Here is a 56,581-nt window from a genome sequence, read left to right on the forward strand (position 1 = left end):
CGACGCCCGAGGACTCGTGGCCGTCGGCCCGCTCGCGATGGCATGCCTGGCCTACGACGCGGGCTTTCCCGTGGAGGTCGAGTCGGAATACCTGCCCATTCGCCTTCTGGACCGCTCCTGGGTAGGGGAGTTCGACACGTGACATGCCGATGCTGACGCGCGCGCCGAAGGAGTGCGGCTCGTGGTTCTGGGATCTGGACGACGTGGCGGAGCCCGGTCTGGAGTCCGCGCTCAGGACCGCCGCCCGCATGGGCGCGGTGCTTCGGAAGCACGCCTTGCTGGAGCCGGCCTCACTCGCGTGGCACTGGTTCCAGGTCGGCAAGGGTGGCCTCGGCATCCACAGCCGCCTGGACCTCGGCAGGCGTCCGCTCGACGATCCCGCACTCCCCGATGCCCTCCGCGCCTGCCGGCCGAGCGGGCATCCGCGGGCGGAGATGGGCGGACTCCTCGTACTCGGATCCGGCGCCTGGTTCGATGCCAACGGAACACGACACGACGAGTACCGCCTGGTCGAACTCATGGTGTCACCCGACGAGATCGGGCCTTCGGCGGAACTCTCCGTGCACCACGACGTATGGGGCCGGTGTGACTTCCGAGGCGACCCTCACCCGGCCGTCCACGCCGCCAACGCACCGCGGCTCACGTCGGCCTTGCAGGAACTGGACCAGTTGCTCGGGGTGGATGCCGAGCCCGGCGAGCCCACGTACTACGGTCAAGCCGAGGGTTACGGGCTCCGGGCCCCCGACATCATCGACGGGCGCGGGCCGGACCTCACCGACTCCGCATACGGGTAGGCGGCGGCCCTCTTCAAAGGCAAAGCTGCCGGTCAGCACAGTGGACGGCGGCTTCCCGGCAGAGATGCGGCCGGCCCGACCACTGCCCGACCCCCGAAGGGGGACAACACCCGACCCCCCAGTACCTTTTGCTCTTCAACGAGCGGAAACGCACGGGCAATCCCTTGTCCGGCCACACCCCTTTCTGCCCCGACCAGCCCCTGGAAGTCCTCCCCATGACCACTCCACCCGCACCGCAGCCGAACCCGTACGGCCAGCCCAACCCGTACGGCCAGCCCAACCCGTACGCCCAGCCCAACCCCTCCTCCGGCGCCCCCGCCGGGACACAAGCCCCCGCATACCCCGGGGCCCCCGCCTACCATGCGGCACCCGCCTACCCCGGAGCGCCCGCCGGATGGCAGCCCGGTGCCCCGTTCTGCCGCAGCTGTGGGGCTCAGCCGGCCACCCCGGTGACCTTCCGCAACCATCAGGGACTGCTGATCGTGATGCGCTTCCAGAAGGTCGAGGGGCCGTTCTGCAAGTCCTGCGGTACGTCCGTCCTCCGTCAAACGACGACCGCCACCATGGCATTGGGCTGGTGGTCCCCGTTCTCCCTGGTGTTCTTCAGCCCGTTCACGCTGATCTGGAACCTCGTCGCCGGCCGCAAGCTCACCGCTCTCACGCCGCCCGGCCCGGCCCTGCCGGGCGGTTCCCGCCTCCCGGAGGGGAAGCCGGTCCTCCAGCGCCCGGCGGCCTACCTCGCGATCGCACCGCTGATATGGGCGGGCTGGGTCATCACCAACATCATCACCCACGCCTGAGCCACGGCGCCGCGCCCGGGCGGCTTCACCCGGGTGCCTTCACCCGGGCGCCTTCACCCGGGCGCCTTCACCCGGGCGCGGATCCCGCCGCGACGCGGCGGCCGCAAAGACCGCCGGGCTGTTTCACGAATACGGTCAACCTACGAACACGCAAGTGCCACCATTGAGCCATGTCGGGTATGCGGGGGGCGAACCCCGCGCCTTTGGGGCGCCTTGTACTGGACCGGTACGAGTTACTTGAGCAGTTCCCGGGAGGCATGGCAGAAGTCTGGAAAGCGCACGACCACCGGCTGGACCGCGTCGTCGTCGCCAAGTTCCTCCGCGTCACGGACCGCGGCACCCGTGCGGCGCGCCGCTTCCTCCGCGAGGCCAGGATCCTCGCGGCCATCGACGATCCGCACGTCGTCCGCATCCACGACGTGGACGAAACGGAGATGGCCGGGTCCTGGCACCTCTACCTGATCACCCAGTTCATCGAGGGCCGCACCCTGCGCGCCGCCGTCCCCAAGGGGCACCGGCTTCCCGTGGCCCAGGCCCTGGACTGGGCCGCCCAGCTCTGCGACGCGCTGGCCCCCGTACACGCCCGCAACCTCGTCCACCGCGACATCAAACCCGGCAACGTCATGGTCCGGGAGCCCGCCGGCCGGCTGATCCTGCTCGACTTCGGCATCGCCCGTTCCTACACGGCCGTCGGCGAGCTCGGGTACGCGGCCGGCGTCACGGCCACCAGCCAACTCCTCGGCACGCCCGAGTACATGGCCCCCGAGCGGTTCCTCCTGGAGCCCGTCACCCCCGCGACCGACCTCTACTCCGTCGGCTGCGTCCTCTTCGAGATGCTCACCGGCCGCCAGCCCTACGTCTCCCACGGCGACTACGGGGAACTCGCCCGCCGGCACTGCCATGCCGCGGTGCCCTCCGTGCGGGGACTGCGCCCGGAGGTGCAGCCCGCCGTCGACGTCCTCGTGACCCGGCTGCTCACCAAGAACCCCGGCCACCGGCCCGCGGACACGAAGGAGACGGCCGCGCTCCTGCGCGCCCTGAGCGCGGCCGCCACCCCGCTGCCCACCGTCGTCGTCACTCCGCACACCCCACCGCCCCCGCCCCCGCCCCCAGGGCCGCCGACCGATCCCGCGGCCGAGGTCGAAGCACGGTGCCAGGCCGTACTGGAGGCGGAGTCCGACCCCGTCGAGCAGGTCGGGCGACTGGGCGAGGTCCTCGACCACGCGGCCGCCGTGCTGCCCTCCGACCACGCCGGCGCCTGGCTGGTCACCCTGCACCTCGCGCGGGCGCTCGCCCGGGCCGGACGGCCCTCCGAGGCCGCCGACCGGCTCGCCCCGGTGGCCGCGCGGGCCCGCCAGGTGCTCGGCGCAGACGACGAGCTGGCCCTCGTATGCTCCCTCAACCTGGCCCGCTACCTGGGCGACGCGGGCCACGCCGCACCGGCCGCACAGCACCTGCTGGAGGTCCTCACCGCGGTCTCCGGAGTCTTCTCCGCAACCGACCCGCAGGTGTCGGAGATCCGCTTCGACCGGGCCCACTGGCTGCACGTCGCCGGAGAACGCGCCCTCGCCGCAGCCGAGTTCGAGGCCCTGTACCAGGACCACGTGACGGCTCACGGCGCCCACGACCCGAAGACGCTGCGGATACGGGAGCTGATCACCGGCGCCCCGTCCTGAGCGGGGGCCCGTACCGCCACGGTCCACCGCACCTCACCACACCGCTCCACCCACGTTCCCCTGGGGAGGGATGCCGAACATGGCTGACAAGTACGACCTCAACGCGATCCGGGACAGCTTCTTCGCGAGTCAGTCCAAGAAGTCCACGGCCAACCGGCAGGAGGTGTACGTGGACCGCGAGGGCAAGGTCCTCCTCGGCACCGGCGGGGAGAACGACGCCCCGCTGTCGAGGGTCCCGCAGAGCACCTTCGCCGCCCGCGGGGCGGATGCCCGACTGGACCGCGAGTACGAGATCGTGCGGACCAAGTTCCCCGCCAACACCTACTACGAGGACGCCCCGGGCGCGGAGGGATGGGTCTACGAGATCACGACGATGTTCAATCGGACGTACGTGATGTGCGCCCACTTCAACGGCAGCGAGTACCAGGTGCGGCTGATCGAACCCGAACTGGAAACCCTCCCCAGCCACGACGCGCACGGGGTGCACCTCTACAGCAGCGGACTGATCTGCCTGTCCGAGCGCCCCGGTTCGGGCCAGCCCACCCTCCAGGACGCCTACGCGCGCTCGGCGGCCTGGGCCCTCGGGGTGGACTTCGTCGAGATGGGCCACCCCTTCCCCTTCAACCGCAAGCAGTAGCAGCCCACCCGGAGCGGAAGGTACCGATGCCGTGCTGCCCGTACATGTCTTCGACTACGTGATCGACCAGGTGGGGAAGGACATCGGGCGGGTCAGGCCCGAGCAGGGCGGCGCCCTGCTCGGGCTGCGCGGCCGCGACGTGCTGACCGGCTTCGTGCACGACGCCCACGCCCAGGTGACACGGGTGGAGTACAGCAACACCGGCTGGCTCTTGGACGAGATCGGCCGCCAGGAGGCGGCCGGTCCGATCCGGTTCAAGGGAATCGTCCACTCGCACCCGCTCGGCATGCCGCACCCCTCCGGCCAGGACCACCGCGAATACGGCCGCACGCTGGAGGCCGTCCCCGACCTCGGGCGGTACATCGCCCCGATCGTCACCCACGACACCACCACTCCGCTCGGCCGACACGAACTCGCCGTCGAGAACGCCCGGATGTCCTTCTTCGGGGCCACGTGGACCGCCCGCGGGGTGCAGCTCCAGCCGCTGCGCCCGGTGGTCGTGCCACTGGCCGCCGCCTTCCGGGAGGCCGGGATCCCGTGGTCCGGCACCTACCCGCTGACCTGCGTGATCGGCGGTGTGGCAGGCGTGCGGGTACCGCTGCCCGTCAGCCGGTCCGGGGCACGGCGGTACCTCTTCGCCACCCCCGACTTCCCGGTGGCGGCGCCGCTGCTGCTGGAGGAGGCCGGCGCCGACGGGCACCATCCGGAGCTGCTGGTGGGCGAGTTGCCCTGGGACCACCGGGTTCCGGAACGAGCACGGCTCCGGGAGGCCCTGCGGAACGCCCGAGGCGGTACGGCTGCCTCCGCGTCCCCGCCGCCGGGAACCGCGGAGCCCCTGGCCGCCGGTCCGCCACCCCGGGACGGCCTCCTGCCCGGCCACCCCGACACACCCACTCCGCCCCCGCCCCCGCCCGTCCCCACGCCCACGCCCGTACCGCACCCCGCCGGTCCCCCGCTCTCACCCGTCTCCCGAGCCGCCGCTGCCCGTCCCGCCGAACGGCCCCCCGGCCGGATCCGCCGGCTCACGATGCGGGTCGGGATCGGCCGGAACAGGGCCGCCCGCGCCGGCCTGTTCGCCCGTACCGGGGGCCTGTTGTCGCCCGCCCTCGCCGACAGCCACGTCCTGCTCGTCGGCGTCGGCTCGGTCGGCAGCTACCTGGCCGAGGTCCTGGTCCGCTCCGGCGTCGGCAGGATCACCCTGGTCGACCCGGACCGCGTGGAACCGGCCAACCTGGGCCGTTCGATGTTCGACTCGAAGGACATCGGCCGGAACAAGGCCAAGGCCACCGCCCGGCGCCTGAAGCGGGTGAACCGGCGGCTGAAGGTCACCGTCCTCAAGCGCGAGGTCGCCTCGCTCGACAACCACACCTGGCAGCAGCGCATCTCCGACGCCCAACTGCTCATCGCCGCGACCGACGACAACCACGCCCAGCAGCGCCTCAACCACCTCGCGTACTTCGTCGGCCGCCCGGCCCTGTTCGTCGGGCTCTACGAAGGCGCGGCGGGCGGCGAGGTCGTGTTCACCACCCCCGACTCCCCGTGCTGGATGTGCGCCACCGGCGGGGTCCGCGAGTCCCTGGGCGAGCTGGGCCACCAGCCCCGTACGGACTACGGCACGGGCCGGACGTACGCCGTACCGGGCCTGTTGACGGACATCCACCACCTGACCGCCGCTGCCGCGAAGGTGGCGCTGGCCCTGCTGCACCCGACAGGCGGCCAAGACCGCATCGGCGGCTTCCTCACCACCCCGCGGCACAAGGACCTGTCCATGGCGCTTTTCGCCATGGAGCCCGACCACTGGTTCTTCCCGCAGGTGCTCGGCGAGGTGCCCGGTCAGTACGCCTTCCAGAGCATCTGGCCGCGCACCCGGCGACGGCCCGACTGCCCGGTCTGCGGGGACGTCTCGTTGCGCAGCGACCCCCGCGAGCACGGCGGTGGGGGCGACGAGGCGGAGATCACCCGACGCCAGAAACAGGCCTACGAGGAGCGCCGGCGCGACGGCGCCACCGGCGGCCGCCATCGCTGAACGGGCCGAGGAACCCGGCCACCGGAACGACAAACAGGGGACAGGTAAAGGGGGGACATGGCCGACGACACGACCGAGGCGATGCGCCGGGCCCGCGAAGCCCGGATCAAATACGGCAAGCCCGCAGGCCCGTCCGCGCCTCCGGCGGCTCCTCCGCAGCCCCCGCAGCCCAGGCGGCCGGCCCCCGAACCGGCAGCGACCCCTGCCCCGGTTCCGATCCGCCTCCCCCGCTCCCGGGCCGGGCTGGGAGTCCTCGCAGGAGCGGGCCAGGCCGGGGCCTTGGCCCTGCTCCTCTGGCAGGTCCTCCTCCTGACCCACTGGACCCTCCCGTTCCAGAAGGCGGCGGATTGGTCGGCGCACTGGCGCTTCCCGCACGAACTGGCCGCACGGGAGACCGCCTGGGCGAACTTCCACGAGGTGCGCGACTTCGTGCTGTTCCAGGGACCCGGCCGGAACCTCCCCTGGCTGTACCCGGCCTGCGCCGTCCTGCTCCTGCTCCTCGTCCGAGCAGCCAGAACACCACCCGCCCCCCAGGCCCTACTGGGCTCGGCGGTCGCCCTCTACGGCCTCGCGTCCCTGGTGGCGAGCGGCCCAGGACTCCTCCACCTGTGGCCCCTGACCGCCGCCCTGCTACTCCTGAGCGCGCTCTTCCTGTACTGGATCCGCCTGAGGGACTAGCACCGTTTGGCCGGTCCTGCTCGACCACCGAGCCCGCAGCACCGGCAGCGCACGCGGGAAACGCAGAAGCCCCAGGTCACCGAGTGATTCCTGGGGCTTCGCTGGAGCCGCCTTCGGGATTCGAACCCGAGACCTACGCATTACGAGGTCATGACAGTCAGGCACTTGACCGGCGCGCAAGCCCCTACGCCTCTCTGACCAGCGCGTTTCCCTTACCGGGGACTCCTCGACTATCCCGAACTGTCCCGAGGTCATGTGTACGGCGTGCGTACTGCAAGGGGCACACCCAGCCACAGAGATGAGTTGCTTTTCGACTCAGTCAGGCCTACTGTGTACTCATCGCCTCGGAAACGAGGACGGCCCCGGTAGGTGCGTCAACACCTGTCCGGGGCCTAGGCCGAACCCCTGACTAGAGGGAGTCGAACCATGTCCAACACCGTAGCTGCCCGCGTCAAGCCCGCCGAGGGCGACGCCCCGCAGACGGCCCCCCAGACGAATGACCGCACCATCACCTACCCGCTGGTTGGCGGCGGCTTCCTCGCCGCGCCGTGCCCCAGTTGGTGCACCTCCGACCACAGCGACGATGTCGAGCGGGGTATCCACCCTGGGGAGCTGCTCCACCAGGGCGACGAGGTGGCCCTCGCCTTCGAGCTCCCGGACGGCACCAGCACCCGCGTGCTGGCCGTGCGGATCGAGCAGTACCCCTTCGCCCACGACGGCGAGTCGGACCGGCCCCACGCCTGCCTGGTGCCGTCGGAGGACGACGGGGAGTGCACGGGCTACCTGTCCGCGATGGACCTGAACGCCGAGATCCGGCGGGCGGAGAAGCACCTGTTCCAGCTGCGGAAGCTGTCTGAGCGCTTGGCGGAGGCCGCGGTCGAGGAGCACGCCGGCCGCCACCAGTCCCTTGCGGCCCTGGATCGCAAGCCCAACGTGGGCACGTGGATGAGCCTGCGGCTCGACGACGTGGCCACGATGCCGGTGCACTACCTGCTCAAGGCGTTCGCGGCGACGGTGGTGGAGGTCGACAGCCCCGACGAGGGCGCGCTGGTCGAGCACCTGCTGGCCCACCCGGACGGAACCCACACGCTGAACCTGGACCGCCGGCTGACGCAGGTCATGCGGGAGCAGTCCACGCGGCAGCTGCTGGCCAATCGCCTGTACACGCGCCGGTGAGCGCGCACCGCACCGTGACGGTGCAGACCTCCGACCACGGCCGGCTGACGATTCCCGAGCCGGTCTGGTGCCGCAGCTCCCACTCCGTCCGGACCGCTCGCGCCGACATCCATCACGAGGGCGCGGAACACGCGGCGACCGTGGATGTCGCCGGTTTCGGGCCGGTGCGATTCCTGACGGCGTTCCTGTCGCAGTACCCCTTCGCCGAGTTCTCGGATCGGGGCGTGTGGGTGGCCGTCGAGATTGAGGGCGAGCACCACGAGTTCGACCCCGCCGGTCTCGACGGCCTGGCCGCTGCGATTGCCGCGCATGTCCGGACCGGGCTGATGCCCCTGCGTCACCGGCTGGCCGCTCTGCTGGAGGTGGCGGAGTGATGGGGACCGCGGTTGTCCGCCGGCCGACGGAGGCCGCCGCGCTCGGCAAGTTGAAGCCTCGCCCGCTTCCTCCGGTGCCCGTGTTGTTCGCCGCTCTGCTGGCCGCTCAAGCGGTCGGGGACCGGCATGGTGCCAACCTGTTCGGGCACGCCATCGCGCGGGCCGGAGGCTCGTCGTGAGCCGCGGCCGTCCGGACACCGCAACGCGCGCCAGGATCGTGCAGAACCTGACCCGCCGGGACGGGGCCCGCTGCTTCTACTGCCGCGACCCGTTCGGGCCGGACATGGTCGGGGTGACCCTCGACCACTACGTCCCGCGCACGCTGTGGAAGACGTGGCGCCAGCGGAATCTCGTCCTCGCTTGTTCGCCGTGCAACCAGTCGAAGGCAGACGTGCTGCCGTGGACGGTGGCGGCTCTGCTGCTGCGGAACGTGCGTCGGCACCAGCTGTGGCGGGACGCCTGTTCGCCCAGCGTGTGACCGTAATCCCCCCTCCTCGAGAGGGGGGAAACCCGCAGGCTGTTCCCGATCCATCCCCTTGCTTCTCGAGGCTGTGTTCGCGCAGCGTGCGATTCAAATGAAGGCCTCCCGCAAGGCGGGTGCGGCCACGGTGGCCACGCAGGTCAGCGCGTGGTCACACCCGGGGCCACGGGGATGGTCACACCCGGGGGTCACGGGGCCGTTCGCCCAGCGTGTTCCACATCTCCCCCGACGCTTCGGGGCGCGCCGAACCGCAGGTCGAATCCCAAAAGGGGGGGGTGGGTCTCCAAGGGGTCCACTGCCCGCTTCCCGCCTAGGGCGCAAAGGGCTCCAGCCCAATACTCCCAAGGCCTCCGAGCCCAATATTCACAGGGCCTCGGAGGCCAATCCCCCCAATCCTCCCAAGGGCTTCGAGCCCTTTGCGGAGAAGGGCTCCACCGCACCGCAAGACGAGAACGGCCGGCCCGGGGTACCGCCCGGACCGGCCCACGGTTCCAACCCTGAGAGGAAGAACCATGTCGCTCTACACTCTGCCCGACGGCACCCGTATCCCGCTGCCGCCCATGCCCGTGCCGACCGCCCCGTCCGAGGTGATGGGTGCCACCGACCCCGGGGAGGACGTCCGCGCGGTGGCCACTGTCCGGATCGCCTTGACCCGCGACATGCTCGCCGTCGCTCTGGACGACGGATGCTCCGGAGTCGAGGAGAGCCCGGACACGTGGTCGGTCGAGTTCATCCGGGAGTCCGTCGAGCTGTACGTCGCGCAGACCGGCTACCTCCGACTGCACCAGAACCAGGGCCTGCTCGTCGACTTCCTCGAGTACGAGCCGCCAGGGCCGTGCCGCGACCGCGTGCAGGCCGAGTACCGGGCCATCGACCGCGCCTACCCGCTTGCGCCGGCGGGTCGCACCAAGGCGCCGCAGGGCGTGTACGAGGGTCCGCTCACTGGTGAAACCTGGTTCGGCCGGTGACCGCCATGCCGACCCTTGCACTGCAGGTGGCATCGCAAATGCCCCTGCCGCCCGTCCTGGTCCGCACGACCGCCCCGGGTCGCCCGCTGCAGTGGATCGACCCGACCCCGAAGGCGGCCGACGAGAACGGCCACGCCTGGATGTTCAGCGTGGACGAGCCGCTGACCGGGCCCGCCTACTGCGTCCTCTGCTGCGAGGACCACGGCGGCATCGACAGCTTCGCCCCCTGCTATGACGCCGACCGCCTCGCCGCCTACAACGCCGAGCGGACCGCATGGATCGCCGCGAACCGCGTGAACCCGGAGGACATCCGATGAAGACGTACACCTGCCCCGCCTGGTGCACCGTCGACCACGGCGACGACCCGCCGGTCGACGTCTTCCACCGCGGCGCCCGGATCCGGATCGTGCCGCCGGCCGACCTGACCGCTCCGGACGAGCAGGCGATCGTGCCGCAGATGACCGCGCACCTGGTCGTGTACGAGGTGCCGTCCGGTCCGGAGGAGACCGCGGTGGTCATGCTCGAGCTCGACGACCACCCGGGCGGGCGGGCGACCGAGATGCAGCTGGCCGACGTCGATGACGTGCTGGCGCAGCTCGACACCTATCAGGCCCAGCTGGCGCAGATGCGCGCCACGATGGCGGCAATTCTCGAGGCCAGCTGACGCTCCCGCTCGGCGCCCCGTCGCGTCAGCTGTGACGGCCGGGCCCGTACCCGTGCGCGCACGTGCGCGCGTAGCAGGCCGTCACGTTCACGTCCATGCCGAGTGAATGAACGAGTGAACGTATCCGGCGCGCGTGGGGGCCGAACATCACAACTGCCTCACTCCCAGCGGCTTCCCTCCTTCCTTCCTTCCCGAGGAAAAGTCCCGGTCGCGACCCCCTTGGGAACGGGACCGGGCATTTCGGGGGCAGGGAAGGAAGGAGGGAAGCCACCCGGCAGGACCCCGGCAAGTACCCGGCGGAGGGACGGCATGCTGTGGCCACCCGCCAGCCCCTTGCTGGGCCTGTGCCAGGCCTGTGCGGCCACCCTGTGACGGGCCCGCACACGCCCATCTACCTGGACTCCCACGGTGTGCGGGTGTGCGCACTGTGCGGTGTGCGGGGGGCGGAAAGACCCCGGAAAGCGTCCGGTTTGCCCCGGACTGCGGGGCGGACGGAGGGTGGGCGAGGGGTGGAACGTGTCCGCCCTGACCGCGATTCTGTCCGGGGGATTTCCGGGACATACCGGTCACCGTCCGGGGTGATTCCGGCCGGTATGTCCCCCTGCTCGCGCCCTGCTCGGCCTGCTCGACCGCAGGTCAGCTTCTGCTCGCGGCCTGCTCGCCGGCTGCTCGGGAAGATCCGCGAGCAGGGCCGAGCAGCACGCGAGCAGCCCCTTGAGCAAGGTGTCAGGCCCAACTGTCAGCAGGTGTCAGCCGACCCTGACACCGCGTCCCGCCTAGAGGAATGGGTGTCACGGGGCCCTGACACCGGCCTGACTGTCAGGGGGTGTCAGGGCCACCCAACCCGTTCGAGTAGCTGTGATCACTTAGCCACGAGGAGTAGCGTTGACGGACAATCAAGGTCCCATCGGAGGAGAACCGATGACCACGCGCAAGGAAGCCGCGGAGATTCTGCGCGGTACCAGAGACCCATCCAAGGCCGGCTGGTGGCGTGCAGCCCCCGCCGACTCCCTCGAGGAGCACATTCAGCGGCTCGTCGACCTCGAGAGCGCGGCCCGGTACATCCAGTCATGGCAGCCGCTTCTGATCCCCGGCATGCTGCAGACGTACCAGTACGCCGTCTCCGCCATCAAGGCCACGACGCCAGCCCTGCCCATAGAGGAAGTCGCCGAGCGGGCAGACCTCCGCATGCGGCGCATCGACAGCCTCGGGTACGCGGCCGACCGGCGGGCCTGGTTCATCATCGGCGAGCAGGCTCTCAGGTCCCCCCTCGGCGGCGAAGCGGTCCTCCTCGAGCAGCTCGAGCATCTGCTGAACGTCGCATCTCTGCGGCCCTCGGTGACACTGCAGGTGCTGCCCGCCACGGAGGCCATGCACCCCGGCCTGGCCGGCGGATTCACGATGTACCAGCTCACCGGGCAGCGGGCCGTGTTCACGGAGACGCTGGCAGGCTCGGTGATCTCTACGAGGCCGGATGACATCGCGGTCTACACCGCCGCATACGATCACCTGCAAGCCAACGCCCTCGGCCCTGCCGCGTCGTTGGAACTGATCGATACGGCAAGGAGAGAGCTGTGTCTGAAGGTGGAGAGCACCCTCTGGTCTGGGTGAAGTCGAGCTACACCGACACCGGTAACTGCGTCGAGGTGGCCACCCCCGCCGATGGGATTCTGGTCCGGGACTCGAAGCGTCCGGCAGGCCCGCGGGTCGGCCTCGCGCCGGCGGCCTGGTCGTCGCTGGTGGAGTGGGCCAAGACGCACCAGGTGTAGTCCAAGTTTCAAGTTGCATAACATACAGCTTGAAAAGGCCGCTGACCTGCACGTTGTCAGCGCGAAGCCCCGCCGCAGGAGAATTGCGGCGGGGCTTCGTCGTGTCCGGACAACTCCATGATGCCGGACCAGGCGACCGACCGTCGCTAGCTGATGAACTCCATTCGGCGCTGCATCTCCGCCATCTGCTGTTCGGTCGTCAGCTGGGAGCCGACGAGGGTCCAGTTGTAGGAGCGCTGGTCAGGTGCTGCCCTTCCGCCGCTGGCGGCGGTCAGGCGGTCCAGCTGGCCGGTCGTCAGGACGGGCTCCGGCCGCCCCGTGCCGTTGTAGGCGAGGTTCATGCCAGGCTGTAGGTAACCCCCCGAGTCGAAAGTCCCGAGGGCCGGTGCGAAGCCGTATCGGTCCTGGAAGAGGCTGTTGTTGTAGCCGCGCGCGCGGCTTCCGGTGATGACGCCTTCGCCGCCGCGGGACTCGACGTTCATTCCGGCGAGGGTGCCGGCGGTGTGCCCGACGCCGTTGTTCGTGATGCCGATCATGAAGGGGCTGCGAAGGTTCCGTTTCCATCCGGCCGGGGCCGTGTCTCCCTGGAAGGAGAACGTCGACCACAGTCGGCCCTTCGGGGACTGGCCCAGGATGACCTTCTGGATCCCGGACATGAATCCGGAGCAGTCCCATGAGGGGTCACCGGCGCCGCCCCACTGGTAGGGCAGGCCTGCCTGCGACCGGGCGAAGGCCATCGCCGCGGCTACGGACCCAGACGCCGACCCGCCGCCGATGAGGCCTTCAGCGGCGGCAATGACCTTTTCCTTCAACTTCTTCAGCATCGTGATCGGGAACTGGCTCAGAGCCTGTGCCCATTGCGAGCCGGTCAGGTTGGATCCGATCTGGTCACGGATGAATTTCGTCGCGACGTCCCAGGCCTTGCTCGGGCTGGTCATGAACTCGATGCCGTCCATGAGGGCGCCGCCGATCTGCCGGGCCTTGCCCGACAGCCAGTCGACGACTCCCCCGTCGGCGAACCGAGGGATGCCGACAGCCCCGCCCTTGGCAAACGCGGACCCACCGCGCGCGGCCTGGGCCCGCAGCGCCTCCACCGCCGCATGGCCTCCGGCGCCCTGGACCTCAGCCGCCGTCCATACGTGCTCGCCGTTGGAAAGCAGCGCGGGAATGGAGTCCGAGGTGGCGGTGCCAGCGCCGAAGACGGAGCCGCCGGTGGCGAAGGTCAGGACGCCGAGCTTGCCAGCGCCGGTGAAGTCGGCCACGGCGTTCCAGACTTTTCGGATTCCGTTGTTGTATACCACGTCAATTACGTATTGAACGGGCCGCCTTGTGATGTCCCGCAGGCCATCCCAGATCCGGCTGATGGCACTGATGGCCGTGTCAAAGCTCGAGCGGACGGTGTCGACGCCCCGCGACAGGCTGTCGAATGTGGGCTTGATCCAGTTCTGCCAAACCCACTGAATCGCGGAACCGATGCCGTCCCAAGCGGGCTTGAGGGCGTTGCGCCACAGCCACACCGCCGCATCGCCGACCATGCGGCCACCTGCGACGATGGCGTTGAACGCCGGTTTGAGGGCGTTGTCCCACAGCCATTCCGCGCCGGCGGCGATCAACCTGAAGGTGGGGCCGATCGCCTCCCTCCACAGCCACACGGCAGCATCGCCGATGCCCCGGAAGGCAGGAGCGAAGACGTTCTCCCACAGCCACATCGCAATCGCGGCCAGCGCCTTGAATGCCAGGTACAGCGGCGCGAAGACCAGCGTGAGCAGAACGGTGAGAAGGATGCGCCCTGCCTGCCAGATCCCTTCGAAGGCGGGACGGATCGCGTTCTCCCACAGCCACATCGCGACAGAACCGAGGAACTGGAAGGCGGCGACGATACCCCGCCAGACGCCGTCGATGAATGCCCGGAACCAGTCGAACTTGTTGTACATCAGGACGACCGCGGCGACGACGGCCACGATGCCGAGGATGATCCAGCCCCACGGCCCGGCCATCGAGATGATGTTGAAGGCGGTCATGGCGGCCGACGCGAGCCACATGGCGCCCTGCCACAGCAGCAGCGCGCCGGTCCACAGTCGCGTCGCGATGAAGATGCCGTACATGAGCTGGATGGCTTCGGGGACGTTCGTCGCGATCCACTCCACCCCGGAGAACAGGGCGCCGATCACCTTCAGGACGGGCCCTGAGATGGGCTCCAGGGCCGTCCCGACAGCCAGCAGGCCGCCGACTATGGAGCCGATCGTCTGAGCGACCACAGGGCCCATGCTGGCCGAGTAGGACAGGAACCGTTCGAAGGCCGGCGAGCCCTTCAGGGACGTACCCCATGCGGCGAAGCGGCCGGTGATGGCCTGCATCCGCTCCGAGATGGAGTCCATGTGCGGCAGGAAGGCGTCGATGATGCCCGCCATGCCGACGAAGACGTTGCCGACGGCGACACCCAGGCCGGTGATGGCGGGCCCGACCGAGGCGGCGAAATCCTCCTTGAAGGACTGCCACCAGGGCGACTTGAAGCCGGCCGAGATGCGGTCCTGCAGGCCGCTCACGGCGTCGGCCGCGGCCAGGACGATGGGCGTCAGACCCGGAAGGCTGTTCTTGATGCCCTCCAGCGCGCGGGTGAAGAGCGGCATCACTGCGGGCTGCAGGCTGAGCGACCAGTCCGAGAACGCCGACCGCAGGCCGAGGAACGCGTTCAGCGTGCCGCGGGCCGCCGGCGACAGCTTGTCCAGCTCGGCCTGATACTTCGCCTGCGCCGCCGCAGCGGCCGACACCCCGCTGGCCGCCGACGCGGAAGCCGACGCGATGCTGCGCTGAGCCGACGCGATGGAGTCCGCGGCCTGAGTGGTGACCCGGGCGACGTTCGCCTGAGCCTTCACCACACCGGCCTGGGCGTCCGCGACGGCCCGGCTGCGGTCGGCGACAGTCTGCTGCGACTGGGCAAGCCGGTCCTGGGCCCGCTTCACGACCTCGGTGCCGTCGACCCCGGTCTTCGCCGCGGTCTCCTGCTCCTTGCCCAGCCGCTCGACCTCGGAACGCTGGTCCTTCAGCCGCTGCGTCGCCTGGTCGTAGCCGAGCAGGGCCCGCTGCCGGTCCAGGTCCGTGCTGCTCGCGTCCCGCAGAACCCGGTCCCGCTCGGCCGCCGCCTCCAGCAGGGACAGCTCGGCATCCCGCTGCGACAGTCGCGCGTTCTCGTACCGCGACGCCAGATCCTCCAGCTGCTGCGCGGCCTCACGACGGGCCGAGACCAGGTCCAGCTGGGCTTGCGTCGCATCCTTCTGCGCCGCGGCCAGCTGCCGCTCGGCGTCGCCGACGTTCCGGGACGCCTGCACCACCTGCTCCCGGGCGGAAGCGATCTGCGCGGCAGCGTTGCGCTGGGCGGAGGCGAGGGACTGCTGTGCGCCGGCCATCTGCAGAGCCTTCTGGGCACCCTGGCCAGTCGACGCCGACGCCGCGTCCTGGGCCGCCTTCTGCGCCTGCAGGGTGCGGGTGATGCCCGCGACGGCCGGAGCGGCCACAGCGGCCAGCACACCGAACCCGACACCTGCAGACACTGCGGCAGCGGCGACCGCGCCCAGGCCGGCCGCCGCAACGGGCAGGATCGGCAGCAGCGCGGGGCCGAAGGCAATCGCGGCTGTCGTCAGCAGGTTCATGTTCGCCGCGGCCGTGTGGGTGTCGACGTCGATGTCGACGTCCTGGCCGTCGAGGCGGACCAGTTCGGCGCGGAGGCCCTCGAGCTCGCCTATCGCGGCACGGGTGTTGATGCGGACCGCGATGTCAGGGTGCTGCAGGCCCAGCCGGCGGAGCTCCCGCTCTATCTCGTCGATCTGAGTGCGGGCCGCCGCAGCGTCGACGTCGATGCCGACGCGCTGCCGCGAGAGGGTGGCCAGCTGCTCGCGTAGCGCCCGGATGTCGGCGTCCGCCTCCGCGGTGTCTGCGCCGATCTGAATGTCCGGGAGGGCCCGCACAGCGGCCTCGATCCGGGTGCGGAACGTCCGGCCGAACGCACCGCCAGCGTCGTTGCCCTGGCGCCCTGCTGCGGCAGCCGCCCGCGGCCCGCCCCGGGCGACTCCCTCGACGACGGAGTTCGACACGTGAACGGAGATACGGCGGCCGATGACCCGGCCCATCTCCTCACCCACCTGCGTGGCAGGCGGGACCAGGCCGGTACTCAGTCGGCTGTAGATGCCTTGCGTGTTCGGGATGACGTCGACTTCGACGGATCCCACTGTGATCGCCATGCGGCTACCCCTTCCGGTAGTCCGTGGCGCGGTCCCGGGAAGGTCAGATCAGTGGAGCTTGATGGGGCGGGCCCTGCGGATGCCGGGCACGTAGTTGGGGCCCTGGGGTGGGGAGGGATCCTCCGGCGGCTTCTCCCGGATCGGGGTCGTGTTCACGCTGGTCGTCTGTACGGGTCTGGGGAATTCCGTCCTCGGCTCCGGCAGACCGCCTTGGGCCCACTCCTGGCAGGCCTCCTCCCAGCGGAACCGACCGAAGTAGTGCACCTCGAGCGGGTCCTCGAGGTCACCCGCCCACAACTCGGGGCGGTACGTGGCCAGCCAGTCCGGCATGCCCGCAGGCTGGCCTGTGCGGCGACGGGGGCGACTCATGCCGGCCCCCGCCAACGGGTCAAGGCGGCCTTACGCGCCTGCGCCGACCGGGCCCGCGCGTCGTGTCCCTCGTCCTCCTCGTCGGACAGCTTCAGCGAGCCGAGCAGCCGGGCCACCAGGGCCCGGTGCTGCCGCAGCTCCTGCACGAGAGGGTTCGCGACGTCCTGACCCATCGAACCCTTCACCACGAGCGGGGCGTCCTGTAGCTCGGCGTGCATCCGCTCGATGAGGTCGACCTCCCGACACGCGTCCTCCAGGATCCGCAGCTCATCGGTACGCAGCTCCTGCTCCTCGACGATGTCCTCCCACAGCCGTGCAGCACGCGGGCCAAGGCCGGCCGGGGGGTCCGGCAGGGCCGCAACGGGCGCCGGAAGCACTTCCATGGCCATCTCCTCTCAGTCGAAAAACACAGCGCGATCAGCACGTAGAAGGTCGAGAGCTATACGAGCCCGATCAAAAAGACCAGGTGGGAGGGGGGTATTGCCCCAGGGTGGATCTTGGGTGGCTCCGGACGGACCGAGTGATCCATCCGGAGCCGTCGGCGCTGGTGCGGCATGTGAGGTAGCCGGCCCGCACCATGGGTCTGACGCTCGCCATGACCGATCAAGGTCAGTGCCGTTGACGCCGAGTTCGTGGGTCATGCAGCTGTCGGTGCGTCGCCGTCGAGGGGCAGCGCAGCCAGGGACTCGGGCATGTGGCTGCCCAGCTCGGAGGGTGTGGCGACGCTGTACTCGATGGCCTTCGTCATCCGCCATACGCCGTCGTTGGTGTCGGGCAGGTCGACCATGGCCTGCAGGGTGGCCGTCTCCTCGGGCTTGCCGTCGACGTACTGGTTGAGGAGCTGTGCCCAGTTGGGGTCGCCGGAGTAGTCGGCGGCCTTGGCGGCGATGGCCTTGGCCATGATGCGGTCGCCTTCCCGCTCGGCGCGTCGGAGCGCGTGCTCGGCTGCGGCCGGTGTGTCCAGCTTGGCTGCGCGGTCGTTGGCGTCGCGTCGGGCGATCACGGCGTTCGCGTCGGGGCTGAACCCGTTGGTGCCGAAGAGCTTGCGGTCGAGCTGCTCGCGCTGCCGGCCGATCTGCTGGACCTCCTGCTCGCGCAGCTGGTCGAGAGCGCCGCGGGCTTCGAGGTAGACGCGGGCGATCATCGTCTGCTTGGCGCGTGCGGTGAGGTTGTTCTGGCTGCGGATGTGCTGGACCTTGCGGTCGAGGTTCTCGCGGATCTCGCTGGGGTTCATGACTGGGTCCCTTCGATGATGGAGTGCTGCAGTTGGAGGGCGATGCCTTCGGCGATTCCGACGGCGTCGCATTCGCGGACGGCCTGGCCGAGCCCGAGGAGGGCGTGTTCGGTGACGATGCGGACCTCGTCGTGGGTGAGGACGTCGAGGAGTACGCGGATGCCGTCGTGGTCGTCGCGGAGTGCGTGGATGACGACGGCGAGCCCGGTTAGTCCGAGGTCGTCGGGGGCCATAGCTCCTCCGGGTAGTTGGGGCAGACGGGGACGTGTGCGTCGATGCACGGTCCGGCCGGCGGCTTGTGGAGTCGGGCGCCGCAGCCGCGGGAGCACAGCCGGTACTTGCCGCGCCGGACGGGCGCCTGGCAGGCCGTGCACAGCAGCGGGGCCATCCGGCGGGGGCGGGTCACTGCTGTTCCTTGTTCCAGCGGCGGAGCTTGGCAGCGTGTCGGGCCTGCAGTCCGTGCTGTCGGGCTTCGGCAAGCTCGGCGCGTCGTCGCTTCTTCTGTTCGTCTTTCCGGCGGGCCTGCTCTATCCGCTCGGCCACGATGTCGTTGACGTTCACGACCCCTCCGGCTCTTCATACGGCTCGGGGATGTACGTCGGCTGGTAGACGACCTCGCGGTCCCAGTACGCGAACGACTTGGCGTCGAGGAGGATCGGGGGCGTCTTCCGTCCGCCGCTGACGTAGGGCAGGAGGATCGGGTCTCCGTCCTCGTCGGTGGACGTCGTCCAGGCGATGACCGGGTCCATGACGACGGTGTGGCCGTCGGTCTCGCGGACGTACCAGCCGGGCGCGGCGGTGATGAGGTCTGCCATTCGGTGACTCCTGATCTGTGGTGGCGGTCGAAAGGCGGCAGCAAGGGGGACGGTGGCCGGGGAGGTGGACAAGGGGGACAGGTGGACGGGGGACACGTGTCCCCCACCCCCTGTCGTGCGGTTGCCTACCGCGCGAGTGAAAATTGATGTCCGTTTTTTCATGTATGGAGACGGTTCGAGTTCGACCGCTCACTCTCGACAGGGGGTGGTGGACGGGTGTCCACCTGTCCACCTGTCCCCCTCGCTCTCGTCAGGTCTTGAGGCAGAGGCAGCCGTCTTCCATGAACACCCACCCCTCGGCCTCGGCGCGGTCGACGGCTCGCACCGCATGGGGGCGGTCCCTGCTGGCCAGTGACTTGCGGAAGGCTCCGAACGTCTGGCCGCTCCCCTTGCGGGCGAACTCCCTTGCCCTGATGGCGATCCGCTGGACGGTGTCGTCGTCGTCGTTCTTTGCCTGGTGTGCCCGGAGTTCGGCCTTGAGCTTGGCTTCCTCCTGCTGCTCCTTTGCCGCTTCTGCCTCGCGGTGGGCGCGGGCCAGGAGGGAGTCCCGGACCGCGCAGGAGGCTTCCCACATCACCTCAGCCAGCTCCCAGTCGGCTTCGGCGACCACGTAGCGGCTGTCAAGCAAGGCAAGGAGCGCGGACACCTTCACCTTGATCAGCCCGGCATGCCCGTCCAGCTCGGGGACGCGAAGCTCTCCGCGGTTCCGCAGGACTCGCTCTCGCCAGAGCATCTCCTTGACGCGCTGCGGGAACGTGACGTCGAGCGGGTCCCACCTCGACCTGAGGCAGTCGAGGTCTGGCAGCGGCCCCGGTGAGGCTGGCGGCAGGTCTGGGATTGCCGGGTCCTCGGCCCACCCCCACAGGAAGCGCTGTGGGGTGCCCGTGCTGGAGTCGGCGAGTACCGGCAGGGCTGTGGCGGGCTGGAAGCCGATCAGCAGGCCGAGGCTGTACGTGCCGGCCTCGATGTAGCGGGTCCGCTCCTCAGAGGCGTTGGTCTGCCCCAAGGTCTCCCCGACGGCCGCCCGCCGGAGCGTCTCGCCGAGGGTCGAGCCGCTGCGTTCGCCGAGCTTGGCGAGGATCTGGCCCTCATCGATGTAGAAGAACGCGTTGTGACGCACCTGCTTGCGAACGCGCCGCATGACGGGCGTCTCGGCGCCGCCCCTGCTGCGGCGTACCTCCCCGGTCTCTTCCTCGACCGTACCCATGAAGGCCTCGGCGATCCCTTCACCCGAGCCGACCGGTAGGCCGTCGCGGAACTCCGGGTCCTTCGAGGGGAGCAGGCCGCGGTTCAGGCTGGCCCCGGTCGACTTCCCGGCGCCGGGACCGCCCACGGTCGCCACGAACAGGTTCAGGGAGGCCCTTCCCCCGATTCCGGAGAACGCCTGGATGCTGTGCGGCAGCATCCCGGACAGCCGGGCCAGGCAGCTGTGCATGAGCACGTCCCCCGAGCAGCCGGCGGCGTGGGCGTAGCTGCGAATGTGCTTCAGGACCGGCCTTGCAGACCAGAAGTCCTCCGGAAGGAGTCCGTCAGGTCTGGTCGGCACGACGGTGAGTCGCGGTTCTTCGGGAGGATCGTCCTGGAGGAGGTCGCCCTCCCACATGTCGGCATGGGTCACGCAGCCATCCCCCTTTCGTCTGCGTAGGTGAGGTAGCGGCCGTTACCGCCGGGGATGCGGATGGGGGGCCATCCGGGGGTGGCCTGCAGTACGTGCGGCGGCCTGGCCTTGCGGAGCTCAGCGAGTTCGGCGGCCGTCCTGCCTTCGGCGGAGAACCGGCGGCCTGCGACGTCGCAGAGCCACCGGAGCAGCTCCTCTTCGTCGCCGTACTTGCGCCACTTCTCGGCGGCGTCGAGCGCGCCGGCAAGGCGCCGGGGGTCGTCGGGGCGGAGGGCCCGCCAGGCTTTGCTGCCGTAGGGCGGGAACTCGTCGGCGTAGAACGCGGTGCGGGCCTCGGTCCACAGAGCGACGAACTCGTCGGGGGTGATGTGCAGGCCGTCCTGTGGCAAGCTGGTCGCAGTCGACCCGCCAGCCGCGGAGACTTTCAGAGGAGGGCCGGGGTCCAGCCGGCCCTTCTTTGCGTTCCGGTTCATGCTGCGGCGCCCCCGCTCACGGTGCGCTCGTCGAGCCACCGCTCGATCGCGCTGCGCTTGTACCTGATGCGGCCCCCCTTGCCGGGGCTCGTCTTGATGTAGGCCGGGCCGGTGCCCGTCCACCGCCAGTTCGCCAGCGTCTGCGGACTGAACCCGTACTCGGCGTGGACCTGGGTCGGCTTCAGCAGGTCGTCGGTCACTTCACACCTCAGATGAGTTGTTTTTGCACTCGACTGGAGCGACAATCGCCCCATGACAGTGACAGTAGCAGACGACATGAGGCTGTTGAAGATTGAGCCGAGTCGTAAACTCGCAGCCATGACCACTCAGCCGCGCCCCCGCCAGCAAGTCACCGACCCCACCGGCCGCCACGTGGCCGCGAACGTGCGACGCATCCGCGAAGCGCGCGGCTGGTCTACCTACGATCTCTCTCGAGCTCTGGACGCCGCCGGCCGACCTATCGCGCCGTCGGCGATCGCCAAGGTGGAGCGGGCGGAACGGCGCGTCGACATCGGCGACTTGACTGCCCTTGCGGCAGTACTGCGTGTCAACCCGTCGGCTCTGCTGCTCCCCCCGACCGACAGTGCAGCCGACCGGGTGGAAATCACGGGCGTGGGCACGGTGGGGGCAGACGCCGCCTGGGACTGGATGGACGGCGAGATGCCCATCGAGCGCGTCCAGCCGGGCGACCCTTCTGGGATCCTCCTGCAGTTCGAGGTCTACGCACGGCCGTCGGGCCGGCGCAGGCAGCTGTACCCCAACGAGGAGGCCTGATGGCACGTGTCTGGATCGAAGACCGCGAGAATCACGCCGACTACCGGGCCGCCTACGAGAAGTGGCAGGCCGCAAAGCGCGAGGGAAGCAAGCGGCAGCCGCCCGGCCGGTGGCGGGTTCGCTGGTACGGGCCGGACGGGAAGCCGAAGGCTCTGACGTTCCAGAAGCTGCCGCAGGCCGAGGCTGAGGTGCACGCCCTGACGGCCAAGCTGGACAAGGGTTCGTACCGCGATCCGAAGTCTGGGAAGGCCGCGGTCAAGGTCGTGGCCGAGGAGTGGTTCGCGTCGAAGCGGAAGATCGGCCGGACCACCCGACATGACTACCGGGAGATCCTCGATACCTACGTCATCCCCAAGTGGGGCGACTGGCAGGTCGCGGCGATCCAGTGGGAGGACGTCTCCGAGTGGCTGACTGACCTCTGCACGAAGCCGGGGAAGTCAGGCAAGATCCTCGGTCCCGCCCGGATCATCAAGACGTACCGCGTGCTGTCGATGACGATGAAGCACGCGGTGTTCTCGAAGCGGATCTCGACGAGCCCCTGCCACGACCACGACCTGCCGCGGCCGGACGACGACGAGGAACACGTCTACCTCACCTACGACCAGCTCGAGCGGCTGGCCGATGCGGCCGGCGAGTACCGCCTCCTGATCCTCACTCTCGGGTACTGCGGGATCCGCTGGGCGGAGGCGTCCGCGGTGAAGGTGGGCCGGCTGCAGGTACCGCAGCGGCGGATCCGGATCGTGCAGAACTACACGGACGTGAGGGGGGAGCTGGCCCTGGGGCCCGTGAAGAACCACGAGAAGCGGTCCGTACCCCTTCCCCGGTCGTTCGCCGACGAGTTGGGCACGCTCGCCCGCGGGCGCGGCCAGGGCGATCTGCTGTTCACGGCGCCGGAGGGCGGGCCGCTGCGGTACAACAACTTCCGGAACCGGGTCTTCGACCCTGCGGTCAAGGAAGCCGGCCTAGGTGGCATGGGGGTGACGCCCCACAAGCTGCGGCACACAGCTGCCTCGCTGGCCATCGCGGCCAGCGCGGATGTGAAGGTCGTTCAGCTGATGCTCGGCCACAAGGACGCAGCCATGACGCTGAACGTGTACGGGCACCTGTTCCCCGACCGGCTGGACGAGGTGGCTGACGCGCTCGACGTAGGCCGAAAGGTCGCACTGGCGTTGCGAGATGCGCCGCTCACCCCGGCTGCGTGATCAAAGCAGGGTGTACTAAATGCGTATGGGCCCCCGGGATGATCTTCCGGGGGCCCATCGCTGTGTGGCCTCTGACCTGCCACTATCCATCTGAGCCGCCTTCGGGATTCGAACCCGAGACCTACGCATTACGAGTGCGTTGCTCTGGCCAACTGAGCTAAGGCGGCACCGCTGGTTAGACAAGTGTTCCCTCGAAGAGGGGCTCTCATCAGCAGCGGCGCCAAGTCTACAGGGTCAGGAGGGGTGCCCCGAACCGGGTTGTCGTGGGGTGGGGCGGGTCAGCATTTTTTGCCGTTCGTCGGGGGCTTGCCCTCGAGGAGGTACGTGTTGATCGCGGTGTCGATGCAGTCGCTGCCGCGGCCGTACGCCGTGTGGCCGTCGCCGTCGTACGTGAGGAGCGTGCCCGAGTCGAGCTGCTCCGCCAGGGCCTGCGCCCACTTGTACGGGGTCGCCGGGTCGCGGATGGTGCCCACGACCACGATCGGCGGGGCGCCCTTCGCCGCCAGCCGCTTCGCCGTGCCCGTGGCCTTCACCGGCCAGTACGCGCAGTTCAGGGAAGCCCAGGCCAGGCCGGCGCCGAAGACCGGGGAGGCCTTCTCGAAGGACGGGAGGGCGGCGTCCACGGCCTCCGGGCCGCTGAAGGCCGCCGGCTGGTCGAGACAGTTGACGGCGGCGTTCGCGAACATCAGGTTGGCGTACTTGCCGTTCGGCTCGCGCTCGTAGTAGCTGTCGGCGAGGGCCAGCAGGCCCGCGCCGTCGCCGTTCATGGCGGCGGTCAGCGACTCCCGCAGCTGCGGCCAGGCGCTCTCGTCGTACAGCGCCGCGATCACCCCGGTCGTCGCCAGGGACTCGCCCAGCGGGCGGGACGCGTCACCGGTGGGGGCCGGCTGGGCGTCGACCTTGCGGAAGAACTCCTTCAGGCGCTCGGCCATCGCCGCCACGTCACCCTTGCCGAGCGGACAGTCCGGCTGCTTCGCGCAGTCCTTGGCGAAGGAGGCGAAGGCCGTCTCGAAGCCCGCCGTCTGGTCCCGGTTGAGGTCCAGCGCGTTGCGGGAAGGGTCCATCGCGCCGTCCAGGACCAGCCGGCCGACCCGGTCCGGGAAGAGGTCCGCGTACGTCGCCCCCAGGAAGGTGCCGTACGAGGCCCCGACGTAATTGAGCTTCTCGTCGCCGAGCACCCCGCGCAGCAGGTCCATGTCCCGGGCGGCCTCCACGGTGGAGACGTGCGGCAGGACCCGCTGCGAACGCTTCTCGCAGCCCGCCGCGAACTCCTTGAAGGCCGTCACCAGCGCGGCACGCTCCGCCGGGGTGTCGGGCGTCTGGTCCACCTGGGTGTACTTGTCCATCTCGGGACCGGTCAGGCACTCGACGGGGCTGCTGCGGTCCACCCCGCGCGGGTCGAAGGAGACCATGTCGTACCGCGCGCGGACCGGCGCGGGATAGCCGATGCCCGCGTACGCCTGGAGGTAGCCGATGCCGGAGCCACCCGGGCCGCCCGGGTTGACCACCAGGGAGCCGAGCCGCTTGCCCGGGCCGGTGGCCTTGCGGCGGGCCACGGCGATGTCGACGTCCTGGCCCGAGCCGGCGTTCGCGTAGTCCAGCGGGGCCTTCATGGTGGCGCACTGGAATCCGGGGACACCGCACTCCCGCCAGTTCAACTTCTGCTCGTAGTACGGGCGCAGCGCGGCCTCGTCGACGGACGGGCGGGCGGCGGAGGGCCCGGTGGACGACGCGGCGGCCCGCTGTCCTCCCGACCCGCCCGAGGTGCACCCGGAGAGGAGCAGCCCGGCGGCTGCGATCACGGTTCCGGTCGTACGCAGCAGGCGACTGGTGTCCATTCCAGGAGCCTACGGCCTGCCGGCCAAGGCCATCGGGTGCCGTCGGGTGTCCCTGCACCCGTCGGCCGCGCGCCTTCCGGGGCCTGGAGCGGTCGGGACACGGGCTGAGCCGCTCCCGGCGCCGGCGCCCGGTCCCCCCGTACGGGTGAAGCGGTCGCCCTCCCCGATCGCCCTCCCCGATCGGCCTCCCCAGTCAGCCCGCGCGCAGGGCCATCGTCATCGCCTCGACCGCGAGGAGCGGGGCCACGTTCCGATCGAGGGCGTCCCCGCAGGCGATGATCGCCTCGATCCGGCGCAGGGTCCGCTCCGGGCCGGAGGCGCGGGCGACGCGCTCCAGGTCCTGCCGTATGTCCTCATTGGCGATGGCGAGGTCGGAGCCCAGCTGGAGGGCCAGGACGTCGCGGTAGAAGCCGGTCAGGTCGGAGAGGGCCACGTCGAGGCTGTTGCGCTGGGTGCGGGTCCGGCGCCGCTTCTGGTTGTCCTCCAGCTCCTTCATGACACCGGCCGTGCCGCGCGGCATCCGTCCGCCCGTCCCGGCGGCGGCGCCCAGGGCGGCCCGGAGCTCCTCGGTCTCCTTGGTGTCGACCTCCTCGGCCACCAGCTTGGCGTCCTCGGCGGCCGCGTCCACGAGTTCCTGGGCGGCCTTCAGGCAGGCACCGACGTCGTCCACGCGGAGCGGGAGCTTCAGGATCGTCGCCCTGCGCGCTCTGGCTCCTTCGTCGGTGGCGAGCCGGCGGGCCCGGTCGACGTGCCCCTGGGTGGCCCGGGCGGCGGCCAGGGCCACCGGCGGCTCGATGCCGTCCCGCCGCACCAGCACGTCGGCGACGGCCGCGACCGAGGGGGTGCTGAGGTTGAGGTGGCGGCAGCGGGAGCGGATGGTGGGCAGCACGTCCTCCACGGAGGGCGAGCACAGAAGCCAGACCGTCCGGGGCGCCGGCTCCTCCACGGCCTTGAGGACCGCGTTGGCGGACTTCTCGTTCAGCCGCTCGGCGTCCTCGACCAGGATGACCTGCCAGCGGCCCGTGGCCGGGGACGTGTAGGACTTGCGGACGGTGTCCCGCATGGCGTCGACGAGGATCTGGCTGCCGACCGCGACGACGGTGGAGACGTCCGCGTGCGTGCCGACCATCGTGGTGTGGCAGCCGTCGCAGAACCCGCAGCCCGGTTCGCCGCCGAGGGCGCGGTCCGGGCTGGTGCACTGCAGGGCCGCCGCGAAGGCGCGGGCGGCGGTGGCCCGCCCCGAGCCGGGCGGCCCGGTGAACAGCCAGGCGTGGGTCATCTTGGAGGCCGCGGGCGGCGCGGTCCCCTCGGCGGCGGCCGTGACCTGGGCGTCGGCATCACGGGCGGCGGCGGTGAGCTGTGCCCGGACCCGCTCCTGTCCCACCAGGTCGTCCCATACGGGCATCCCGCCCACCACCTTTCACTTCACTCTCCGTGCACCCATTGTGGCGCGCGGCACTGACAATCCGGCACCGCCCGGGGACGGCCCGGGTCAGCGGCGACGGCCCGGGCCGCGGCCGTCCTCGTCGTCGTCCCGGTGCGGGCCGAGCAGTTCGTCCGCGAGCGTCGGCAGGTCGTCCAGCGGGGTCTCCTCGGCCCAGTCCGAGCGCGGCCGGCGAGCGCGGCCGGCGTCGTCGAGGACGGGGATCTCCCGCGTCCGGTCGTTCGCCGAATCCCGGAAGATGCCCGGCGGCACCCGGTCGGCCGGGTTCTGCTCGGGGCGCTGGGCCGTCGGCCGGGTGGCGGAGTGGGCCGCCGTGCCGCCCTTGGCCTGCTCGGCCCGCGGCGGGGTGGCCGCGCCGGAGGGACGTACGGGCGGCAGTACGGCCGTCTCGTCGGTCGCCCGGACCGGCGGCAGCACCGCGGTCTCCGCCGCGTCCGCGGGGGCGGCGTCGGCAGCGGGGGCCGAGGGGTCGACCTTCGGCACCGGCACGGTCTGCGTCACGTCGTCCGGCCGCACGACCCGCCGGTCCGGCTGGACCATCGGGGTCTCGACCGTCACCGCGTCGTCCGGGTGCGGCTCCTTGGTCATGCCGACCTTGGGCGCGGGGGCCTCGGGGGCCGCAGGGGCCGCGGGCGTCGACGGGGCGGCCGCGGCCTCCGCAGCCGAAGCCGCCGCAGCGGCAGCCGCCTCGGCCGCAGCCGCGGCCTTCGCGGCCTCGGCCAGCCTGCGGGCCTCCTCCGCCTTCAGCAGGGCTTCCTCCGCCCGCCGCTGCTTCTCCAGCCGGCGTTCCTCGGCCTCGGCCCGCAGCCGGGCCTCCTCCTCGGCCTGCCTGCGCAGCCGCTCCGCCTCCGCGGCACGGGCCTTCTCCTCGGCCTCGACGCGCAGACGCTCGACCTCGGCCCGGGCGCGGGCCTCCTCCTCGGCGCGCAGCCGCTCCTCCTCCGCCTTGCGGGCGGCCTCCGCCTCGGCCTTGATCCGGGCTTCCTCCGCCTCGCGGGCGAGCCTGGCCTCCTCCTCGGCCTTCAGCCGGGCTTCCTCCGCCTTGCGCGCGGCCTCTTCCTCGGCCTTGCGGCGGGCCTCCTCCTCGGCGAGGCGGCGGGCCTCGGCCTGGGCGGCCACCTCGGCCTCCGAGAGCGGCAGCATCCGGTCCAGGCGGTGGCGTACGACGGTGGTCACCGAAGCGGGGTCCTGGCCGGCGTCCACCACCAGGTACCGCCCGGGGTCGGCCGCCGCGAGCGTCAGGAACCCGGCCCGCACCCGCTGGTGGAACTCCGCCGGCTCCGACTCCAGCCGGTCCGGCGCCTCGGTGAACCGTTCCCGCGCCGTCTCCGGCGACACGTCCAGCAGCACGGTCAGGTTCGGGACCAGCCCGCCGGTGGCCCAGCGCGAGATCCGGGCGATCTCCGTCGGCGACAGGTCGCGCCCGGCGCCCTGGTAGGCCACCGAGGAGTCGATGTAGCGGTCCGTGATGACGACGGCGCCGCGCTCCAGGGCGGGGCGCACGACGGTGTCCACGTGTTCCGCCCGGTCGGCGGCGTACAGCAGCGCCTCGGCGCGGTTCGACAGGCCGGCCGACGAGACGTCCAGCAGGATCGAACGGAGTCGCTTGCCGACGGGGGTGGCCCCCGGCTCGCGGGTCACCACGACCTCGTGGCCCTTGCCCCGTATCCAGTCGGCCAGCGCCTCCACCTGGGTGGACTTGCCGGCCCCGTCGCCGCCCTCCAGGGCGATGAAGAAGCCGGTGGCGGACGCTGCCTGTACGGGCTCCCCGCCGCGCAGCGCCTCGCGCAGGTCGCGGCGCAGGGGAACTCCGCTGCGGTCGTCGGCCTTGGTGAGCACGACCACGGCGACGGGCAGCAGCAGGGCTCCGACCAGCATCAGGGTGAAGGCGGCCCCGCCGTGGGCGAAGACGATCTCACCGGCGGTGAGCCGGTGCGGGCCGATCACCGCGGCCAGCGCCGGGGCCAGGACGGCGCCGAGGGCCACCGCCACCCGTACGACCGCCTGGAGGTGCTCGGTGACCCGGGCCCGGCGGAACTCCTCGGTCTCCTGGTCCAGCAGCGTGTGCCCGGTGTTGGCGGCGACGCCCGCGGCGAGGCCGGCGAGCAGCGACAGGAAGATCACGGTCGCGGTGTCCGGGACGAGGCCGGTCAGCAGCAGCGCGAGCCCGGTCACCGCTATGGCGAGGGCCAGCAGGCGACGGCGCGACAGCGCGGGCAGCACCTTGCCGGCCTGGGTGGCGCGGATCCCGGCGGCGGTGCCGCCGAGCAGCGCGAGCACCAGCAGCGCGAAGGTGACCGGTCCACCGCCCAGGTCGAAGGCGTGCAGTACGGCGACCGCGGCGGCGCAGGACACCGCTCCGGCGACGGCGGCCGAGGCCAGGACGAGCAGCGGGATCGCTCCCGTACGCCCCTTCTCCGGGCGGTCCCCCGCCTTGGGCGTGCGCAGCCCCTCCAGCGGGGACCGCGGCCGCGGGGTCTTCGTGCCGGGCAGCACCAGCGGGAGCAGCAGCGAGACCGACGCGGCGAAGAGGCCGGAGGCCACGTACGAGCCGAGCGCGGCCTGGTTCTCCGCGAACCAGTCCACGCCGAGACCGAGGGCCTCGCCGACCAGGGTCGCGGCGAGCAGCACGGCCGCGGCGGCCGGGAGCGCCGCGAAGGCCGTACGAAGGGTCAGGCGCCGCAGTGCGTCGAGGTGGTCCGGGAGCGGCCGTACGGTCGCCCCCTCCGGCGGCGGCGCGGGCAGCAGTGCGGGGGCGGCGCTGTCCTTGGCCAGGCCCCACAGCCGCTCGGCGGCACCGGACACGAAGACGGTGGCCAGCAGCGCGGTGAGCGCCTGCGCCGGGATCCAGTCGAGCCACAGCGGGGCGACGACGAAGAGCGCGACCCGCACACCGTCCGCGCCGATCATCGTCCAGCGTCGGTCCAGCTTGCCGCCGGGGGCGACGAGCGCGGAGAGCGGGCCGAGGAGTACCGCGCCGAAGAGCAGGGTGGCGAGGATCCGCACGCCGAAGACGGCGGCGACGGCGAGGGCGGCGCCGCGGTACCCGTCACCGAAGGCACCTTCCTGCACGGCCGCCTGGAGTGCGAGCAGCACCAGCACCAGCAAAGCGAGCGCATCACCGATGCCGCTCACCAGCTGGGCGCTCCAGAGCCGGCGCAGCCTGGGGGTGCGCAGGAGTGCGCGCACCGCCCGCTCGCGGGAATCCGCGGCTAGGGCTTCGTCGTAGGTGGGGTTCGCGTCGGCGGTCACGACCGTTGGCTGCTCGGCTCGCGTCATCCGCCCAGCCTATCCGCTGCGCTTGGCCGCTGCGGAGGCCTGTGGACAAGGTCCGGTGTGACCCCGCACCCACCTCCGGGCACCGGCTGCCGTGCTGCCCTCATGGGTGTCGGCTTCCTGGCCCGGGGCGGCTGCCGTCGGGGTCGGGTGTGCGGCGGGGCGCCCCCGCGGGCGTCGAACGAAACCCGCTCGTGTTGCCGGTGCCGCACCCCGTTCGACGCCCGAGGAGGTGCCCCGCCGCGCGCCCGGCCCCGACGGCCCACCCTGCGGCCCGGCCTCGCCGGGGTGCCGCTGCGCGGAGCCGGTCCCCTACCCGCCCTTCCACCGTTCCCCGGGCTCCGCCCGGACCCGTCCTGGGGCTCCGCCCCAGACCCCGCGCCTCAAACGCCGGCGAGGCTGGGATTGCCCCGCGCCTCGAACGCCGGCGAAGCGGAAAGGCGGCAGGGCCCCGTGCGGACGCACGGGGCCCTGCCTCAAGTGAGCCACCGCCGGCGGCCGGCGGCTATTCGTCCGCCGGGGCCGCGGCGGCCTTCTTGGCCACCGTCTTCTTCGCCGTGGCGGTCGTCTTCTTGGCCGCCGTCTTCTTCGCCGCGGCAGTCGTCTTCTTGGCGGCGGTCTTCGTCGCCGTCGCCTTCTTCGCCGGGGCCTTCTTGGCGGGGGCCTTCTTCGCCACCTTCTTGGCCGGGCCCTTCGCCCGCTTCTCCGCGAGCAGCTCGTAGCCCCGCTCCGGCGTGATCGTCTCGACGTCGTCGTCCCGGCGCAGCGTCGCGTTCGTCTCGCCGTCCGTCACGTACGGACCGAAGCGGCCGTCCTTGACGACCACCGGCTTCTCGCTGACCGGGTCCGTGCCCAGCTCCTTCAGCGGCGGCTTGGCCGCGGCCCGGCCCCGCTGCTTCGGCTGCGCGTAGATCGCGAGGGCCTCGTCCAGGGTGATCGAGAACAGCTGGTCCTCGGTCTCCAGGGACCGCGAGTCCGTGCCCTTCTTCAGGTACGGGCCGTAGCGGCCGTTCTGGGCCGTGATCTCCACGCCCTCGGCGTCCGCGCCCACCACCCGCGGCAGGGACATGAGACGCAGGGCGTCGTCGAGGGTGACCGTGTCCAGGGACATCGACTTGAAGAGCGAGGCCGTCCGCGGCTTCACCGCGTTCTTGCCCGTCTTCGGCGTGCCCTCGGGCAGGATCTCCGTCACGTACGGCCCGTAGCGGCCGTCCTTCGCGACGATCTGGTTCCCGCTCACCGGGTCGGCGCCCAGCGCGAACTCGCCGCTCGGCTTCGCGAAGAGCTCCTCCGCGTACTCGACCGTCAGCTCGTCCGGAGCCATGTCGTCCGGTACGTCGGCCCGCTGGTGGCCCTCGGCGTCCTTCTCGCCCCGCTCCACGTACGGCCCGTAGCGGCCGACCCGCAGCACGATGCCCTCGCCGACCGGGAAGGAGGAGATCTCCCGGGCGTCGATCGCACCCAGGTCCGTGACCAGCTCCTTCAGGCCGCCGAGTGCGTCACCGTCGGCCGGGACGACCTCGCTCGCGTCCTCCGAACCGAAGTAGAACCGCTTCAGCCACGGCACGGACTGGGCCTCGCCCCGCGCGATGCGGTCGAGGTCGTCCTCCATCTTCGCGGTGAAGTCGTAGTCGACGAGCCGGCCGAAGTGCTTCTCCAGCAGGTTGACGACGGCGAAGGACAGGAAGGACGGGACGAGCGCCGTGCCCTTCTTGAAGACGTAGCCGCGGTCGAGGATCGTGCCGATGATCGACGCGTACGTCGACGGGCGGCCGATCTCCCGCTCCTCCAGCTCCTTGACCAGCGAGGCCTCGGTGTAGCGGGCCGGCGGCTTGGTCGCGTGGCCGTCCGCCGTGATCTCCGCGGCGGCCAGCGCGTCGCCCTCCGCGACCTGCGGCAGCCGCTTCTCGCGGTCGTCGAGCTCGGCGTTCGGGTCGTCCGCGCCCTCGACGTACGCCTTCATGAAGCCGTGGAAGGTGATGGTCTTGCCGGAGGCGCTGAACTCGGCGTCGCGGCCGTCCGAGGCGCGGCCGCCGATCTTGACGGTGACCGAGTTGCCGGTCGCGTCCTTCATCTGCGAGGCGACGGTCCGCTTCCAGATCAGCTCGTACAGGCGGAACTGGTCGCCGGTCAGACCCGTCTCGGCCGGGGTGCGGAAACGATCACCCGAAGGCCGGATCGCCTCGTGCGCTTCCTGCGCGTTCTTGACCTTGCCCGCGTAGACGCGCGGCTTCTCCGGCAGGTAGTCCGCGCCGTAGAGCTGCGTGACCTGCGCGCGCGCCGCCGACACAGCGGTGTCGGAGAGCGTCGTGGAGTCCGTACGCATGTAGGTGATGAAGCCGTTCTCGTACAGCTTCTGCGCCACCTGCATCGTCGCCTTCGCGCCGAAGCCCAGCTTGCGCGAGGCCTCCTGCTGGAGCGTCGTCGTGCGGAACGGGGCGTACGGGGAGCGGCGGTACGGCTTGGACTCGACCGAGCGGACGGTGAACGAGGCGTTCTCCAGCGCGGCGGCGAGCGCCCGCGCGTTCGTCTCGTCGAGGTGCAGCACCTCGCCCTTGAGCTGCCCGTTCGAGCCGAAGTCGCGGCCCTGGGCGATGCGCTTGCCGTCGACCGTGTTCAGGCGGGCGACCAGCGTCGAGGGGTCGGAGGCGTCACCGGCGCGGCCGGTGGAGAAGGTGCCGGTCAGGTCCCAGTACTCGGCGGAGCGGAAGGCGATGCGCTCGCGCTCCCGCTCGACGACGAGGCGGGTGGCGACCGACTGGACGCGGCCGGCCGACAGCTTCGGCATGACCTTCTTCCACAGGACCGGCGAGACCTCGTAGCCGTAGAGGCGGTCGAGGATGCGGCGGGTCTCCTGGGCGTCGACCATGCGCTGGTTCAGCTCGCGCGGGTTGGCGACGGCGTCGCGGATCGCGTCCTTGGTGATCTCGTGGAAGACCATCCGGTGGACGGGGACCTTGGGCTTGAGGACTTCCTGGAGGTGCCACGCGATGGCTTCGCCCTCGCGGTCCTCATCGGTGGCGAGGAAGAGTTCGTCGGACTCGGCGAGCAGGTCCTTGAGCTTCCTGACCTGCGACTTCTTGTCGGCATTGACCACGTAGATCGGCGCGAAGTCGTGCTCGACGTCGACGCCGAGACGGCGCACCTCGCCGGTGTACTTGTCGGGAACCTCTGCCGCGCCACTGGGGAGGTCGCGGATGTGCCCGACGCTCGCCTCGACGACGTATCCCGGGCCGAGGTAGCCCTTGATGGTCTTCGCCTTGGCAGGGGACTCGACGATGACGAGTCGGCGGCCGCCCTTTGCGGTCTCGCTAGTCGGGGACAACTTGGCTCTTCTCTCCGGTCGGCACTCGGTCGCGGTACGGCGACGCTGCGGAGTGTGACGGTACAACCCGCCCCCGTGTCAAACGGCACAAGCCCGCAACGGCCACTCGAACGGTAACCCGACAAGTGCCGGTTCTGCCGCCCGGATGTCGCGGCTGACCGTTCGCGATCACCGGGCCGAGTGGCCGGGGGGCCGTCTGGCCCCTCCCCCTCTGCGGCTTCCGGATGTGGTTCCGCGTGCGGCGCGGCGTGTGCCCTGACCGGCGGATCCGTGTGCCCGACCGGCGCGTCCGTGCCGCTTCCGGCCCCGCGTCAGAGCCGCGCGAGGCACCACGCGCCGAGGGCGAGCGAGACCCCGCCGACGAGCACGGCCAGGGGTACCGCCAGGACGGGGCGCACGCCTTCGGCCACCGGCGCGCCCTTCAGGACGCGCGCCCCCGTCCAGGTCAGCAGAGCGGCTCCGAACAGCAGGAACACGATCCCCGCGAAGATCGCAGGACCGGTGTCCATGCTGTTTCCCCCATCCCCCGGACCACTCTCGGGACCCCCCCGGATCCCGCTGGACAGAAGCTTTTCAGCCCCCGGCGTACACCAGGCGAACCCCGGGTGACATTCAGGTTCCGCTCCCGGGCGCGGCTACCGCCCCTGGCCCGCCACGGGCTCCAGGAAGCCCTGCTCGACCAGCATCCGGATCGCCTCCGGCGTACGGTCCCGCAGCACGACCGGGTCCTCCTGCATCAGCTGCGCGATCGCGTCCAGGATCCGGCCCGCGCTCAGTGAGCCGTCACACACTCCGGCGAAGCCCGCGCCGACCGTGTCGACCTTTGTCGCGCGCCGCATCCCGCGGTTCTGCCGCAGCACCACGTGTTCCGGATCCTCCGCGCCGGGCGCGCCGACCTGCTCCTGGACCACCTCGGCGGCCAGCACGAAACGGCCTTCCAGCAGGGACGCGTCGTCGTGCTCGCGCAGGTAGTCCTGACGGGCGAAGTGGGCCAGGACGGCCTCGCCGAGCGGCTGCTCCACCGAGTGCGGCCACTCCTCGACCACGATGGAGGGCTCGGCCGCGTCCGTCCGGCGCAAGGTGATCCAGCCGAAGCCGACCGCCTTGGTCTTGCGGGACTCGAACTCGTCCAGCCAGTCCTCGTAGCGCCGCGCGTACTCGGCGGGATCCGTGCGGTGGTCGCCCGCGTCGCGCAACCACAGCTCCGCGTACTGCGTCACGTCCTGTACGTCACGCTGCACGATCCAGGCGTCGCAGCCGCGCGGCACCCAGGAGCGGACCCGGTCGTGCCAGTCCTCGCCGTCCACGTGCTGCCAGTTGCCGAGGAACTGCGCGTATCCGCCGGCGTTGAGGTGCGCGCCGGCCTCCTGGACCAGGGTCCGGCACAGGTCGTCGCCGCCCATGCCGCCGTCCCGGTACGTCAGCCGGGCGCCGGGGGAGATCACGAAGGGCGGGTTGGACACGATCAGGTCGTACGTGGCCGCGCCGACGGGCTCGAAGAGGGAGCCGGTGAGCAGCTCGGCCTCGGGAGCCCCGGACAGCGCCAGCGTCAACCGGGTGAATTCCAGGGCCCGGGGGTTGACGTCGGTGGCGGTGACCCGGGTGGCGTGCTGGGCCGCGTGCAGTGCCTGGATGCCCGAACCGGTGCCGAGGTCGAGGGCCGAGCCGACCGGGATGCGCACGGTGATCCCGGCGAGGGTGGTGGAGGCACCGCCCACGCCGAGGACGACGCCCTCCTCGCGACTGCCGATGCCGCCGGCCCCGCCCACTGCGCAGCCGAGGTCGGAGACGATGAACCAGTCCTCGCCGTCCGGGCCGCCGTACGGGCGCACGTCCACGGTCGCGCGCACTTCATCGGCGTCGCGCCGGAGCCACCCGTCGGCCAGGGCCGCCTCCACGGGCAGGGCCGCCGCGGCGTGCGCGTACGCCACGGGCTCCTGGAGCAGGAACAGCCGGACCAGGCTCGGCAGCGGGCCGTCGCCGCCGCTCCGCGTGGCGCGCAGGGCGGGGACCGTCTCGCTGCGGGCGAGCGCGGCGTAGGCGGGCGCGCCGAGCAGGTCGAGCAGCCCGTCGGCGGTGAAGCCGGCGGCGAGCAGGGCGGTGCGCAGTTCGGCGGCGCGTTCGGGCGTGGGGAGGCTGGTGGTACTCACCCGTCCATTGTGGCCGCCGGCGACGGCGATCCGTGCGCCGCGGGCCGACGTCCCGGGCGGCGCGCCGCCGGACCGCGCGCGTCCGGGCGTACGACAGGGCGGCCGGAGCCCTTCCGGGCCCCGGCCGCCCTGGCCGACGTACTGCCGCCCCGGGGGCGTGCAGAGTGCGTTACTTGGGCGACGGCGCCGTGACCTGACAGCCCTTCTGGGCGTTCATCGACTTGTCCAGGCCACCCGACTTCAGCTGGTCGAGGGCGTCCTTGCCGCCCTTGGTGGCCTCTTCCAGGCCACCCGCGAGCTCCTTGAGGCCCTCGGCGAACTTCGTCTGGTCCTTGGGGTCGAGGGCGTCCATCTTGGCCTTCAGATCGGCGTAACCCTTGGAGGTCGACTCGAAGCCCTGCACCGCCGCGCCCAGGGTCTTCTCCCCGTCCTTGACCGGGGGAACTCCCGCGCCCTGGAGGGCGCTGCCCATCGTCTTGTACGACTCGGACATCGTCGCGAAGGCGGCCGAGTCGGTCTTCTGGACGTCCTCGGGCTTGCTGCTCTCCGTCGCCACCCGCTTGATGTCGGCGTTGGCGGCCTCGATCTTCTTGAGTTCGGGCGACCACTGGTCACAGACCTTCTTGGCCCAGGCGTTGCCCTTCGCGTCGCTGTCATCCCCGCCGCAGCCGGACAGGACGAGCATCAGCACAGCACCGCCCGACAGCGCGGCCGCAAGCTTCTTGTTCACCGGATTGGTCCCTTCGAAGGCTCTCGGCCCGGAAGATACACGGCTCCCATCCGACGACGTAGAAAGGCGGACGGGCGGCGCGTCACTCCGCGCCGCCCGTCCGTCGTTCGGGCGTACCACCGGCCCTGCCCGGCTCCGCCCTTGCCGCTCGTGGCCAGAGGGTCAGGAGACCGTCGCCGGGTCGGCCGACTGGGCCACCCGCTCGGCGGCTCCGCCGTCGCCGTCCTCGCCCACCGCGATGCCGCGGCGCTTGGACACGTACACGGCGGCCACGATGACGCCGATCGCGAGGACCGCGACGATCGCCCGGATGCCCGCGCTGGTGTCCTCGCCGAAGCTGAACTGCACGACGGCGGGGGCGATCAGCAGCGCCACCAGGTTCATGACCTTGAGCAGCGGGTTGATCGCGGGACCCGCGGTGTCCTTGAACGGGTCGCCGACGGTGTCGCCGATGACGACGGCCTCGTGGGCCTCGCTGCCCTTGCCACCGTGGTGACCGTCCTCGACGAGCTTCTTCGCGTTGTCCCACGCGCCGCCGGAGTTGGCGAGGAAGACCGCCATCAGGGTGCCGGTGCCGATGGCCCCCGCGAGGAAGGAGCCGAGCGCGCCGACGCCGAGGCTGAAGCCCACCGCGATCGGGGTGAGGACGGCGAGCAGGCCGGGCGTGGCGAGTTCGCGCAGCGCGTCCTTGGTGCAGATGTCGACGACGCGCCCGTACTCGGGCTTCTCGCTGTAGTCCATGATCCCGGGGTGCTCGCGGAACTGGCGGCGCACCTCGTAGACCACGGCGCCCGCGGAGCGGGACACCGCGTTGATGGCGAGGCCGGAGAACAGGAACACGACGGCCGCGCCCAGGATCAGCCCGACGAGGTTGTTGGGCTGCGCGATGTCCAGGCTGAGGTTCATCTCCCCGGCCTTGGCGCCGACTTCCTTGACCGCGGTGGCGATGGCATCGTTGTACGAGCCGAAGAGCGCGGCCGCGGCGAGCACGGCGGTGGCGATGGCGATGCCCTTGGTGATGGCCTTGGTGGTGTTGCCCACGGCGTCCAGGTCGGTCAGGACCTGCGCGCCGGCGCCCTCGACGTCGCCGGACATCTCGGCGATGCCCTGGGCGTTGTCGGAGACGGGCCCGAAGGTGTCCATGGCGACGATGACGCCGACGGTGGTGAGCAGGCCGGTGCCGGCCAGGGCCACCGCGAACAGCGCGAGCATGATCGAGGTGCCGCCGAGCAGGAACGCCCCGTAGACGCCGAGGCCGATGAGCAGCGCCGTGTAGACGGCGGACTCCAGACCGACGGAGATGCCGGCGAGGACGACGGTGGCCGCGCCGGTGAGGGAGGACTTGCCGATGTCCCGGACGGGACGGCGGTTGGTCTCGGTGAAATAGCCCGTGAGCTGCTGGATGAGCGCGGCGAGCACGATGCCGATCGCGACGGCGACGAGGGCCAGGACGCGCGGGTCACCGGAGTGGTTGGTGATCGCCGGGTTGTCGACGCCCACGAGCTCCTTGTAGGTGGCCGGCAGGTACGCGAACACGGCGATCCCGACCAGCACCAGGGAGATCACCGCGGAGATGAAGAAGCCGCGGTTGATGGCGGTCATGCCGCTGCGGTCGCTGCGGCGCGGGGAGACGGCGAAGATGCCGATCATCGCCGTGATCACGCCGATGGCGGGGACGATCAGCGGGAAGGCCAGGCCCAGGTCGCCGAAGGCCGCCTTGCCGAGGATCAGTGCGGCCACCAGGGTGACGGCGTACGACTCGAAGAGGTCGGCGGCCATTCCGGCGCAGTCGCCGACGTTGTCGCCCACGTTGTCGGCGATGGTCGCGGCATTGCGCGGGTCGTCCTCCGGAATGCCCTGTTCGACCTTGCCGACAAGGTCGGCGCCGACGTCGGCGGCCTTGGTGAAGATGCCGCCGCCCACGCGCATGAACATCGCGATCAGGGCGGCTCCGAGGCCGAAGCCCTCCAGCACCTTGGGTGCGTCGGCGGCGTAGACCAGCACGACGCAGGAGGCGCCGAGGAGGCCGAGGCCGACGGTGAACATGCCGACGACGCCGCCCGTGCGGAAGGCGATCTTCATCGCCTTGTGGGAGACCTCGGTCAGGTCTCTGGCGGGCTCTCCCTCGGCGGGGGTGGCCTCGCGGGCGGCCGCGGCGACGCGGACGTTGGCGCGGACCGCGAGCCGCATGCCGATGTAGCCCGTGGCCGCCGAGAAGAGGGCGCCCACGAGGAAGAAGGCGGACCGTCCCGCCCTCTGCGACCAGGTGTCGGCAGGGAGCAGGAAGAGCAGGAAGAACACGACGACGGCGAAGATGCCGAGGGTGCGCAGCTGGCGGCCGAGGTAGGCGTTGGCGCCTTCCTGGACGGCGGCGGCGATCTTCTTCATGCTGTCGGTTCCCTCGTCGGCGGCGAGCACCTGGCGGACCAGGATCTGCGCGACGACGAGTGCGGCGAGTGCCACGACCGCAATGACGATCACGATGAGCCGATTGTCATCGGTGAGTACCGCGGATGCCAGATCGATCGTGTGATCCGGCGCATTGGGGGTGAAGAGCCCCGTCATTCGTCCTCCTTGACGTGATGAGCTCAAGATGTGGACGGATTGTAGGGAGCGCGACCCGATCAAAACAGTACGCAGCAAACGGAATTGGCGTTCTCTTGCTCCTCACCAATAGATCGCGTCACTCCAATACCCTCGAAAGCGGTAATGGGGCAAAGGCATTGACGCCTGGTCATTGATCTACGGGCATGAAAAAGGCCCTGCTCAGCAGGGCCTTGATAAAGATCGGAAGATAGGACCGAATGTGTCCTGCCTTCTTTGGATCTAGGGAAGATCGGAGGACCCGGACACGGGCCAGCTCATCCGGATCGTGCCGCCCGACTCCCCGGTGCTCACCTCGACGTCGTCGACGAGCCCACTGATCACGGCGAGGCCCATCTCGTCCTCGCCGTCGCCGTCGGCTTCCAGGGCGGCCTCGAGTCCGGGCACGGCGGAATCCGGGCCGCCGCCCGGTCCGGGGACCTCGTCGCCGACCTCGATGGAGAACACCTTCTCCTCCTCGGTCAGCACGACCCGGACGGGCGCGGTCAGCCCGTTGCTGCGGTGGAGTCCGACGGCGCGAGAGCAGGCCTCGCCCACGGCGAGGCGGACCTCGTCGAGGACGGCTTCCTCCACGCCGGCCCGGCGTGCCACGGCGGCCGCGACCAGGCGGGCCGTCCGGACGTGTTCGGGCTGGGCGCTGAAGCGCAGTTCAACGGTGGCCATGCGCGTCCCCCTCGGACTACGGGCGTGCCTTGACAGGGGCCCGGACCGACCGTGGCCCGGTACCCCCGTTCTCCTCGTCGGCTCCTGGCCTCCCGCGGGGCGCCCCAAGGCGTCCCACGGGCGGCCAGGAGTCGTCAGTCGGTGGCGTTGACGGCGTCTTCCACGGTGGTGTGGATCGGGAACACCTTGGTGAGACCGGTGATGCGGAAGATCTTCAGGATGCGCTCCTGATTGCACACCAGACGGAGCGAACCCTCGTGCGCGCGGACGCGCTTGAGGCCTCCCACGAGCACACCGAGACCGGTGGAGTCGAGGAAGTCCACTCCCTCCATGTCGACAACCAGGTGATAGCTGCCGTCGTTCACCAACTCGACCAACTGCTCGCGCAGCTTGGGCGCGGTATACACATCAATCTCGCCACCGACCGCCACGACCGTACGGTCGCCGACAGTGCGAGTCGACAGGGACAGGTCCACGGATCCTCCAGCACCTTGCTATCGAGCGGCGCCCCCCGGGGGCCTCCCCACCCGAAGGTAGGTGAGGGATCGGCTGCCGCGATGGCATTCAATCACTTACCGGCAGGCGCGCACGACGCCTTCGGACCATTGTCCCGCACGCCGGTGACACACTCGGTTCCAATGGCCAATACTCACCGTCCCAGGCGGCCCACGCCACCCGCGGACCCTCGACCCACCCCCGGCGCGGTCCTCGACCGCTTGTCCCGGGGGCCTTCCCGGGCTGCGCGCATCACCCATACGGAGCACTTGCCCCCTCGGGAGGGCCGTCATGCCGTCTGGCCCGACCGCATCCGAACGGATGTAGTAGCCGCCATCCAGGCGGCCGGTATCGAACACCCGTGGGAACATCAGGCGGCGGCCGCCGAGCACGCCCTCGACGGCGAATCCGTGGTCGTCGCCACGGGCACCGCCTCGGGCAAGTCGCTCGCGTACCTCGCGCCCCTGCTCTCGGCGCTGGCGGACGGGGCCGAGGCCCCGAACGGGCGGGGTGCGACGGCCCTGTACCTGGCCCCCACCAAGGCCCTGGCGGCCGACCAGCGGCGTGCCGTACGAGAGCTGGCGGCGCCGCTCGGCAACGCCGTCCGACCCGCCGTCTACGACGGGGACACGCCCGTCGAGGAACGCGAATGGGTGCGCCAGTACGCCAACTACGTCCTGACCAACCCCGACATGCTCCACCGGGGGATCCTCCCTGCCCACCCCCGCTGGTCCTCCTTCCTGCGGGCCCTGCGCTACGTGGTGATCGACGAGTGCCACACCTATCGCGGGGTCTTCGGCTCCCACGTGGCACAGGTGCTGCGTCGGCTGCGGCGGCTGTGCGCCCGCTACGGCTCCGAACCGGTCTTCCTGCTGGCCTCCGCCACCTCCAGCGACCCGGCCACCGCCGCCTCCCGGCTGACGGGCGTACCGGTGATCGAGATCACCGACGACGCCTCTCCGCGCGGCGAGGTGGTCTTCGCCCTGTGGGAGCCGCCGCTGCTCACCGAGCTGCGGGGCGAGAAGGGCGCTCCCGTACGCCGTACGGCCACGGCCGAGACGGCCGACCTGCTGACCGACCTGGTGGTCCAGGGGGTCCGTACGGTCGCCTTCGTGCGCTCCCGGCGCGGCGCCGAGCTGATCTCCGTGATCGCCAAGGAACGCCTCACGGACGTGGACAGGTCCCTGCCCCGGCGGGTTGCCGCCTACCGTGGCGGATACCTGCCGGAGGAGCGCCGGGCCCTGGAGCGGGCCCTGCACTCCGGCGAGCTGCTCGGCCTCGCCGCCACGACCGCCCTGGAGCTCGGCGTGGACGTCTCCGGCCTGGACGCCGTCCTGATCACGGGATACCCGGGCACCCGGGCCTCCCTGTGGCAGCAGGCCGGCCGGGCCGGGCGCTCGGGGCAGGGGGCCCTGGCCGTCCTGATCGCCCGCGACGACCCGCTGGACACCTACCTCGTCCACCATCCCGAGGCCCTGTTCCGCCAACCGGTGGAAGCCACGGTCCTCGACCCGGACAACCCCTACGTCCTCGCCCCGCACCTGTGCGCGGCCGCGGCGGAGCTACCGCTGACCGAGCCCGACCTGGAGCTCTTCGGCCCGGCGACCGGGGAACTCCTGCCCCAGCTCGAAGCGGCGAAGCTGCTGCGGCGGCGGGCCACGGCCTGGCACTGGACCCGGCGGGAGCGGGCCTCGGACCTGACCGACATCCGGGGCGGCGGCGGCCGCCCGGTGCAGATCGTCGAGGCCTCGACCGGGCGGCTGCTGGGCACGGTCGACGAGTCGGCCGCGCACACCGCCGTCCACGACGGGGCCGTCCACCTCCACCAGGGCCGCACGTACCTCGTGAAGCACCTGGACCTGGAGGATTCGGCGGCCCTCGTCGAAGAGGCGGACCCGCCCTTCTCCACGACCGCCCGCGACACCACCTCCATCTCCGTCCTGGAGACCGAAACCGAGGTCCCCTGGGGATCCGGGCGGCTCTGCTACGGCTCTGTCGAGGTCACCAACCAGGTCGTCTCCTATCTTCGGCGCAAATTGATCACCGGCGAGGTGCTGGGCGAGGCCAAGCTCGACCTGCCGCCCCGCACCCTGCGCACCAGGGCCGTGTGGTGGACGGTCACCGAGGACCAGCTCGACGAGGCCCGGATCAACCCGGAGATCCTCGGCGGGGCCCTGCACGCCGCCGAGCACGCCTCCATCGGCCTGCTCCCGCTGTTCGCCACCTGCGACCGCTGGGACATCGGCGGCGTCTCCGTGCCGCTGCATCCCGACACCCTCCTTCCGACGGTCTTCGTGTACGACGGCCACCCCGGCGGCGCCGGCTTCGCGGAGCGTGCCTTCCACACGGCCCGCGCCTGGCTGACCGCGACCCGGGACGCCATCGCCGCCTGCGAGTGCGAGGCCGGCTGCCCCTCCTGCATCCAGTCCCCCAAGTGCGGCAACGGCAACGACCCCCTCCACAAACGCGGCGCCATCCGCCTCCTCACCCGCCTCCTGACCGAAGCCCCCACAGCCCCACCCCCCGGACCCTGACGACCGCCCCACCGGGGCCTGGGCCGGGGGCCAGGGGGCCGGGGGCCGACCAGAGCGGGCGGCCCGGCCGGGGTCGGAGGCCGTAACAGGACCGCGGGCGGTACCGGGGCCGGGCAGAGGCGGGGCTGGGCGGGGCGGGTGGCCCGGCCGGGCCACGCCTGGTGCGGGGCCCGGACCGGAGCGTGTGGCCGGCTGGGGCTGAACTACGGCCCGTGGCGCCGCCTAGGTTCCGGCCCCAGGTCCGGTTCCAGGTCCTGCCGAGGTTCCGGGGCGGGGCCGGCTCGGGACCGGATCGTGGGGGCGAAGGGGCCTGCCGCCACCCGGGCGGTGACCTCGGCGACCTCACCCTCCAGGACGCACCCGGACAGCCCCGCACCCTGCGCGCCTGCCACCCTGGCCGCCGCCGCGCAGGCGGTCGCCGGGCCGTGGGCCCAGTTCGCCGCCGCCGCGAGGGCCGCCAGGTCCGCGGCCGACGCCGCCCGGTGGCGCGCCACGACGGCCTGCCCCAGCAGCAGCACCCCGCCGAACACCGCGCCCAGCACCGCCACCACCAGCACCGCCCACACCGTGGCCGAACCCCGGTCCCGGCTCACGGCGGCGGCCCCACGCTGTCCTCCGCCAGCGCCACCGCCTGCGCGCCGAGCCGCACCGGCAGGTACCCCGGTCCCGGCGCCCTTGCCTCGACCCGGACCTGCCAGAGGTCACCCACCCGCTCCAGCCCCACCCGGGCCCCCTCGGGCGCGGCCGCCCGGGCCGCCGCCACCGCGACGTCCGCGGGCTCGGACCGGGCGGCCGCCCGGGCGCCGGCCCGGGCCGCGTCCACGCACCGGATCTGTGCGGCGGCCGCCATCAGCGCCCACACCAGCAGCGCCGCGAACAGCACCAGGGCCGGGATCACCAGGGCGGCCTCCGCCGTCACATATCCGCGGTCCCCCATTTCGCGGCGTGCCACGGATTCCCCCTCAGAACGGCACATCGAGCGCCTTCCCGATCGTCGACTGAAGCGCGGCGGAGACGACTTCACTCGTCACGACCTTGTACAGCACCGCCGCGAACGCACAGGCCGCGATGGTGCCCATGGCGTATTCGGAAGTGGACATCCCCGCATCGCTCCGGCGACCGTTCAGAGCCGTCCGCACACGAAACCAGATGATCCTCATGGCAACCTCCTGTTGTTTTCCCTTGTTGAGTGCGTGATTAATGTGACGTCAGTTGTTCGAGAGAAGGCCCGAGGCCATTCCGATCACCACGGGTGCGACCCCGATCGCGAGAAATGCCGGGAGGAAACAAAGCCCCACCGGCGCGGTGACGAGCACCGCAGCCTTCTGCGCACGGGCTCCCGCCCGCCGGGCCCGGTCCGCCCGCAGGTGCGAGGCGAGACGGGAGACCGGCTCCGCCGCCGGCGCCCCCGTACGCGCGGCCCGCTCCAGGCAGTCCGCGAGCGGTCGGGCGCCCGGTATCTCCGCCAACCTCCCCCACCCTGCTCCCGGTTCGCCGCCCAGCCGCAGCTCGGCACCGGCCCTCGCCAGCCGCTCACCCAACGGGCCGCCCAGCGACTCCCCCACCACTTCCGCGGCCTCCACCGGGCCGGCGCCGGCCGCCAGGCACGCGGCCAACAGGTCGGCGGCGAAGGGCAGCTGACGCTCCGCCTCCCACAGATCGACCCCGGCAGGCGGCCGAGCCCGGGCCACCGACCAGCGCCGCACCCCGAAGGCCGCCAGAGCGCCCACAGCCACCCCCGCCACGCCGCCGACGAGCACCCAGCCCGCCAGCACCGCCCCGGCCGGCCCGGCCCAACCCGCCGCACCCCGTATCCGAAGGGGCACCGAAGGCCTACGGCGCCGAGGCGCCACCCCCAGCAGGACCGCGACCCTGCGCCGCACGCCCCGCGCCCGCACTCCCGCCATCACGGCGAAAAGCACGCTCAGGGCCACCAGCGCCAGGCACAGCGCCGCCCCCAGCCTGTGGACCACGAAGCCGCCCATCACCGCTCCCCCGTCCGTACGATCCGCCGGCACCACAGCAGCCCCAGCGCCTCCAGCACCCCGCCCGCCAGCAGACAGCCCCACCCCACCGGGGTGTGCAGCAGCACGCGCAGCGGGTCCGCGCCCAGCCCGGTGCCGATGAGCAGCCCCACGAGCGGCAGCAGGGCCAGCACGACCGCCGTCGAGCGCGCCCCCGCCAGCTGGGCCCGCAGGGACTCCTCGCGGTCCCGCTCGGCGCGCAGGGCCCCCTCAAGCCGGTCCAACCCGGCGGCCAGCCCCGCACCGCCGTCCACCGAGACCCGCCAGCAGGCCGCCATCCCGGCCAGCCCCTCCGCCCCGGATTCCCGCGCCGCCTGGCGCAGCGCCCCGGGCACGTCCCCGCCGAACGCCGCGGCGGCCAGCACTCCCGCCTCCGCCGCACCCGGCCCGCCGGGACCCGCCACCGTGCGCCGTATCGCCGCCGTCAGCGCCTGCCCGGGCTGGGAGCCGGCGCGCAACTCCCCGACCACCGCCCCGCAGAGTTCCGCCACCTCGGCGGCCCGGGCCACTCGGGCCCGCTCCCGGGCCCGGGTGCGCAGCCACCGCCGCACCAGCGGCACCGCAGCCGCCCCCACCAGCAGCGGGAGCACCGACCCGCCGAGCAGCGCGACCAGCAGCCCGGCCCCGAGGCAGGCCCACTCCCGTCGGTGCGCCGCCCGGACCCGTACGGCGAGCAGCCACCGCTCCCGGCGCACCGGCCCGCCCGCGACCACCGGCCCGACCCCCGCGAGCACCAGCCGGGCCCGCCGGTAGGCCCGGTCGCCTCCGGCCAGCACCCAGGCGGCCGCACCCGCGCACAACACCCCGGCGAACACCGGCACCGACAGCCCCACCCCTGCCCAGGCATTCATCGCGCACCCCGCAGCAGGGGACCGAGCCGCTCCCAGCCCCGCTCCCGCACGAAACCGCGCGCGGCCCATCGCAGCGCCGGTACGGTCACCACCAGCCCGGCGGCATCCCGCTCCAGCACGTGCACCTCGGCGACCCGGCGCCGCCCCGCCCGGTCCCGGGCCAGGTGGACCACCAGGGTCAGCGCGGCCGCCAACTGGCTGTGCAGGGCAGCCCGGTCGAGCCCGGCAGCCGTCCCGAGAGCCTCCAGCCGAGCCGGAACATGAGCGGCGGCGTTGGCGTGGACCGTGCCGCACCCGCCTTCGTGGCCGGTGTTCAACGCGGCCAGGAGGTCGGCGACTTCGGCGCCCCGGACCTCGCCGACCACCAGCCGGTCGGGCCTCATCCGCAGCGCCTGCCGGACCAGGTCCGCCAGGGTGACCAGGCCGGCACCCTCCTGGTTGGCGGGCCGGGTCTCCAGCCGCACCACGTGCGGATGGTCGGGGCGCAGCTCGGCGGAATCCTCGGCCAGCACGATCCGCTCACCGGGGCCGACCAGTCCCAACAGGGCGCTGAGCAAGGTGGTCTTGCCGGTGCCCGTGCCTCCGGAGACGAGGAACGACAGCCGGGCCTCGACGATCGCCCGGAGCAGCCGGTGCCCTCCGGGCGGCAGCGTCCCCGCCGTGACGAGCTCCTCCAGGGTGAAGGCGCGCGGCCGCACCACCCGCAGCGAGAGACAGGCCGACCCGACCGCGATCGGGGGCAGGACGGCATGCAGCCGGGTCCCGTCGGGCATCCGGGCGTCCACCCAGGGCCGGGCGTCGTCCAGGCGGCGCCCGGCGACGGCGGCCAGCCGCTGGGCGAGCCTGCGCACGGCCTGCGCGTCGGGGAAGGTCACGGTGGTCAGCTCCAGCCCGCCACCGCGGTCCACCCACACCCGGTCGGGCGCCGCCACCAGTACGTCGGTGACCCCGGGGTCGGCGAGCAGCGCCTCCAGCGGGCCGGCTCCGACCAGCTCGGACCGTAACTCGGCGGCCGCCCCCAGCACTTCCGTGTCGCCGAGCAGCCTGCCCTGGGCCCGCAGGGCGGCCGCCACCCGTGCCGGGGTGGGCTCCGCCCCGCTCTCGGCGAGCTGCCTTCGCACTGCCTCCAGCAGGACCGCGCTCATGCCGCCACCCCCCGGGCGGGGCCGAGCACGCGTTGCCAGAACCCGTCGCAGAAGCGGGCCAGCGCGCCCCGCCCCTGCCCTCCCGGCGGTTCCCCCTCGGCCACCCGCCCGGGGAGTCCCACCTCGACCGGCACCTCACCGGCCAGCGGCGCCCCCAGCAGCCCGGCCACGGCTTCCGCGTCGAGTCCACCCGGGCAGCGGCCCCGTACGACCACGCGCACGTCCCGGGCCACCATCCGCACCCCGGCCGCCACCCGGCCCGCCGCGGCCACCGCCCTCAGTTCTCCCGGCACCACCATCAGCACCAGGTCGAGCTGGGCCAGCACCTCGGCCACGGCTTCGTCCACCCTGCGCGGGAGGTCGACCACCACGACCCCGCCCCGGCGGCGGGCGGCGGCCACCACCGACCGCATCGCGGCGGGCGGCACCACCACCCGGTCCCCCCGGTCCCAGCTGAGCACCCGCAGGGCGTGCAGTTCGGGCAGGGACTCCTCCAGGGCTCCGGCGCCGACCCGCCCCCGCGAGCCCGCGAAGTCCGGCCAGCGCAGCCCTTCCGCGGCCTCGCCGCCGAGGAGGACGTCCATGCCCCCGCCCAGCGGGTCGCCGTCGATCAGGATGGTCCGCTCCCCGCCTCGGGCGGCCCGCAGGGCGAGCGCGCAGGCGAGTGTGGAGGCACCGGCGCCGCCGCTGCCGCCGATCACCCCGACGGCGAGGGCGGGCCGCCCGGCGCCTTCCACCACGTCGGCGATGCGGTCGACGAGCCGGCTCTCGGCATCGGGGAGCCGCAGCACCTCCTCCGCTCCGATCTCCACGGCCCGCTGCCACACCAGGGGGTCGTCCAACTCCCGGCCGACGAGGAACACCCCGCCCCTGCGGGGCGCCCCGCGCACCCGGCGGGCCGCGTCGTCCCCGACGAGCACGAGCGGCGCGGACTCCCAACCGACGCCCCCGGCACTCCCGTTGCTCGCACCGCTCCCGACGCTCTGCCCGGGCACCGCGTGGTACACGTGCGGCTCGGCGCCCGCGGCGGCGCACAACCGCAGCAAGTCGTCGAGCAGCAGCGGATCCTCGGTGATGATCAGCGGTCGCCCGCCGGCCGCTTCCGCCCCTGCCGCGCGACCGGACGCGCTCCCGGAGACGGCCACGGCCCCGGCCACGACCTTGGCAGGCTTCCCCGACCACGATTCACACGACTTCGATCGAGCCACGATCTCCGCCCCCTTCTCCCTGCAAATCCGTACGCCGCGGACTTCGCGGCCGGAATCACCGTGCCGCGATCGGGAAAAAGAAGTGGATCTTGCTCGAAAACTGTGGACAGAGGACCGATTGTGAATAACCCGGTCACCCTCACAGGTGAGATTCCGGAACGCGCCGAAACCACTACGCAGCGTCACGAGTCTGATGTGGTGAGGGCCTTCGACGGGCAGGGCCCCGCGCAAGAGGAAGGGCCGGGAGATGGTCACTTGGGGCCGAAGGCAGGGACGCGAACCGCGTCCGGACATGCGACGACCCCCGCCGGGGGGGAGAGCGGGGGTCGTCCCCACGGTCCGACTCGGGGGGGGAGGAGCCAGACCGGGTTAGCACGGTCGCGAACGATCCGTGACTTCCATGGTGTACCCGAGAGCCCTCTCAGGCAAACCCACGCGCCACACCTTACGCCGAATGGTGGGCGCATATGCTCGGGGCGTGGAAAATCAGCCCTTGCCGCACTCCTCGCCTCGTACCGCAGCCTTCTTCGACCTGGACAAGACGGTCATTGCGAAGTCGAGCACCTTGACGTTCAGCAAGTCCTTCTACCAGGGCGGCCTGATCAACCGCCGCGCAGTGCTGCGCACCGCATACACACAGTTCATCTTCCTGGCCGGCGGCGCCGACCACGACCAGATGGAACGGATGCGGGAGTACCTGTCCGCCCTCTGCAAGGGGTGGAACGTGCAGCAGGTGCGGGAGATCGTCGCGGAAGCCCTGCACGACCTCATCGACCCGATCATCTACGACGAGGCGGCGTCCCTCATCGAGGCCCACCACACCGCCGGTCGCGACGTGGTGATCGTGTCCACCTCCGGCGCCGAAGTGGTCGAGCCCATCGGGGAGATGCTCGGCGCGGACCGGGTCGTCGCCACGCGCATGGTCGTGGGCGAGGACGGCTGTTTCACGGGTGAGATCGAGTACTACGCGTACGGGCCCACGAAGGCCGAGGCCGTGCGCGAGCTGGCCGAGTCCGAGGGCTACGACCTCGCCCGCTGCTACGCGTACAGCGACTCCATCACCGACGTCCCGATGCTGGAGGCGGTCGGGCACCCGCACGCCGTCAACCCGGACCGGGCGCTGCGCAAGGAGGCCCTCGCGCGCGAATGGCCCGTCCTGGTCTTCGACCGGCCCGTGCGGCTCAAGCAGCGGCTTCCCGGGCTGTCCATGCCCGCGCGGCCCGCGCTCGTCGCAGCGGCCGCCGTGGGCGCCGCGGCGGTCACGGCCGGGCTGGTCTGGTACGCGAGCCGGCGCCGCGCGAACGCACTGGCCGCCGCCACGTCCAGGTGAATGTCCTGACCTGCACCGATAGCGGCTGTCCGGTTCGCCCGAGCTCGCCCCGGAAAGTAAAAAGTGGAGCCAGGGGTTTCGCATGGAACCGAACCGGAGTACAAATAAAGCAACGGCCCGCGAGACCAAAGAACATCCGAGAGGATCATCTTTAAAACGCAGTAAGGCCCACGGACCGAAGCATGAACGCCGAGCACCCACGCGACGTCGACCCGTCGATTACGGGCCAGCCGCACCAGGGAACGGGCAAAGCTCCCGACCTGATGGGCAACCATCGAGGACGCTTGGTAACTGGGCGTGAATGCCAGCGGCGACACCAGAGCGGTATGGGTGTCGCCGCAACCCGTGTCCGGACGGAAATTCGCAGGCCGGGCGGGACGGACGGTCCTGATGGGCCGAACGGGCGAAACCGATCAGGCCGCGCCCCGCTGGAGCGCCTCGCAGACCGCCGTCGACTCGCGCACACCGAGTTCGATCGCCCGCCCGCAGTGGGCGATCCAGGCGGCCATCCCCTCGGCGGTGCCGGACACGTAGCCCGCGAAGGCCTCCAGGTACGCCTCGCGCCCCTGCTCCGCGTGACCCACCTCGGCCGGGCAGATCGCCTTCGGGTCCAGCCCGCTGTTGATCAGGACGATCCGCTCCGCCGCCCGCGCAACCAGGCCGTTGTACGTGGCGAAGGGACGCAGGGCCAGCAGCTCGCCGTGCACCACCGCGGCCGTGATCAGCGCCGGGGCGGAACCGCCCGCGATGACCAGGCGGGACAGGCCGTCGAGCCGGCCCGCGACCTCGTCCGCGCTCGGCAGCGGCAGGTCCACCAGCGGCTCGTCCACCGGCTCGCCCGTCAGTCGCGGACGCCCCACGACGTCCCCTTCCACCGTCGACCCCGACGCCACCAGGTGCAGTCGCGCCAGCACCCGCAGCGGCGACTGGCGCCAGATGCTCAGCAGTTGCCCCGCCTCGGCGGTGAGCCGGAGCGCGGCTCCGACCATGCGGGCCTCGGGCTCCGAACCGAAGTCCGTCCGGCGGCGCACCTCCTCCAACGCCCAGTCGGCACCGGACAGCGCCGCACTGGCGCGCGCGCCGCGCAGCGCGGCCTCCGAGGTGATCTCTCCGCTCCGGCGGCGCATCACGCGGTGCCCGTAGACCCGGTCCACGGCCTTGCGTACGGAATCCACGGAATCGGCGACACCCGGCAGCCCGGCCAGTGCGGCCAGCGGGTCAGCAGCGCTACTCATAAGTAAGGAGCCTACGCACTGCGCCCCCGTACCACCGACCCCTCCTTGGAGTGGTCTTCTTCACTCACCTCGACGACTCCCCGTCGTCAACCCACTACGCTTGGTGAACATGAAGATCGCTTTCGTGGGAAAGGGCGGCAGCGGAAAGACGACGCTGTCCTCCCTCTTCATCCGCCACCTCGCCGCCAATGAAGCCCCCGTCGTCGCGGTGGACGCCGACATCAACCAGCACCTGGGCACCGCGCTCGGCCTCAGCGACGAGGAGGCCGCCGAACTGCCCGCCATGGGCGCGCACCTGCCCCTGATCAAGGAGTACCTGCGGGGCTCCAACCCGCGCGTCGCGTCCGCCGACACGATGATCAAGACCACTCCGCCCGGTCGGGGCTCGCGCCTGCTGCGCATCACCGAGGACAACCCGGTGTACGAGGCCTGCGCCCGCACGCTGCTGCTGGACGGGGAGCCCGTACGTCTCATGGCGACCGGGCCGTTCACCGAGGCCGACCTCGGGGTCGCCTGCTACCACTCCAAGGTCGGAGCGGTCGAGCTCTGCCTCAACCACCTCGTCGACGGACCCGACGAGTACGTGGTCGTCGACATGACGGCCGGTTCGGACTCCTTCGCGTCGGGCATGTTCACGCGTTTCGACGTGACCTTCCTGGTCGCCGAGCCGACCCGCAAGGGCGTGTCCGTCTACCGCCAGTACAAGGAGTACGCCCGGGACTTCGGGATCACGCTCAAGGTCATCGGCAACAAGGTCCAGGGGCCGGAGGACATCGAGTTCCTCCAGGACGAGGCCGGCGAGGACCTGCTGGTCACCGTGGGGCACTCGGACTGGGTGCGGGCGATGGAGAAGGGCCGTCCGGCCGCCTTCGAGCTGCTGGAGGCGAGCAACCGGCTGGCCCTCCAGGCCCTCCAGGACGCCGCCGACGACTCCTACGCGCACCGCGACTGGGGCCGGTACACCGAGCAGATGGTGCGCTTCCACCTCAGGAACGCGGAGAGCTGGGGCAACGCCAAGACCGGGGTCGACCTGGCGGACCAGATCGACCCCGATTTCGTGCTCCGCGAGGACGCGGCGACCGTGGACGCGGCCGCCGTGGACGCGGCCGCTGCGGACGCGTTCCTCAGCCCTCGTCCGCAGCCCCATCGGCCGGCTCCGCAGCCGGCTTGACGCCCGCGGGGGCGGCCGGCTTCGCCGGCGGCCCCGCGGTCAGGAACTTCGCCCATCCGGCCTTCGGCGCCTCGCCGACGTCGAGCGACCGCATCCACTCCAGGGTCTTCGGGTCCTGGGCGTCCAGCCAGTCCGCGAGCTCGCGGAACGGCACGCAGCGGACCTCGGGCTTGGTGCACATGGCCTTGATGGACTCCTCGACGGCGCGCATGTAGGTGCCGCCGTTCCAGGACTCGAAGTGGTTGCCGATGATCAGCGGCGCCCGGTTGCCCTGGTAGACGCGGTCGAAGGCCTGGCGCAGGCCGTCGCGCATCTGGTCACCCCAGTACGTGTGCTGGGAGGGGTCGCCCTGGGAGGTCGTCCCGGACTGGTTGACCATGTAGTTGTAGTCCATGCTCAGCGTGTCGAAGGCGCGGCCCGGCATGGGGACGAGCTGGAGCGGGATGTCCCAGAGGCCGTCCGTCTTCTTGGGCCAGATCTGCTTGCTGATGCCGCTGGAGTCGTAGCGGAAGCCCATGTCCTTGGCCGCCAGCATGAAGTTCTTCTGGCCTTCGAGGCAGGGGGTGCGGGCGCCGACGAGTTCCTTGTCGTAGTCGAACGGCAGCGCCGGCATGGCCTTCAGATCGGCGTTCGTCTTCCAGTTCTTGACGAAGGACTTGGCCTGGTTGATCTCGCTCTTCCACTCCTCCACGGACCAGGTGCCGACTCCGCCGTCGGGGCCGCAGAAGTGGCCGTTGAAGTGGGTGCCGATCTCGTTGCCCTCCAGCCAGGCCTCGCGGACCTGGGTGGCGGTGTCCTTGATGCCCTGGAGGTCACCGAAGCCGATGTCGGAGCGGCCGGACGAGTGCTGCGGGGCCGTGTAGAGGGAACGCTTCTCCTCCGGGAGCATGTACACGCCGCTGAGGAAGTACGTCATACGGGCGTTGTACTTCTTGCCGACCTCGCGGAAGTGCGAGAACAGCTTCTGGCTGTCCTCACCGGCCCCGTCCCAGGAGAACACCACGAACTGCGGCGGCTTCTCGCCCGGCTTCAGCTTCTGCGGCTTCTGTACGTTCGGCTGCGTGCCGGTGTAGGCGGTCGAGCCGTCGCCGATGGGCCGGTTGACGCTGCCCGGGGCCTCGGCGGCCGCCCCCTTCCTGGCGTTCTGGGGGCCGGGGGCCGGGGACTTGGCGGGTTCCGAGGCGGTGCACCCGGCGACCCCCAGGGCCAGCGCCGTGGCGACCAGGCCACCGGCGATCTTCTTCGTGGCGGCGATCATCCGCCCCACCTCTCCCTCGCAGATCCATGGCAGAGCCATCGCGGTTCATCGCGGTTCCCTGACGGGACTTCCGCGCCGCAACGTCCCATGCGGTCTGCTTTGAGGAAGGTGTGACAAGCCGGATAAAAAGCTCAATCACTCCTTGGGGGTATTTCATGGTCCATTTGCCCGTATTACCTTTCACCCACCTTTACTCACCATTACCATTCGTTTACTGAGTGTTGAGACTCCCGCCGCTTCACCCCTCCCAGACCAGACCGGGCCAGACCAGGCCAGAGGAGACGGGACCTTATGACTGCCCCTGCCAAAACCCTTCCCGCCAACCTCCCGGCCGACCTTTCGGCCTCCCTCGCGGTGTTCCTCATCGCGCTCCCGTTCTCGCTCGGCATCGCCCTGGCCACCGGAGCCCCGCTCCAGGCGGGCCTGGTCGCCGCGGCGGTCGGGGGGATCGTCGCCGGGCGGCTCGGCGGCGCCCCGCTCCAGGTGAGCGGACCGGCGGCCGGACTCACCGTGGTCTCCGCCGAGTTGATCCAGCGCTACGGATGGCGGACCACGTGCGCCATCACCGTGCTCGCGGGCTGCTGCCAGCTCGGGCTCGCCGCGCTGCGGACCGCCCGGTCGGCGCTCATGGTCAGCCCGGCCATCGTGCACGGCATGCTCGCGGGCGTCGGCGTGACCATCGCGCTGGCCAACCTGCACATCGTGCTCGGCGGCACGCCGCAGAGCTCGGCCGTGGCCAATGTCCGCGCGCTGCCGAACCAGTTGGCCGACCTGCACCCGGGCGCACTCGCCGTCAGCGTGTTCACGCTGGCCGTCCTCATCGCCTGGCCGCGGGTGCCCGGCCGGGCGGGCCGGGCACTGCGCAAGGTGCCGGCGGCGCTGGCCGCCGTCGCCACCGCCACCGTCCTCGCCGCCCTCGCCGGGCTCACGGTGCCCCGCGTGGACCTGCCGTCCTGGCGCAGCCACGCGCTGCCCGAGCTGCCCGAGGGGCCGGTCCTCGGCATCATCGCCGCCGTCCTCACGATCACCCTGGTCGGCAGCGTGGAGTCCCTGCTCTCGGCGGTCGCCACCGACAAGCTGATCGCCACCGAACGGCAGACGGGGAACCGCCCGCCGCGCGCCGACCTCGACAAAGAACTCCGCGGCCAGGGCGTGGCGAACATCGTCTCCGGCGCCCTGGGCGGACTGCCGGTCGCGGGCGGGGCCGTCCGCAGCGTCGCCAACGTCAAGTACGGCGCCGTCAGCCGGCGGTCGGTCATGCTGCACGGGCTCTGGGTGCTGCTGGCGGCCGGGCTGCTCGTCCCCGTCCTCGACCTCATCCCGCTCGCCGCGCTGGCCGCCCTGGTCATGGCGCTGGGCGTGCAGATGGTCAATGCCACTCACCTGCGCACCGTCACCCGGCACCGCGAGATCCTCGTCTACGTCACGACGATCGTCGCGGTGGTGTTCGGCGGGGTCCTGGAGGGCGTGACCATCGGGATCGCGGTCGCCGTGGCCCTGGCCCTGCACCGCCTCGCCCGGACAAGGATCACGGTGGAACAACTGGACGGCGGGGTGCACCGGGTGCGGGCCCGCGGGCAGTTGACCTTCCTCGCGGTGCCGCGGCTGAGCCGGGCGCTGAACCAGATCCCCCATGACGGCCAGGCGTTGATCGAGCTGGACGGCTCGTTCATGGACCACGCGGCCTACGAGACCCTGCAGGACTGGCAGGACTCCCATGTGGCGCACGGAGGTTCGCTGAAGGTGACCGGCCGCGCCAGTGCGGCCGAGCGCCCCCGCGGCGGACCGCAGCGCGGGGCACACCACTGCTGCCGACCCTGGACGCCCTGGCAGAACCACTGCGACCACCGACCGGACCGGCCCCGTACGACCGAGTCCGGCGACCTGGAGACGGCGGCCGAGGCACTGGAGTCGGCGGCCTCCCAGGAGTCGCGCCCCCGCAGGCGCGGAGCCGGTCAACTGGCCAACGGGATCGGCGCCTTCCAGCGCGATACGGCGCCCCACGTACGGGACGAGCTGGCCCGGCTGGCCCGCGAGGGGCAGCGGCCCTCGCAGCTCTTCCTCACCTGCGCGGACTCCCGCCTGGTGACCAGCATGATCACGGCGAGCGGCCCCGGGGACCTGTTCACCGTCCGCAACGTCGGCAATCTGGTCCCGCTCCCCGGTGCGGAGTCCACGGACGATTCGGTCGCCGCGGCCATCGAGTACGCCGTGGACGTGCTCCAGGTGGACAGCATCACGGTGTGCGGCCACTCCGGCTGCGGGGCCATGCAGGCCCTGCTCAACTCCGCTCCCGGCCAGCCGATGACCCCGCTGCGCCGCTGGCTGCGGCACGGGCTGCCCAGCCTGGAGCGGATGGCCAGCCGCCACCACGCCTGGGCCCGGATCTCCGGGCGGCTCCCGGCCGACGCCGTGGAGCAGCTGTGCCTGACCAATGTGGTGCAGCAACTGGAGCACTTGCGGGCCCACGAGTCGGTGGCCAGGCGGCTCGCCGAGGGGACGCTGGAGCTGCACGGGATGTACTTCCACGTGGGCGAGGCGCAGGCGTACCTGCTGTCCGAGGGCGAGGACTTCTTCGACTGCCGAGTCTTCGACAGCGTCGGCCAGAACGCCTGACGGATCCCCCGACCGGATCCCTTCACCGGATCCCCTGAGCAGATCCCCTGGGCACGGGGTGTGAACCGATACCCTCCCGTATCCGTGCAATCGCGTGGCCCCTTCTCGCACCCTGCAGCGGGAGGGGGCCTTCGCACGCCGCCCCCGCGCGGCACCGGAACGGACATAGGTCTAAACCAATTGTCGGCTACCCCTTGTCACCCGGGCCGCCGACTGATGAGCTATGCCCGGGGACACAACGGACACCCTGGGAAAGGGAGATCTCGTGAGCAATGAAAGCCTGGCCAATCTGCTCAAGGAGGAGCGGCGGTTCGCACCGCCCGCCGATCTGGCCGCCGCCGCCAACGTGAAAGAGGCTGCGTACGCACAGGCCGACGCGGACCGGCTGGGCTTCTGGGCCGAGCAGGCCCGGCGGCTGACCTGGGCCACGGAGCCGACCGAGACGCTCGACTGGTCGAACCCGCCCTTCGCGAAGTGGTTCGCCGACGGCAAGCTGAACGTCGCCTACAACTGCGTGGACCGCCACGTCGAGGCCGGCAACGGCGACCGCGTCGCCATCCACTTCGAGGGCGAGCCCGGCGACAGCCGCGCGATCACCTACGCCGAGCTCAAGGACGAGGTCTCCAGGGCCGCCAACGCCCTGACCGAGCTGGGCGTCCAGGCCGGCGACCGGGTGGCCGTCTACCTCCCGATGATCCCCGAGGCGGTCGTCGCGATGCTCGCGTGCGCCCGCGTCGGCGCCGCGCACTCCGTGGTCTTCGGCGGCTTCTCCGCCGACGCCGTCGCCTCCCGCATCCAGGACGCCGACGCCAAGCTGGTCATCACCGCCGACGGCGGCTACCGCCGCGGCAAGGCGACCGCCCTGAAGCCCGCGATCGACGAGGCCGTCGGCAAGTGTCCCCAGGTCGAGCACGTGCTCGTCGTCCAGCGCACCGGCCAGGACACCGCCTTCACCGAGGGCCGCGACCTGTGGTGGCACGACCTGGTCGGCCGTCAGTCCGCCGAGCACACCCCGCAGGCCTTCGACGCCGAGCACCCGCTCTTCATCCTGTACACCTCGGGGACCACGGGTAAGCCGAAGGGCATCCTGCACACCTCGGGCGGCTACCTCACTCAGGCCGCGTACACCCACCACGCCGTCTTCGACCTGAAGCCGGAGAGCGACGTCTACTGGTGCACCGCCGACATCGGCTGGGTGACCGGGCACTCGTACATCGTCTACGGGCCGCTCGCGAACGGCGCCACCCAGGTGATGTACGAGGGCACGCCGGACACCCCGCACCAGGGCCGGTTCTGGGAGGTCGTGCAGAAGTACGGCGTCACCATCCTCTACACCGCGCCCACCGCGATCCGTACGTTCATGAAGTGGGGCGACGACATCCCCGCGAAGTTCGACCTGTCGAGCCTGCGCGTGCTGGGCTCGGTCGGCGAGCCGATCAACCCCGAGGCCTGGATCTGGTACCGCAAGCACATCGGCGGCGACCGCTGCCCGATCGTGGACACCTGGTGGCAGACCGAGACCGGCGCGATGATGATCTCCCCGCTGCCCGGCGCCACGGAGACCAAGCCGGGCTCGGCGCAGCGCGCGCTGCCCGGGATCTCCGCCACGGTCGTGGACGACGAGGCCCACGAGGTCCCGAACGGCGGAGGTGGCTACCTGGTCCTCACCGAGCCGTGGCCGTCGATGCTGCGCACCATCTGGGGTGACGACCAGCGCTTCATCGACACCTACTGGTCGCGCTTCGAGGGCAAGTACTTCGCGGGCGACGGCGCCAAGAAGGACGAGGACGGCGACATCTGGCTGCTCGGCCGGGTGGACGACGTGATGCTCGTGTCCGGCCACAACATCTCGACCACCGAGGTCGAGTCCGCGCTCGTCTCGCACCCCTCGGTCGCCGAGGCGGCCGTGGTCGGCGCG

Annotated in this window: 52 protein-coding genes and 1 tRNA gene (2 of these 53 only partly in view); 22 read left to right on the forward strand and 31 right to left on the reverse strand. The window is 71.5% G+C overall.

Features of this window, described 5'->3' with window-relative positions:
• From ACFYYJ_RS00520 to ACFYYJ_RS00590, 15 genes are all read left to right on the forward strand, one after another.
• Positions 1-142 carry the 3' end of an immunity 49 family protein gene (locus tag ACFYYJ_RS00520; protein ID WP_389127464.1) on the forward strand. 725 nt of this gene lie to the left of the window's left edge, so 142 of the gene's 867 nt are visible here — the last part of the coding sequence; the start codon falls outside the window, past its left edge; it ends in the stop codon at positions 140-142.
• Between the two features lie 7 nt (positions 143-149).
• A complete protein-coding gene (locus ACFYYJ_RS00525; RefSeq protein ID WP_389128038.1) occupies positions 150-794 on the forward strand; it encodes a hypothetical protein in 645 nt (214 codons plus the stop codon).
• Between the two features lie 215 nt (positions 795-1,009).
• Positions 1,010-1,594, forward strand: a complete 585-nt coding sequence (locus ACFYYJ_RS00530) for a hypothetical protein (RefSeq protein ID WP_389127466.1) — start codon at positions 1,010-1,012, stop codon at positions 1,592-1,594.
• A gap of 257 nt (positions 1,595-1,851) precedes the next feature.
• Positions 1,852-3,270, forward strand: a complete 1,419-nt coding sequence (locus ACFYYJ_RS00535) for a protein kinase (protein ID WP_385126581.1) — start codon at positions 1,852-1,854, stop codon at positions 3,268-3,270.
• Between the two features lie 79 nt (positions 3,271-3,349).
• Positions 3,350-3,907, forward strand: a complete 558-nt coding sequence (locus ACFYYJ_RS00540) for a hypothetical protein (RefSeq protein WP_385126580.1) — start codon at positions 3,350-3,352, stop codon at positions 3,905-3,907.
• Between the two features lie 31 nt (positions 3,908-3,938).
• Positions 3,939-5,933 carry a ThiF family adenylyltransferase gene (locus ACFYYJ_RS00545; protein WP_389127469.1) on the forward strand — a complete coding sequence of 665 codons (1,995 nt, stop codon included), beginning with the start codon at positions 3,939-3,941 and terminating at the stop codon, positions 5,931-5,933.
• A gap of 57 nt (positions 5,934-5,990) precedes the next feature.
• Positions 5,991-6,611 (forward strand): hypothetical protein, encoded by a 621-nt coding sequence (locus ACFYYJ_RS00550; RefSeq protein ID WP_389127471.1) that lies wholly within the window; start codon positions 5,991-5,993, stop codon positions 6,609-6,611.
• Positions 6,612-7,037: 426 nt separating this feature from the next.
• On the forward strand, positions 7,038-7,787 hold the full coding sequence (locus ACFYYJ_RS00555) for a DUF6907 domain-containing protein (RefSeq protein ID WP_389127473.1): 750 nt from the start codon (positions 7,038-7,040) through the stop codon (positions 7,785-7,787).
• Positions 7,784-8,161 (forward strand): DUF6907 domain-containing protein, encoded by a 378-nt coding sequence (locus tag ACFYYJ_RS00560; RefSeq protein ID WP_389127475.1) that lies wholly within the window; start codon positions 7,784-7,786, stop codon positions 8,159-8,161. Before ACFYYJ_RS00555 ends, ACFYYJ_RS00560 begins: the two co-directional genes overlap by 4 nt.
• A gap of 175 nt (positions 8,162-8,336) precedes the next feature.
• The gene (locus tag ACFYYJ_RS00565; protein ID WP_389127477.1) at positions 8,337-8,639 is read left to right on the forward strand and encodes an HNH endonuclease; all 303 of its coding nucleotides are present in this window, start codon (positions 8,337-8,339) and stop codon (positions 8,637-8,639) included.
• Between the two features lie 515 nt (positions 8,640-9,154).
• Positions 9,155-9,610, forward strand: a complete 456-nt coding sequence (locus ACFYYJ_RS00570; RefSeq protein WP_389127479.1) for a hypothetical protein — start codon at positions 9,155-9,157, stop codon at positions 9,608-9,610.
• A 38-nt stretch (positions 9,611-9,648) separates the two neighbouring features.
• The gene (locus ACFYYJ_RS00575; RefSeq protein WP_389127481.1) at positions 9,649-9,927 is read left to right on the forward strand and encodes a hypothetical protein; all 279 of its coding nucleotides are present in this window, start codon (positions 9,649-9,651) and stop codon (positions 9,925-9,927) included.
• Positions 9,924-10,274 (forward strand): DUF6907 domain-containing protein, encoded by a 351-nt coding sequence (locus ACFYYJ_RS00580; RefSeq protein WP_389127482.1) that lies wholly within the window; start codon positions 9,924-9,926, stop codon positions 10,272-10,274. Before ACFYYJ_RS00575 ends, ACFYYJ_RS00580 begins: the two co-directional genes overlap by 4 nt.
• 921 nt (positions 10,275-11,195) lie before the next feature.
• On the forward strand, positions 11,196-11,885 hold the full coding sequence (locus tag ACFYYJ_RS00585; RefSeq protein WP_389127484.1) for a DUF5753 domain-containing protein: 690 nt from the start codon (positions 11,196-11,198) through the stop codon (positions 11,883-11,885).
• Entirely contained in the window at positions 11,849-12,043 is a 195-nt protein-coding gene (locus ACFYYJ_RS00590; protein WP_389127486.1) for a DUF397 domain-containing protein, read from the forward strand. The genes ACFYYJ_RS00585 and ACFYYJ_RS00590 overlap by 37 nt, the downstream gene beginning before the upstream one ends.
• Before the next feature lie 146 nt (positions 12,044-12,189).
• Here ACFYYJ_RS00590 and ACFYYJ_RS00595 read toward each other — a convergent pair whose 3' ends face one another.
• The 11 genes from ACFYYJ_RS00595 to ACFYYJ_RS00645 form a co-directional block, all read right to left on the reverse strand.
• A complete protein-coding gene (locus ACFYYJ_RS00595; RefSeq protein ID WP_389127488.1) occupies positions 12,190-16,281 on the reverse strand; it encodes a hypothetical protein in 4,092 nt (1,363 codons plus the stop codon).
• A 48-nt stretch (positions 16,282-16,329) separates the two neighbouring features.
• Positions 16,330-16,611: a hypothetical protein gene (locus ACFYYJ_RS00600; protein ID WP_389127490.1), complete on the reverse strand. Its 282-nt coding sequence runs from the start codon at positions 16,609-16,611 to the stop codon at positions 16,330-16,332.
• Positions 16,612-16,646: 35 nt separating this feature from the next.
• Positions 16,647-17,033 carry a P27 family phage terminase small subunit gene (locus ACFYYJ_RS00605; RefSeq protein ID WP_389127492.1) on the reverse strand — a complete coding sequence of 129 codons (387 nt, stop codon included), beginning with the start codon at positions 17,031-17,033 and terminating at the stop codon, positions 16,647-16,649.
• 254 nt (positions 17,034-17,287) lie between these two features.
• Complete coding sequence (locus tag ACFYYJ_RS00610) at positions 17,288-17,884, reverse strand: hypothetical protein (protein ID WP_389127494.1); 597 nt, start codon at positions 17,882-17,884, stop codon at positions 17,288-17,290.
• Positions 17,881-18,117: a hypothetical protein gene (locus ACFYYJ_RS00615; protein WP_389127496.1), complete on the reverse strand. Its 237-nt coding sequence runs from the start codon at positions 18,115-18,117 to the stop codon at positions 17,881-17,883. The genes ACFYYJ_RS00610 and ACFYYJ_RS00615 overlap by 4 nt, the downstream gene beginning before the upstream one ends.
• Positions 18,093-18,290 (reverse strand): hypothetical protein, encoded by a 198-nt coding sequence (locus tag ACFYYJ_RS00620; protein ID WP_389127498.1) that lies wholly within the window; start codon positions 18,288-18,290, stop codon positions 18,093-18,095. Before ACFYYJ_RS00620 ends, ACFYYJ_RS00615 begins: the two co-directional genes overlap by 25 nt.
• On the reverse strand, positions 18,287-18,445 hold the full coding sequence (locus tag ACFYYJ_RS00625) for a hypothetical protein (protein WP_389127500.1): 159 nt from the start codon (positions 18,443-18,445) through the stop codon (positions 18,287-18,289). Before ACFYYJ_RS00625 ends, ACFYYJ_RS00620 begins: the two co-directional genes overlap by 4 nt.
• Complete coding sequence (locus tag ACFYYJ_RS00630; protein WP_389127502.1) at positions 18,442-18,699, reverse strand: hypothetical protein; 258 nt, start codon at positions 18,697-18,699, stop codon at positions 18,442-18,444. The genes ACFYYJ_RS00625 and ACFYYJ_RS00630 overlap by 4 nt, the downstream gene beginning before the upstream one ends.
• 250 nt (positions 18,700-18,949) lie before the next feature.
• On the reverse strand, positions 18,950-20,317 hold the full coding sequence (locus ACFYYJ_RS00635; RefSeq protein ID WP_389127504.1) for a hypothetical protein: 1,368 nt from the start codon (positions 20,315-20,317) through the stop codon (positions 18,950-18,952).
• On the reverse strand, positions 20,314-20,706 hold the full coding sequence (locus tag ACFYYJ_RS00640) for a hypothetical protein (protein ID WP_389127506.1): 393 nt from the start codon (positions 20,704-20,706) through the stop codon (positions 20,314-20,316). Before ACFYYJ_RS00640 ends, ACFYYJ_RS00635 begins: the two co-directional genes overlap by 4 nt.
• 80 nt (positions 20,707-20,786) lie before the next feature.
• The gene (locus ACFYYJ_RS00645) at positions 20,787-20,990 is read right to left on the reverse strand and encodes a helix-turn-helix domain-containing protein (protein ID WP_389127508.1); all 204 of its coding nucleotides are present in this window, start codon (positions 20,988-20,990) and stop codon (positions 20,787-20,789) included.
• A gap of 118 nt (positions 20,991-21,108) precedes the next feature.
• Between ACFYYJ_RS00645 and ACFYYJ_RS00650 the strand changes: the two genes are divergently transcribed.
• A complete protein-coding gene (locus ACFYYJ_RS00650; protein WP_389127509.1) occupies positions 21,109-21,564 on the forward strand; it encodes a helix-turn-helix domain-containing protein in 456 nt (151 codons plus the stop codon).
• Positions 21,564-22,766, forward strand: coding sequence for a tyrosine-type recombinase/integrase (locus tag ACFYYJ_RS00655; protein WP_389127511.1), 1,203 nt, complete (start codon positions 21,564-21,566; stop codon positions 22,764-22,766). The genes ACFYYJ_RS00650 and ACFYYJ_RS00655 overlap by 1 nt, the downstream gene beginning before the upstream one ends.
• Positions 22,767-22,859: 93 nt before the next feature.
• Here ACFYYJ_RS00655 and ACFYYJ_RS00660 read toward each other — a convergent pair.
• From ACFYYJ_RS00660 to bldG, 11 genes are all read right to left on the reverse strand, one after another.
• Positions 22,860-22,933, reverse strand: a tRNA-Thr gene (locus ACFYYJ_RS00660).
• 111 nt (positions 22,934-23,044) lie between these two features.
• Entirely contained in the window at positions 23,045-24,604 is a 1,560-nt protein-coding gene (locus ACFYYJ_RS00665; protein WP_385360683.1) for an alpha/beta hydrolase, read from the reverse strand.
• A 193-nt stretch (positions 24,605-24,797) separates the two neighbouring features.
• A complete protein-coding gene (locus ACFYYJ_RS00670; RefSeq protein WP_385126573.1) occupies positions 24,798-26,009 on the reverse strand; it encodes a DNA polymerase III subunit delta' in 1,212 nt (403 codons plus the stop codon).
• An 87-nt stretch (positions 26,010-26,096) separates the two neighbouring features.
• On the reverse strand, positions 26,097-29,327 hold the full coding sequence (gene tmk / locus ACFYYJ_RS00675; protein WP_389127514.1) for a dTMP kinase: 3,231 nt from the start codon (positions 29,325-29,327) through the stop codon (positions 26,097-26,099).
• Between the two features lie 502 nt (positions 29,328-29,829).
• Positions 29,830-32,649, reverse strand: coding sequence for a type I DNA topoisomerase (gene topA / locus ACFYYJ_RS00680; protein WP_385126405.1), 2,820 nt, complete (start codon positions 32,647-32,649; stop codon positions 29,830-29,832).
• 311 nt (positions 32,650-32,960) lie between these two features.
• Positions 32,961-33,158, reverse strand: coding sequence for a hypothetical protein (locus tag ACFYYJ_RS00685; protein WP_385366701.1), 198 nt, complete (start codon positions 33,156-33,158; stop codon positions 32,961-32,963).
• 126 nt (positions 33,159-33,284) lie between these two features.
• A complete protein-coding gene (locus ACFYYJ_RS00690; RefSeq protein WP_389127517.1) occupies positions 33,285-34,799 on the reverse strand; it encodes a methyltransferase in 1,515 nt (504 codons plus the stop codon).
• A gap of 169 nt (positions 34,800-34,968) precedes the next feature.
• Entirely contained in the window at positions 34,969-35,529 is a 561-nt protein-coding gene (locus ACFYYJ_RS00695; RefSeq protein ID WP_384590321.1) for a small secreted protein, read from the reverse strand.
• Between the two features lie 162 nt (positions 35,530-35,691).
• Positions 35,692-38,094, reverse strand: coding sequence for a sodium-translocating pyrophosphatase (locus tag ACFYYJ_RS00700; RefSeq protein WP_389127519.1), 2,403 nt, complete (start codon positions 38,092-38,094; stop codon positions 35,692-35,694).
• 261 nt (positions 38,095-38,355) lie between these two features.
• A complete protein-coding gene (locus ACFYYJ_RS00705; protein ID WP_385126396.1) occupies positions 38,356-38,796 on the reverse strand; it encodes an ATP-binding protein in 441 nt (146 codons plus the stop codon).
• 134 nt (positions 38,797-38,930) lie between these two features.
• Positions 38,931-39,272: an anti-sigma factor antagonist BldG gene (gene bldG / locus ACFYYJ_RS00710; protein WP_030199598.1), complete on the reverse strand. Its 342-nt coding sequence runs from the start codon at positions 39,270-39,272 to the stop codon at positions 38,931-38,933.
• 81 nt (positions 39,273-39,353) lie between these two features.
• Between bldG and ACFYYJ_RS00715 the strand changes: the two genes are divergently transcribed.
• The gene (locus ACFYYJ_RS00715) at positions 39,354-41,825 is read left to right on the forward strand and encodes a DEAD/DEAH box helicase (protein ID WP_389127522.1); all 2,472 of its coding nucleotides are present in this window, start codon (positions 39,354-39,356) and stop codon (positions 41,823-41,825) included.
• A 203-nt stretch (positions 41,826-42,028) separates the two neighbouring features.
• Here the strand turns inward: ACFYYJ_RS00715 and ACFYYJ_RS00720 are convergent, their stop codons facing one another.
• The 7 genes from ACFYYJ_RS00720 to ssd are packed head-to-tail and all read right to left on the reverse strand — an operon-like array spanning position 42,029 to position 47,002.
• On the reverse strand, positions 42,029-42,418 hold the full coding sequence (locus tag ACFYYJ_RS00720; RefSeq protein ID WP_389127524.1) for an Rv3654c family TadE-like protein: 390 nt from the start codon (positions 42,416-42,418) through the stop codon (positions 42,029-42,031).
• Positions 42,415-42,801 (reverse strand): TadE family type IV pilus minor pilin, encoded by a 387-nt coding sequence (locus ACFYYJ_RS00725; protein WP_385126390.1) that lies wholly within the window; start codon positions 42,799-42,801, stop codon positions 42,415-42,417. The genes ACFYYJ_RS00720 and ACFYYJ_RS00725 overlap by 4 nt, the downstream gene beginning before the upstream one ends.
• Positions 42,788-42,985 (reverse strand): DUF4244 domain-containing protein, encoded by a 198-nt coding sequence (locus ACFYYJ_RS00730; RefSeq protein WP_385126388.1) that lies wholly within the window; start codon positions 42,983-42,985, stop codon positions 42,788-42,790. Before ACFYYJ_RS00730 ends, ACFYYJ_RS00725 begins: the two co-directional genes overlap by 14 nt.
• A gap of 48 nt (positions 42,986-43,033) precedes the next feature.
• Positions 43,034-43,810 carry a type II secretion system F family protein gene (locus ACFYYJ_RS00735; RefSeq protein ID WP_389127527.1) on the reverse strand — a complete coding sequence of 259 codons (777 nt, stop codon included), beginning with the start codon at positions 43,808-43,810 and terminating at the stop codon, positions 43,034-43,036.
• A complete protein-coding gene (locus tag ACFYYJ_RS00740) occupies positions 43,810-44,700 on the reverse strand; it encodes a type II secretion system F family protein (RefSeq protein ID WP_389127529.1) in 891 nt (296 codons plus the stop codon). The genes ACFYYJ_RS00735 and ACFYYJ_RS00740 overlap by 1 nt, the downstream gene beginning before the upstream one ends.
• On the reverse strand, positions 44,697-45,845 hold the full coding sequence (locus ACFYYJ_RS00745) for a TadA family conjugal transfer-associated ATPase (protein ID WP_385126384.1): 1,149 nt from the start codon (positions 45,843-45,845) through the stop codon (positions 44,697-44,699). Before ACFYYJ_RS00745 ends, ACFYYJ_RS00740 begins: the two co-directional genes overlap by 4 nt.
• Positions 45,842-47,002, reverse strand: a complete 1,161-nt coding sequence (ssd, locus tag ACFYYJ_RS00750; protein WP_385126383.1) for a septum site-determining protein Ssd — start codon at positions 47,000-47,002, stop codon at positions 45,842-45,844. The genes ACFYYJ_RS00745 and ssd overlap by 4 nt, the downstream gene beginning before the upstream one ends.
• Before the next feature lie 505 nt (positions 47,003-47,507).
• Here ssd and ACFYYJ_RS00755 point away from each other — a divergent pair.
• Positions 47,508-48,383, forward strand: a complete 876-nt coding sequence (locus ACFYYJ_RS00755; protein WP_385126381.1) for an HAD family hydrolase — start codon at positions 47,508-47,510, stop codon at positions 48,381-48,383.
• A gap of 413 nt (positions 48,384-48,796) precedes the next feature.
• On the opposite strand, the gene ACFYYJ_RS00760 is transcribed toward ACFYYJ_RS00755, so the two are convergent.
• Positions 48,797-49,618 carry an oxidoreductase gene (locus tag ACFYYJ_RS00760; protein WP_385126380.1) on the reverse strand — a complete coding sequence of 274 codons (822 nt, stop codon included), beginning with the start codon at positions 49,616-49,618 and terminating at the stop codon, positions 48,797-48,799.
• Between the two features lie 109 nt (positions 49,619-49,727).
• Between ACFYYJ_RS00760 and ACFYYJ_RS00765 the strand changes: the two genes are divergently transcribed.
• On the forward strand, positions 49,728-50,789 hold the full coding sequence (locus ACFYYJ_RS00765; RefSeq protein ID WP_385364170.1) for an ATP-binding protein: 1,062 nt from the start codon (positions 49,728-49,730) through the stop codon (positions 50,787-50,789).
• Here ACFYYJ_RS00765 and ACFYYJ_RS00770 read toward each other — a convergent pair.
• Positions 50,743-52,047: a hypothetical protein gene (locus ACFYYJ_RS00770; protein WP_385364177.1), complete on the reverse strand. Its 1,305-nt coding sequence runs from the start codon at positions 52,045-52,047 to the stop codon at positions 50,743-50,745. The genes ACFYYJ_RS00765 and ACFYYJ_RS00770 overlap by 47 nt on opposite strands.
• 291 nt (positions 52,048-52,338) lie before the next feature.
• Here ACFYYJ_RS00770 and ACFYYJ_RS00775 point away from each other — a divergent pair, with 291 nt between their 5' ends.
• On the forward strand, positions 52,339-54,663 hold the full coding sequence (locus ACFYYJ_RS00775) for a SulP family inorganic anion transporter (protein WP_389127533.1): 2,325 nt from the start codon (positions 52,339-52,341) through the stop codon (positions 54,661-54,663).
• A 223-nt stretch (positions 54,664-54,886) separates the two neighbouring features.
• On the forward strand, positions 54,887-56,581 hold the 5' portion of the coding sequence (gene acs, locus ACFYYJ_RS00780; RefSeq protein ID WP_389127535.1) for an acetate--CoA ligase. The gene runs 303 nt beyond the window's last position; only the first 1,695 of its 1,998 coding nucleotides appear in the window; the start codon lies at positions 54,887-54,889; the stop codon falls past the right edge of the window.

This window comes from Streptomyces sp. NPDC002467 (assembly GCF_042889825.1).
Lineage (GTDB): Bacteria > Actinomycetota > Actinomycetes > Streptomycetales > Streptomycetaceae > Streptomyces.

What these genes read in the sequence shown, in the direction of transcription:
- ACFYYJ_RS00670 (WP_385126573.1), bottom strand. Translation starts at nt 26,009, where the DNA reads ATGCCCGTATGGGACGACCTGGTGGGACAGGAGCGGGTCCGGGCACAG.
- ACFYYJ_RS00630 (WP_389127502.1), bottom strand. Translation starts at nt 18,699, where the DNA reads ATGGCAGACCTCATCACCGCCGCGCCCGGCTGGTACGTCCGCGAGACC.
- ACFYYJ_RS00595 (WP_389127488.1), bottom strand. Translation starts at nt 16,281, where the DNA reads ATGGCGATCACAGTGGGATCCGTCGAAGTCGACGTCATCCCGAACACG.
- ACFYYJ_RS00765 (WP_385364170.1), top strand. Translation starts at nt 49,728, where the DNA reads ATGAAGATCGCTTTCGTGGGAAAGGGCGGCAGCGGAAAGACGACGCTG.
- ACFYYJ_RS00650 (WP_389127509.1), top strand. Translation starts at nt 21,109, where the DNA reads ATGACCACTCAGCCGCGCCCCCGCCAGCAAGTCACCGACCCCACCGGC.
- ACFYYJ_RS00555 (WP_389127473.1), top strand. Translation starts at nt 7,038, where the DNA reads ATGTCCAACACCGTAGCTGCCCGCGTCAAGCCCGCCGAGGGCGACGCC.
- ACFYYJ_RS00525 (WP_389128038.1), top strand. Translation starts at nt 150, where the DNA reads ATGCTGACGCGCGCGCCGAAGGAGTGCGGCTCGTGGTTCTGGGATCTG.
- ACFYYJ_RS00580 (WP_389127482.1), top strand. Translation starts at nt 9,924, where the DNA reads ATGAAGACGTACACCTGCCCCGCCTGGTGCACCGTCGACCACGGCGAC.
- ACFYYJ_RS00575 (WP_389127481.1), top strand. Translation starts at nt 9,649, where the DNA reads ATGCCCCTGCCGCCCGTCCTGGTCCGCACGACCGCCCCGGGTCGCCCG.
- ACFYYJ_RS00770 (WP_385364177.1), bottom strand. Translation starts at nt 52,047, where the DNA reads ATGATCGCCGCCACGAAGAAGATCGCCGGTGGCCTGGTCGCCACGGCG.
- ACFYYJ_RS00715 (WP_389127522.1), top strand. Translation starts at nt 39,354, where the DNA reads ATGGCATTCAATCACTTACCGGCAGGCGCGCACGACGCCTTCGGACCA.
- ACFYYJ_RS00570 (WP_389127479.1), top strand. Translation starts at nt 9,155, where the DNA reads ATGTCGCTCTACACTCTGCCCGACGGCACCCGTATCCCGCTGCCGCCC.
- ACFYYJ_RS00685 (WP_385366701.1), bottom strand. Translation starts at nt 33,158, where the DNA reads ATGGACACCGGTCCTGCGATCTTCGCGGGGATCGTGTTCCTGCTGTTC.
- ACFYYJ_RS00760 (WP_385126380.1), bottom strand. Translation starts at nt 49,618, where the DNA reads ATGAGTAGCGCTGCTGACCCGCTGGCCGCACTGGCCGGGCTGCCGGGT.
- ACFYYJ_RS00605 (WP_389127492.1), bottom strand. Translation starts at nt 17,033, where the DNA reads ATGGAAGTGCTTCCGGCGCCCGTTGCGGCCCTGCCGGACCCCCCGGCC.
- ACFYYJ_RS00530 (WP_389127466.1), top strand. Translation starts at nt 1,010, where the DNA reads ATGACCACTCCACCCGCACCGCAGCCGAACCCGTACGGCCAGCCCAAC.
- ACFYYJ_RS00775 (WP_389127533.1), top strand. Translation starts at nt 52,339, where the DNA reads ATGACTGCCCCTGCCAAAACCCTTCCCGCCAACCTCCCGGCCGACCTT.
- ACFYYJ_RS00735 (WP_389127527.1), bottom strand. Translation starts at nt 43,810, where the DNA reads ATGGGCGGCTTCGTGGTCCACAGGCTGGGGGCGGCGCTGTGCCTGGCG.
- ACFYYJ_RS00740 (WP_389127529.1), bottom strand. Translation starts at nt 44,700, where the DNA reads ATGAATGCCTGGGCAGGGGTGGGGCTGTCGGTGCCGGTGTTCGCCGGG.
- ACFYYJ_RS00755 (WP_385126381.1), top strand. Translation starts at nt 47,508, where the DNA reads ATGGTGGGCGCATATGCTCGGGGCGTGGAAAATCAGCCCTTGCCGCAC.
- ACFYYJ_RS00705 (WP_385126396.1), bottom strand. Translation starts at nt 38,796, where the DNA reads ATGGCCACCGTTGAACTGCGCTTCAGCGCCCAGCCCGAACACGTCCGG.
- ACFYYJ_RS00730 (WP_385126388.1), bottom strand. Translation starts at nt 42,985, where the DNA reads ATGAGGATCATCTGGTTTCGTGTGCGGACGGCTCTGAACGGTCGCCGG.
- ACFYYJ_RS00550 (WP_389127471.1), top strand. Translation starts at nt 5,991, where the DNA reads ATGGCCGACGACACGACCGAGGCGATGCGCCGGGCCCGCGAAGCCCGG.
- tmk (WP_389127514.1), bottom strand. Translation starts at nt 29,327, where the DNA reads ATGACGCGAGCCGAGCAGCCAACGGTCGTGACCGCCGACGCGAACCCC.
- ACFYYJ_RS00745 (WP_385126384.1), bottom strand. Translation starts at nt 45,845, where the DNA reads ATGAGCGCGGTCCTGCTGGAGGCAGTGCGAAGGCAGCTCGCCGAGAGC.
- ACFYYJ_RS00665 (WP_385360683.1), bottom strand. Translation starts at nt 24,604, where the DNA reads ATGGACACCAGTCGCCTGCTGCGTACGACCGGAACCGTGATCGCAGCC.
- ACFYYJ_RS00655 (WP_389127511.1), top strand. Translation starts at nt 21,564, where the DNA reads ATGGCACGTGTCTGGATCGAAGACCGCGAGAATCACGCCGACTACCGG.
- ACFYYJ_RS00600 (WP_389127490.1), bottom strand. Translation starts at nt 16,611, where the DNA reads ATGCCGGACTGGCTGGCCACGTACCGCCCCGAGTTGTGGGCGGGTGAC.
- ACFYYJ_RS00585 (WP_389127484.1), top strand. Translation starts at nt 11,196, where the DNA reads ATGACCACGCGCAAGGAAGCCGCGGAGATTCTGCGCGGTACCAGAGAC.
- ACFYYJ_RS00700 (WP_389127519.1), bottom strand. Translation starts at nt 38,094, where the DNA reads ATGACGGGGCTCTTCACCCCCAATGCGCCGGATCACACGATCGATCTG.
- ACFYYJ_RS00610 (WP_389127494.1), bottom strand. Translation starts at nt 17,884, where the DNA reads ATGAACCCCAGCGAGATCCGCGAGAACCTCGACCGCAAGGTCCAGCAC.
- ACFYYJ_RS00535 (WP_385126581.1), top strand. Translation starts at nt 1,852, where the DNA reads ATGGCAGAAGTCTGGAAAGCGCACGACCACCGGCTGGACCGCGTCGTC.
- ACFYYJ_RS00615 (WP_389127496.1), bottom strand. Translation starts at nt 18,117, where the DNA reads ATGGCCCCCGACGACCTCGGACTAACCGGGCTCGCCGTCGTCATCCAC.
- ACFYYJ_RS00540 (WP_385126580.1), top strand. Translation starts at nt 3,350, where the DNA reads ATGGCTGACAAGTACGACCTCAACGCGATCCGGGACAGCTTCTTCGCG.
- ACFYYJ_RS00725 (WP_385126390.1), bottom strand. Translation starts at nt 42,801, where the DNA reads ATGTGCCGTTCTGAGGGGGAATCCGTGGCACGCCGCGAAATGGGGGAC.